Genomic DNA, 43390 nt, shown 5'->3' on the forward strand with positions numbered 1-43390 from the left:
CAAACAAGCAGCAAAAGATTTAGCGAAAGCTAACCGAATGCGGAGCGGTAGTTCAGTCGGTTAGAATACCGGCCTGTCACGCCGGGGGTCGCGGGTTCGAGTCCCGTCCGCTCCGCCACTACTTAAAAAGCCCAGTCTAACGACTGGGCTTTTTTTCGTTTCCGATACCGCACTCCTTTTCCCTCTCATCAACACCGCTATCATCCGATCATCGCCCCTGAGAGAGGTTGCCGCTATAATGGCCGCCCTCAAGCAAGGTGGTGGTATGAAAGCAGAGTATCTACAGCGATTCGGGGGCATTGCCCGTCTTTATGGCCAGCGTGCCCTTGGCTCTTTCAGCCAGGCGAAAGTCTGCGTGGTCGGGATCGGTGGCGTCGGCTCCTGGGCGGCCGAGGCGCTGGCTCGGGCCGGCATCAACCAGATCACCCTGATCGACATGGATGATATCTGCATCACCAACACCAATCGCCAGATCCATGCCATGCAGGGCACCGTCGGCCGTCTCAAGACGGAGGTGATGGCCGAGCGTATCCGTGCCATCAACCCGGATTGCGAGGTGATCGAGGTGGATGACTTCGTCACCGCCGACAACCTGGGCGAGCATATCAAGCGGGAGTTTGACTATGTGGTGGATGCCATCGACTCGGTCAAGGCCAAGGTGGCGCTGATTGCCTTCTGCAAGCGCAACAAGATCCCGGTGATCGTGGCGGGCGGTGCCGGCGGGCAGATGGACCCGACCCAGATCACCGTGGCCGACCTGGCCAAGACCATTCAGGATCCGCTGGCCGCCAAGGTGCGCTCCGACCTGCGCCGACTGCACAACTTCAGCAAGAATCCGGCGCGCAAATTCGGGGTGGAGTGTGTCTTCTCAACCGAGCAGCTGAGTTATCCGGATGGCAATGGCGGCACCTGCCAGGCCAAGGCGGCCAGCGACGGCAATATGAAGATGGATTGCGCCTCCGGCTTCGGTGCCGTGACGCCGGTGACGGCCACCTTTGGCTTGGTCGCGGCTTCCCGGGTATTGAAGAAGATTGCAGAGCGGGGAGCCCGTGCCGAGAAAGAGGCCGGGAATGAAGACACAGGGTCGATTGGCGCAGCCTGATCGACCACTGGACAAGGCTGGTTAGACGGCCAGCCCCCGGATTGCCAACACGATAGCTCTGAGCCCGTTGCCCCGCGACGGGCTCAAGTGTTTCTCCAGCCCCAGTTCGGTGAAATAGTCCTCCATGTCGAAGGAATGGATCGTCGCTGCGGGTTGGTGGTTGAGTGCGGCCAGCACGATGACAATCAGACCGCGCACGATGCGGGCATCGGAATCGCAAGCAAAGTGCCAGTTACCATCCTCACCTTTCTCCCCTTTCAACCAAGCCTGGCTCTCACACCCCTTGAGGCGAAATGCCTCCTGCTGCCATTCGCCGGGCAGTGCAGGCAGCAGTTTGCCGAGCTGGATGATGAGTCGGTACTGGTTCTCCCAGCCGTTTGCTGCCGCAAACTGCTGACGGATGCTATTTGCGTCGGGCTCAACGCCTATCCGGGTGTAGGTTGCGAGGCTGTTCATTGGATTGTCTGCCTTAGAAGAAGTCACGGAGTTTGTGCAGGGCGGCCAGCAGGGCGTCGACATCGTCCCGATTGTTGTAGCAGGCCAGCGAGGCGCGCATCGTGCCGCCGATACCGAGCGATTCCATCAGCGGCATGGCGCAGTGATGGCCGACCCGCAGGGCTATGCCCTGCATGTCGAGCAGGGTGGCGGCGTCCTGTGGGTGGATATCCTCCAGCAGGAAGGAGATGGCGCCGGCGCGCTGACCGGGTTCGCCGACCAGACGCAGCCCTGGCACCTGTTGCAGTCCGGCAACCAGATAGTCGGTCAGCGCCGCTTCATGGCTGGCCAATGAATCCTTGTCCTGCTCCATCATAAAGCCGATGGCTGCGGCCAGGCCGATGGCGCCGGCAATATGGGGGGTGCCTGCCTCGAATTTGAAGGGCAGGGTGTTGAAGGTGGTGCCGCTGAAGCTGACCCTGTCTATCATCTCGCCGCCGGCCTGCCAGGGGGGCATCCGCTCCAATAGCTCAGTGCGGCCCCACAGCACGCCGATCCCGGTCGGGCCATAGAGCTTGTGGCCGGAGAAGGCGTAGAAGTCGCAGCCGATAGCCTGCACATCCACCTCGAGATGGGCCACCGCCTGGGCGCCGTCGATGAGGCTCAGGGCCCCGACCGCCTTGGCCGCTGCCACCATCTCTTTGACTGGATTGACGGTGCCAAGGGCATTGGAGACGTGAGCCACGCTCACCAGTCGGGTACGTGGTCCCAGCATGGCCAGATAGGCAGCCATGTCGAGATCGCCCCGCTCATCGAGAGGGACGACCCGGATCACGGCGCCGGTGCGTTGGGCGATCAGCTGCCAGGGGACGATATTGGCGTGATGCTCCAGGGTGCTGAGCACGATTTCATCCCCCGCCCTCAGCTCGCTCATACCCCAGCTCTGGGCCACCAGATTGATCGCCTCCGTGGTGCCACGGGTCCATATCACTTCGTGGCTGCGAGGGGCATTGATAAAGCGGGCAACCGTCTTGCGGGCATCTTCGAAGGCGCGTGTGGCCCGGCCGCTCAGGGCATGGGCGGCGCGGTGCACGTTGGCATTGTCGGCCCGATAGTAGTGATTGATCGCATCCAGCACGGCTTGCGGTTTCTGGGTGGTGGCGGCGTTGTCCAGATAGACCAGAGGGTGGCCGTTCACCTCCTGCGCCAAGGCTGGAAACTGGCTGCGCAGCCGAGCGTGCTGTTGCTGGTTCATGCTCCCCTCATATCATCTGGAAAAGTCGGCCATGATCCGGAAAATGGCGGCCAAACACAAGGCGCAGTGGCGGGATATTGCCTGCGGTTTCGGCTGCCTGCGGGATCTCTGTTACAATGCCGCCCCTCATCATAAGCCAAGAGATCCGGCCCATGAAGCTCAACCCCAATCAGAACGAAGCGGTCAAGTTTGTCTCCGGCCCTTGCCTGGTGCTGGCGGGTGCCGGATCGGGCAAGACCCGCGTCATCACCAACAAGATTGCCTATCTGGTACAGCAGTGCGGCTACAGCGCGCGCAACATCGCCGCCGTCACTTTCACCAACAAGGCCGCGCGGGAGATGAAGGAGCGGGTCGGCCAGACCCTGGGTCGCAAGGAGGCGCGGGGGCTGATGGTCTCCACTTTCCACACTCTGGGGCTCGAGATCATCCGCCGAGAGCACAAGAGCCTGAACCTCAAGGCCAACTTCTCCCTGTTCGACGATACCGACCAGCTGGCGCTGCTCAAAGAGCTGACCGAGGCGGAGCTCGACAACGACAAGGACAAGCTCTCGGCCCTTATCAGCCAGATCTCCAACTGGAAGAACGACCTCATCCTGCCGGCTCGCGCCATGCGCATCGCCCGAGGCCCGGAAGAAGTGTTGCTGGCCCAGCTCTATGAGCGCTATCACCGCCAGATGGTGGCCTACAACGCGCTGGATTTTGACGATCTCATCGTGATGCCGACCCTGTTGCTCAAGAGCAACGAGGAGGTACGCACCCGCTGGCAGAACAAGATCCGTTATCTGCTGGTCGACGAATATCAGGACACCAACACCAGCCAGTACGAGCTGGTGAAGCAGATTGTCGGCGAGCGGGCCCGTTTTACCGTGGTGGGAGACGATGACCAGTCCATCTACTCCTGGCGTGGTGCCAAGCCGCAGAACCTGGTGCTGCTGAACGAGGATTTTCCCAGCCTCAAGCTCATCAAGCTGGAGCAAAACTACCGCTCCAAGCGGCGCATCCTCAAGTGTGCCAACATCCTGATCGCCAACAACCCCCACGTCTACGACAAGGCGCTCTTTTCCGAGCTGGACGAGGGGGTGAAGCTCAAGGTGCTGTTTGCCAAGAATGAGGAGCACGAGGCGGAGCGTATCGCCGCCGAGCTGATGGGCCACAAGTTCATGAACCGCACCCGGTTCAAAGACTACGCGATCCTCTATCGGGGCAACCATCAGTCGCGCATCTTCGAGAAGGCGCTGATGACCAACCGCATTCCCTACCGTATCTCGGGTGGCACCTCGTTTTTCTCCCGCACCGAGATCAAGGACATCATGGCCTATCTCAAGCTGCTGGTGAACCCGGATGAGGACACCGCCTTCCTGCGGGTGGTCAACTTGCCGCGCCGCGAGATCGGTCCCACCACGCTGGAGAAGCTGGGCCAATACGCCAACCAGCGCGGCAAAAGTCTGTTTGCAGCCAGCTTCGAGCTGGGGCTGGAGCAGCACCTCTCCGGGCGCGGTCTATCCGCCCTGCAGGCCTTCACCAACTGGCTGGTGCGGCTCGGCGATCAGGCGCTGCGCGGCAATCCGGTGGAGGCGGTGCGGGACATGATCAAGGAGATCCACTACGAGGAGTGGCTCTACGAGACCTCTCCCAGCCCGAAGGCGGCAGAGATGCGGATGCAGAACGTCTCCACCCTTTACCGCTGGATCAGCGAGATGCTGGAGGGGGACGAGCTGGAGGAGTCGATGACGCTGGCTCAGGTGGTGACTCGCCTCACCCTGCGGGACATGATGGAGCGCAACGAAGGGGAGGATGAGGCGGATCAGGTGCAGCTGATGACATTGCACGCCTCCAAGGGACTGGAGTTTCCCTATGTCTACATGGTGGGTATGGAGGAGGGGCTGCTGCCCCACCAGACCAGCATCGACGAGGACAACGTGGAGGAGGAGCGGCGCCTCGCCTACGTGGGGATCACCCGGGCCCAGACCGAGCTGACCTTTACTCTCTGCAAGGAGCGCCGCCAGTTTGGCGAGTCGGTGCGGCCGGAGCCGAGCCGCTTCCTGCTGGAGCTGCCCCAGGATGACCTGGAGTGGGAAAACCAGAAGAAGGTGACGGCCGAGGAGCGCCAGCAGAAGGGGCAGGTTGGTGTCGCCAACCTGCGGGCCCTGTTCAAGAAGGATTGAGGTCGGAAGGTTTGGTCTCTCGGGAAGCCTGACCCAGTAGAGGAGGAATATCGGCTCCCGGCAGCGGGGGCGAGATGTGGCGCCCCTGCCCGAGGGCGCAGCCAAGCTCGATGAGCTTTTGCAACTGCTGCTGATTTTCGATCCCCTCGACCACCAGGGTGAAGTCGAGGTCCTGGCAGATGTCCCGCATGGCGCGGATCAGCGCCAGATCCTTGGGTGAGTTCAACATGCGATGGGTGAAGCTGTCGTCCACCTTGATGTAATCCACCGGGAAGTGAAACAGGGCGTTGAGGGAAGAGAAGCCGGTGCCGAAGTCATCCAGGCTGACCTGGATCCCTTTCGCCCTCAGTTCATGCAGGGCAGTGAGGGAGTCGGCACTCTGCCGGGAGAGCTCGCGTTCGTTGAACTCAAAGATGAAACATGCGGGGATGACACCCTCCTCCTCCATGATGGTGAGCAGTTGCATGATCTGCTCGTGGCTGGCCAGGTGCTTGCCGGAGAGGTTGATGGCTATCCTGAAACGACCGACCCCGGAGGCGGGTTGCCAAAGCTTCAGTTGCTGGCAGGTGCGCTTGAGGATCTGGCGGTCCAGATCCTGAATGAGGCCGCACTGTTCCGCCAGAGGAATGAAGTCGAAGGCATCCTTGAGCTCCCCTTCCTCCGTTATCCAGCGCGCCATCACCTCCAGTCCGACGAGGCGGCTGTCACACAGCCTGATCACCGGCTGGAAGTAAGGCACAATCCGCCCTTCCCGCAAGGCTCTGAAGAGCCGCTCTTCCGGTGACCCCGCCTGTTCGGTACAGGCCTCCGAATACATGACGATGCGGCTGCGGCCGTTGCGCTTGGCCTGGTACATGGCGAGGTCTGCCTGGTGCAGCAGTTCACTGACATCGGCCGTCTGCTCCGTCACGCTGGCGACCCCCAGACTGACGGTGATGGTCAGTTCGTTGCCCTGGAGCCGGAACGGATGGCCGATACGGCCAATCAGGCGATTGAGCACGGGGCTGATGTCCTCTTCCCGCTGGCTGTTGTCCAGATAGATGACGAATTCGTCCCCTCCGAGCCTCGCCACCATGTCATTTTGCCGGATGCAGCCTTGCAGCCTGCTGCCCAGCTCCTGCAGCAACTGATCGCCAGCACTGTGGCCCAGGGCGTCATTGACCTGCTTGAAGTGATCCACATCGACGAAGATCAGGGTGAAGCCGGCTGTCTGGTAACGGCGGTAGCGGGTCATGGCATGATGCAGGTGATTCATCAGCAGCGCCCGGTTTGGCAACTGGGTCAGCGGGTCGTGCAAGGCATTGAACTGGAGCCGCCGCTCCAGCTCCTGATGATGCTTGAGCCGTTTCTGCAACCTCAAGTTGGTTTGGCGCAGCTGTTGGAGTCGCTGGTTGATGGACTCCTCCGAGTTGAGCTCATCGAGTTGCTGTCGCACCCTTTTGAGCTCCAGCAACAGGGTCAGCTGATGGCGCAGGAAATCGAGGAACAGCCTGTCATCGGTTTCCAGAGGCCGGGTCATGTTGAGGATGAGGTGGGCAAAGTATTGCTGCTGCTGGCGCAGGGGCAGGCTGTACCAGTAAAGCCCCTCTTCATGGCGCTCTACGCTGTTGGTGCTGTGGCACATGGCCCGAATGATGTCATCGTCGTATGTCAGGTGTGGTGGATAGAGTCGCTCCAGTCGCTGGTTTTCCAGCCGGATCAGCAACATGTCGCTGACCGAGAGCATCTGGCGCAACACAGCTTCCAACTGGGCAAACAGGGCATGCTGAGGCAGGTTGTGAGCCAGGCGCATCACTCGGCCGATCTTCTCGATTTTCTCCTGCCACTGGGGATCCCGCTGCATGAGAGGGGAAGCCTGCCCCGCCAGCTGGGTACCGGTCTGGGTTTCGTGCAGGCGTTTGGCCAGGCACTCCAGCAGCAGCCTCAGGGTGGGTGCCTGATCCGGGGTGCTGCGTGCCAGCAACCACTGCACGTCGATATGCTCCACAGGCTGCACGCACCAGCCCTGACCTTCATCGAGCCGGGTGAGCTGTTCGGTGAGGCGAGGTTCTTCCCGTCCCAATTGTTGCTTGAACACGTCGGGAAGCTGATAGGTGTAGCGCCAGTTCAGCCCCCCGTCGGCCAGCCCCAGCATGGCGAAATGTTGCAGAGGGCAGAGTGTGTCCAGCAGACCGACCAGTCGGGCGTAATCCTCGGGGGAGGCAATGCCGGGGGCGGGAAAATCCATGATGGAGGAGACGACCGCCAGCAAGGAGTGCGAGTCTGGCGGTGTGGTGGGCTGAACTGACATGCAACACTCCCGAAAAAACTTACCTTCAAGCGTAGTCGGAAGTGATGGGATTGAAAGGGCTGCAAGAGGAGCCCTTTCAATTACTTAGAGCTTGTCGATCATGTAGTGAATGGCGTTCTCGATCTCTTCGTCACTGCAGGTGGCGCAGGTCCCCCGCGGTGGCATCATGCCAGCCTTGCCGGTGAAGCCTTCGATGGCGTGTTTGCGCAAGGTGTCGAATCCCTGGGCGATGCGTGGCTCCCAGGCGGCCTTGTCACCTCGCTTGGGGGCGCCAGCGGCACCGGTATCATGGCAGGCGAAGCAGGCACCCTTGAACACGGTCTCGCCGTCACGTGGGCCGGAGGAGGCTGCCGCAGGCGCGGCCGCCGCGGTCGCAATGCCTTCCAGATCCTTGGCGGTATAAACCTGGCCAACCGGGGCAATACGCTCGGCGATGGCCTCTGTCGACATGTCATCGGCGGCAAGGACGGCGCCGGACAGAGTGGCGGCCGCCATCCCGGCAGCCAGCAAATAGCTCAGTTTTTTCAACACGCTCATGTACTCCCAGCAGGCTCTTATTATCCCCAGAAAACGACGGGATTATAACCGAATAGTTACAGCCATTTAAACGCTTGTGTGTGAAGTGTTAAGCAATCTGCAAACAAAGTGGCAGAGCGGGAAGGGGTGATGCCAAATAAAAAAACCCGGCATACGCCGGGTGTAGTGAGGCTGAACAAAATAGGGCGCGCTGATTGCCCAGGCGCCCCTCGCGTGTCCTCAATCCCAGTTCAGGATCACCTTGCCGGACTTGCCCGAGCCCATGGCTTCGAAGCCCTGCTGGAAGTCATCGATATGGAAATGGTGGGTGATGATGGGGCTGAGATCCAGGCCAGACTGGATGAGGCTTGCCATCTTGTACCAGGTTTCGAACATTTCGCGGCCGTAGATCCCCTTGATGAAGAGTCCCTTGAAGATCACCTTGCCCCAGTCGATGGCCATGGTGGAGGGAGGAATGCCGAGCATGGCGATTTTGCCGCCGTGGTTCATCTTGTCGATCATGTCCTGGAAGGCGCTGGGCACCCCGGACATCTCCAGCCCCACATCGAACCCTTCGGTCATGCCGAGATCTTCCATGACATCGGAGAGCTTCTCCTTGGCCACGTTGACGGCACGGGTGGCGCCCATCTTGCGGGCCAGTTCCAGCCGGTATTCGTTGACGTCGGTGATCACCACGTGACGGGCGCCAACGTGACGGCAGACGGCAGCGGCCATGATGCCGATGGGGCCTGCGCCGGTGATGAGCACGTCTTCACCCACCAGGTCGAAGGAGAGGGCGGTGTGCACGGCATTGCCGAACGGATCGAAGATGGCGGCCAGCTCATCGGGGATGTTGTCCGGCAGCTTGAAGGCGTTGAAGGCCGGGATCACCAGGTATTCGGCGAAGGAACCCGGGCGGTTCACACCCACACCAATGGTGTTGCGGCACAGGTGGGTGCGACCGGCACGGCAGTTGCGGCAGTGGCCGCAGGTGATATGGCCTTCGCCGGAGACGCGATCGCCGATGGCGAAGCCGCGCACTTCCTGGCCGACGGCGACCACCTCTCCCACATACTCATGCCCCACCACCATGGGGACGGGAATGGTCTTCTGGGCCCACTCGTCCCAGTTGTAGATGTGCATGTCGGTGCCGCAGATGGCGGTCTTGCGGATCTTGATGAGCAGATCGTTGTGGCCGAGCTCGGGAGCCGGGACATCGGTCATCCAGATGCCGACTTCGGATTTGAGTTTGGAGAGTGCTTTCATGACAGATTCCTCACGGCGCCATGCCGGGTACAGAGGGTAATAAAATGGGGCCCAACCTTGGCCCCCGTTTTAATCAGCCAGCCATGTGATCAAATCACACCGAGCTCGCGACCGATGCGAATGAAGGCATCGATCGCCTTGTCCAGTTGCTCCCGGGTATGGGCGGCGGACATCTGGGTCCGGATGCGCGCCTGACCCTTGGGTACCACGGGGAAGGAGAAGCCCACCACGTAGATACCGGCGTCCAGCATGCGGCTCGCCATCTCGGCGGCCAGTTTGGCATCCCCCAGCATGACCGGAATGATGGCGTGATCGGCACCGGCCAGGATAAAGCCGGCGGCGCTCATGCGCTCGCGGAAGTAGGCACTGTTCTCCTTGAGGCGGGCACGCAGGTCGTGACCCTCGGCCAGCATGTCGATCACCTTGATGGTGGCCGAGACGATGGAGGGTGCCAGGGAGTTGGAGAAGAGGTAGGGACGGGAGCGCTGACGCAACCAGTCGATCACCTCTTTCTTGCCGGAGGTGTAGCCACCGGACGCGCCACCCAGCGCCTTGCCCAGGGTACCGGTAATGATGTCGACCCGTTCCATCACCTCGCAGTATTCGTGGGTACCGCGGCCGTTCTCACCGATGAAGCCGACGGCGTGGGAGTCATCCACCATCACCAGCGCATCGTACTTGTCGGCCAGATCGCAGATGGATTTGAGGTCGGCGATGACGCCATCCATGGAGAAGACGCCGTCGGTGGCGATCAGCTTGAAGCGGGTGCCGTCGGCATCGGCCTGCTTGAGCTGGGCTTCCAGTTCGGCCATGTCGTTGTTGGCGTAGCGATAGCGCCTGGCCTTGCACAACCGCACCCCATCGATGATGGAGGCATGGTTGAGGGCGTCGGAGATGATGGCGTCTTCGGCACCGAACAGGGTCTCGAACAGACCGCCGTTGGCGTCGAAGCAGGAGGAGTAGAGGATGCTGTCTTCGGTGCCGAGGAAGGCGGACAGCTTCTGCTCCAGCTCCTTGTGCTGGTCCTGGGTACCGCAGATGAAGCGCACCGAGGCCATGCCGAAGCCGTGGCTGTCGAGCCCCTGATGGGCGGCGGCAATCAGGTCGGGATGGTTGGCCAACCCCAGGTAGTTGTTGGCACAGAAGTTCAGTACCTGCTCGCCACCCACCGCAATCTGGGCCTGCTGGGCCGAGGTGATGATGCGCTCCTGCTTGTATAGCCCTTCCGCCTTGACCTGTTCGAGCTGTTCGGTCAGGTGACGATAGAATCCGTTAGACATCCTCGGTCCTCATTGCTGTATCGACTGTGTTATCAGGATCCCGGGCCGTGCAACCCGCACGGTTCGGCGTCGTCACGGTCGCGACGAAACGCCGACAGACCCTAGAATGGGCGACATTTTACTGTAATCCCTGCGTATAAATTCAAATTTTTATGCTGATAATCAACAATTGTGAAACAGATCTCACCCGGCTGGTTGGGCCAGTTGGTGATAATGTTGCTCCAGTTGATGTATCTGGGGGGCCACCTGTGGCTGCACGTAGGGGCGCAGCAAAAACAGCACCCGCAAGACCCCCTGGTAGAGCAGGGGTTTGGTGATGCGGGTGGCCGGGGCCTGGGCGATCTGGAACGGGATCCAGCAGGTGACGACCATCTTGATGGTCTGACCGAGATCCGGCAGGTCTTCATCGCTGACGGCGATGATGCCGCCTTCACGCAGGCTTCTGAGCAGCGTCTCAACGGTGGCACGGAGCTGCTCCTGTGCCTTGAGGTATTTCTGCTGCAGCAGCTCGTCGCGACTCAGGATGTCCGGCAGGTTCGCGTAGAAGAAGCGGAACTGCCACATCAAATAGAAGATGGCATCCAGGTAGCCCATCAGATCCTCCAGCCGGATCTCGCTGCTGCGGATCGGAGTGAAGCTGTCGCTCAGGTGGCGGGCGTACTGATCGAAGATGGAGTGGATGATGTCTTCTTTGTTTCTGAAGTGGTAGTAAAGGTTGCCCGGGCTGATGCCAAGGTGTGCGGCAATGTGGTTGGTGGTAATGTTGCGCTCGCCCTGATCGTTGAACAGCTCGGTGGCGCTGTGGATGATCCTGTCTCTGGTCTTCATCGCTGGTCCCTCTGCCGGGCCCGAAGGGGAAAAGTCATCGAGGTCGAATCCCCTTGCGGCCCGTGATAAACTTTTCGGCAATTTCAAATTGGCCCACTATACACAGCTTTAACAGGCAGTCACACGGGGCCACAACGTACGCGAGGCAAACTCCATGATCGTAGTAACTGGCGGTGCTGGCTTTATCGGCAGCAATCTGGTCAAGCAGCTGAACGCTCAAGGACGGACCGATATCGTGGTCATCGATGACCTGACCGACGGCACCAAGTTCGTCAACCTGGTCGACCTCACCATCGCCGACTACATGGACAAGGACGAGTTCCAGGCGCGGATCGTCTCCGGTGACGAATTCGAGGAGTGGGATGACGGCATCGAGGTGATCTTCCACGAAGGCGCCTGCTCCGCGACCACCGAGTGGAACGGCAAGTTCATCATGGAGGTCAACTACGAGTACTCCAAGGATCTGTTCCACTACTGCATCGAACGGGAAATCCCCTTCATCTACGCCTCTTCCGCCGCGACCTATGGCGGGCGCAACGACAACTTCATCGAAGACCCGAGGTTCGAGCAGCCCCTCAACGTCTACGGCTACTCCAAGCAGCTGTTCGATCAGTACGTGCGTCGCTGGATGCCGGAGATCAACTCCCAGGTGGTGGGTCTCAAGTACTTCAACGTCTATGGTCCCCGCGAGCAGCACAAGGGCTCCATGGCGTCCGTGGCCTTCCACCTCAATACCCAGGTGAAGCAGGGTGACAATCCCAAGCTGTTCGAGGGCTGTGACGGCTTCCCGGATGGCGGCCAGATGCGCGACTTCATCTACGTGGACGACGTCTGCAAGGTGAACCTCTGGTTCTGGCAGAATCCGCAGCACTCCGGCATCTTCAACTGCGGCACCGGCCGGGCTGAGCCGTTCCAGAACGTGGCGGAAGCCGTGATCAGGCATCACCAGAAAGGCGCCATCGAATACATTCCCTTCCCGGATCACCTCAAGGGTCGCTACCAGAGCTTCACCCAGGCGGATCTCACCAAGTTGCGCGGCGTCGGCTATGACGGCGAGTTCAAGACTGTGGCCGAAGGCGTGGCCGATTACATGGCCTGGTTGAACCGATGAACGCTCCGGCAAATGTGGTTGCGCCGGGTAGTGTATTGCAGATCTGCCTTTCTCAGGGTTGGGGGGGGTTGGAGATGTACCCTATCCGGGTCGGCAAGGGGCTGGTAGAGCGAGGTTGGCGTGTGTTCGGGTTGGCACTGGCAGGTAGTCGAGTTGCCTCAGATATGAAGGCCGCTGGTTTTGAGGTGTTTGAGGCGGCATCACGCAATCAGGCCATCTTGCGCCTGCCTGCGCTGCTGCGCTGGATGAAGCAAAGCGGCATCCAGATCGTGCACTGCCACAAGTCCAGCGATCTGCTGTTGGCCGCATTACTTGGCACTATTTCCTCGTTTCGCCTCATTTTCACCGAGCATATGGGCTCAAAACGACCTAAGAAGGATCCGTTGCATCGCTGGATCTACGGCAAGGTCGATAGGGTGCTCTCCATCAGCGACGAGACACTGAGGCGCAATCGCGCCGCCTTGCCGCTCCCCGCAGAGCGTATTCAGCGGCTGTGGCTGGGCACCGAGTTGACCTCTTGCGAGGAAGAGCCAGCCCTTATTCGCGGTGAGCTGGGTATTCCCACTGGCCCGCTGATCGGGATGGTCGGCCGTTTCAGTCCCGGCAAGGGGCAGCGTGAGCTGCTTGAGGCCTTTGCCCTGCTGCGTACCGAATTCCCCGACCTTCAACTGCTGCTGGTGGGGGGGACGCTTGCCACCGAGGGGGCTGATGAGCCCTTCGTCACTGAGCTGGAGTGCGACATTACCCAGCGGCAACTCGGTGGTGTCGTGCATTTTTCCGGCTTCCGGCGAGATACCGCCCGTATGTTGCAGGCGATGGATGTGGTGGTCATTCCTTCTCATAACGAGGCATTTGGCCTCACCGTGATCGAGGCGATGGCCGCCGGTAAACCGATCGTCGGGGCCACTACCGGTGCCGTGCCAGAGGTGCTTGGTGGTGTGGGTTTATTGGCCGAGCCATTGCAACCGCAAGTTATCGCTGCGCAGATCAAGGTACTGCTGCGAGATCCTGAATTAAGTGATCGCCTGGGGAAATTGGCTCGCGAGCGGGCCGAGCAAGAATTTGATATGTCTCAGCATCTGAAAGCCTTGTGTATGCACTATCGGCAAAGATGACTTTTCTAGGAATACACTTTCATGATATTGGCGAGCCCTATTATTTTGCCGTTGCGTATAAATATTCTTCACAACCTGGTTCAGGTGTCTGCATTTTTATTTGGCGCATTAGCATTAACCATTCCCAGTGGGTATTCCTACGGGCCTGCTATATTACTACTAGCAAGTATCACAGTTTGTTGGCGGCCATTTTATTGGGTGAATATGCCAAGGGAAGTAAAAATATTGGCATTGATTTTTTTCGCTTACGTTTTTGTGCAAGGCCTCTCTATATGGCTGGATGATGGCAAGTTACGTGAATTCGATCGTCCCAGTCGTGTCCTAATGGCGGCAATTACCTTACCTTTGCTCTCTCGGTATCCTGTTCGTCTCGTTAGCCTGATTTTTGGGGTTGCAGTGGGGGCTTGTATTGCTGGCTCCATCGCGATTTACGATAAGTTCTATCTAGGAATGGAAAGAGCATTTGGCGATATCATGCCTATTCAGGCTGGCAACATCAGCATGGCACCTGGCTCCCGGTCGCCATGTTCGAGAAGCACCTCAAGCTGATGAAGTGGCTGGGCTACGAGACGCTGACATTTGCCGACCTGGCGGAGAACGGGTTCATCCACCGGCTGCAATACGGCAAGAAGTACCTGATGATCACCGTGGACGACGGCTATCGGGACAACCTCACCCGCATGCTGCCGCTGCTGGAAAAGTATGGCTACAAGGCGGTGGTCTATGTGGTGACCGGTGAGGATCACAATCGCTGGGATGTGGAGCACCCGACCCACCCCGATACCCCGGTGACCCTGATGACCCCGGAGGAGATCAAGGCGCTGGTGGCCTCCGGTCATGTGGAGATCGGGGGCCATACCCTGACTCACCCCCGCCTGAGTACGCTCCCCCCAGAGGAGCAGGCCCACCAGATCCAGGCCAACAAGGCCTGGCTGGAGCAGTTGCTCGGCCATCCCCTGATCTCGTTTGCCTATCCTTACGGGGATCTGAACGACAGTGCAAAAGCCCAGGCCGTTGCCGCCGGTTATCGCTATGCTGTGGCCACCAACAGCGGCCCCAGAGCCATGCACCGGGATCCGTTCCAGATCCGCCGGATCGCCATCTTCCCCCGCACCGACATGTTCGGCCTGTGGCGCAAGATCCGTGGCAACTATGTATTCAGGAAATAAGTATTGATGTCTATTAAGCCTCACGAACTGCTCGATAGAGCAACGACCACTGTTTATGCACTAACCATAATGTTTGCCTTCTGTGGGTTGTTTCTGGTCCCTCCTGGCCAGAGCATCCTCTCCAACTTGCTGGTGGTGACCGGGATCTTCGGTCTGTTGAACTACTTTGTCGGCAAGCAGCGGGATGTTGGTCTCAGGGATCGCCGGATTCTCTGGGGCCTGCTGGTGTACGCCGTCATGATCTTCGTGAACCGGTTGATCCATGGCGATCAGTACGGGGTGATGCGGGGGCTGTTTTATGTCGCTGTCTTCGCGCTGATGATGCCGCGCAAACCCGTGCTGCTGATGCTGGGGTACCTGGCCATCGTGCTGGGTGGCGTCGGGCTCGGGATCCTCAGCTTCTGGCAGTACCATCACGGTATCGTCAGGGTGGAGGGGTTCACCAATGCCATTCTCTTCTCGCAGGCGGCACTTGCCCTGGCGATTCTCAACTGGTTTGTCTTTCAGCAGGGGCAACTGGCCGCCTGGCTGAGAGGGGGGGCTCTGGTTGGCCTGCTCGCTGCCCTGTTTGCACTGTATCTCTCCCAGAGTCGGGGGGTCTGGCTCGCCTTCGGGATCATTCTCGCCTACGTCATCTGCTACAAGGCCTACTTCAAACCGTGGAAATACATTGCCGTCGCCGTGCTCTGCATGGCCACGACAGGCGCCATCTATCAGACCAACCAGCTGGTACAGGTGCGGGTTGCCGAAGCCGTGTCGGATCTTAAATCGGCAGAAAACGGCTCTTTTGATTCCTCCTGGGGCCTGCGGGTGATTGCCTGGCAGAGCGCCTGGCTGGGCTTTCTGGATTCGCCGGTTGTCGGGGTGGGTACCGATGGTTTTGATGCGCTGAAGCAGACGCAGGTCAACAACCATCAGATTTCCGAGCTGATCTTTCATCCGGCGCTGGCTCATTCCCATAACCAGTACATGCAGAACCTGGTGATCCGGGGCGGCATCGGCTTTGTCGCGCTGCTGGTTTTTCTGGGTTGGCCTCTCTACCTTGCCGCGACCAACATCAGCAAGATTTCCGCCGGAGTGCTGGTGCCGCTGGCGTTTTCAGTTAATTCATTGAGTGATGTGCCGTTTGAGCATCAAGGGGTGCTCTATCTGTACACGCTCAGCCTGGTTTTCATCTGGTTTGCCCATGAGTTGAAAAAGGATACCCGTACGTCATGATTCCAGTTTTTGTCATCAGTTTGGCTCGCAGCGTTGAGCGACGGGCGATGGTTGTCCAGCAGATGGCGCATTTGGGCATAGATTTCGAATTTGTAGACGCAACCGACGGGAAGGCGTTGAGCAGTGCCGAACTGGCCAAGGTGGATTTTGAACTGGCCAAGGAGGTGTGCGGCCATGCGCTGAGTTTTGGCGAGATAGGTTGTGCCATGAGCCATATCCGGCTTTATGAGCGCATCGTCGCCGAGGGCATTGAGCGCTGCGTGGTGCTGGAGGATGACATCTACCTGCACATGCACAGCAAGGCCATCATCGAGGCCATAGTGCACTCCTGCAAATCGGAAATCGTCTTCCTGCACCATGGTAAAGCCAAACGCTGGCCGTTCCTGTCATCCCTGCCGGGTGGTTATCGACTCGCCAGATACCTGACCCCCAGCCGCACCTCCAAACGAGGTGTGCTCTCTACCGCAGGGTATGTGCTGAGCCTGACCGGGGCCAAGAAGCTGTTGCAGTGCGCCTATCCGCTGCGGATGCCTTCCGACTATCTGACCGGCCGGTTGCAGCTCAATGGCCTGACCGCATCCGGGGTGGAACCCAGCTGTCTGGATGTGGATCTGTTCACCACCACCATAGATGACAGGGCCTACGGCCACTATCTGAAATAGGGCGGAGCGTGCCGACGGCGGGTCGGCACCCTGCGGGCCTTGCCAAAGCAGCGGCCACACATGCTGGATAACCCATGAACCTCAAAAAGTTGCTTACTCATTCCATTGCCAGATGGCTGATTGGCAGAGAGCCTGACGCCGCCCCATGCCCTGCCGGAGCGCAGGTGGAGAGAGTGCTGGTGGTCGGTTATGACGCCATCGGCGACTTCATTCTTACCCTGCCCGCCATCGCTCGGCTCAGGGAGATCTACCCCGCCGCGCGGCTCGAGCTGGTGTGCAGCCGGCGCAACCAGCTGCTGGCGGCATCGGTCGCCGGGATCGACGAATGTCACGTGATCACCCTCAACGACACCCTGTTGCCGGCGAGCATGTGGTGCAAGCTGCGTGAACTCAGGCAGCGGCGATATGACCTGGTGATCAATCTGTTTGACGAGCCTGACGATATCGCCATGGCCAAGTTGCTGTTGCTGGCCAACGGGCGCTTGCAGTCGTTGCCCCTGCGCTTCAAGAGCGAAGGGCAGCAGAAGTTGCTGCCGCTGTTCAACAAGAAGGCCACCATAGTGTCGTCACGTCCCAACCGGGATCACTTCGTCTATCGCATGCTCAGCGTGACCGGCGAGCAGACCGGGATGCCGGTCACCATACCGTCGCCCTGCAATGAGCAGCTGGATACCCGTGCGTATGGCCGTTATCTGCTGGTCAACCTGACGGGTAGCCAGGTCGGCAACTCGATGACGGAGGCGCAGATCGACGGGATTCTGGCGCAGTTGCCTGCCTATGAGGGGATCTCCTACCTGGTCTTCTCCAGGCAGCCAGTGGCCTGTTCGCGGCAAGACATGAGAGCGCTGTTTCCCGACACCATTCTCGATGCCGCCAAGATCATCAAGGATGCGCGAGGGGTCATCTCCACCGATACCTCCATCATCCATATCTCCTCTTCCTTCGGGGTGCCCACCCTGGTGTTGATGAACAACGAGCGCTGGCGCGATGCCTTCATCCCGCTGGCGGGCCGCAACATAGTGCTGAGGTCGACCACGGATCAGCTGGCGGCCCTGTCGCCGGCCGAGATCAGCCGTCAGGTCGATGCCCTGATGGCGCTCTAGCCGCGTCAGGCTGGTATTATCCTTCTCCCAATTCAACGGCTCTTCTGGTGGATTCATGTCATTAATCAACGATCTGCAACTCCAGCGTGACATTCTTCGCCGCAAGCTGGGGCAGCTGCTGTTCGATCGCAAGCGGCCGGCTCCGCTGCACGAGCGCAAGGGGAAGATAGTGTTGCTGCGCTGGGATGCCAAACTGGGCGATGCCATCGTCTCGTCCTGGGTGGCCCGTGAGATCAAGCGCGCCAGCCCGGAGCGGGAGGTGTGGATCGTCACGACTGCGGCCATGGCGCCCCTGTTTCGCGATCATTTCGGCATGGACAAGGTGATAGAGGTGCCCAAGCGGCCGGGCTATGGCCAGCTCAAGCGGCTGGCCCATTCGCTGGGGGAGGTGGAGTGCCTGGTGCATTTTGGCAAAATGCTGAAAATGAAGGATATCTTCTTCATCAGTCAGGTGAGGGCGGATTGGGTCGCCGGCATGGACGATGCCCTGCAGGCGGTCAACCTCAAGCTGGGCAAGGCCTCCAGCGGCATGCACTTCTCCGACAAGTTCGCCCTGCTGCTGCAGCGGCTCGGCGTGAGCAATCCGGATCAGCAGTACATAGTCCCGACCATGAGCCCGTCCGATGCGCTGGCCAGCTGGTGGCCGGCCGCGCCGGTCCTCTGTTTCAACCCTTATGGCAGTGGCAGCTCCCGCCGCCTGCGGCCCGAACTTATCAGCCAGATGATTGAGCAGATGCTGGCGGCCGGTTCTTGCGCCATCTGCCTGCTCTATCCGCCGGGCATGGAAGAGGAGGTGGCCGGGATCCGGGCCGGCCTGAGTCAACCGGAGCGCCTGCTGCTGTCACCGGATGCACCCTCGCTGGCCGGGCTGTTTGCCCAGCTGCGCCAGTGTCAGGGGCTGATCTCGGTGGACACGGCGACGGTGCACATCGCCGCCGGGCTGCACAAGCCCATTCTTGGCCTCTACAACCCGGACATAGGTGGCGGCAACGAGAACTTCCTCGAGTGGCACCCCAACTCCCCGTCGGCCACAGTGCTGTTCTCGACCAATACCAGGGAGCAGGATATCAACTCCCTCGATCTGGCCGAATTCGAGCGTACTTTCAGGGCGTGGCTGCTTGCCAATCAGGCAGCGCTGTCAGCCGTGCAATCACCAGCTCGGGAGTGATGGCGCGCAGCAGGGCTTCGTCGATGAAGTCCTTCTCCGCGTTCTGCGGCAGCTGGAAGCCGGGCCCCTTGGCATCGAACACATCGATGGCCTGATAACGGGGGTGGTTGACCGGGTTGGCGATGATCTTGTCGCCACCGGGGGCCACTATGGTCAGCAGGGGCAGGTCGATGGCCTGCGCCATGTGGCGCGGTCCGGTGTCATTGCCGACGAAAAGCTGGCAATGGGCGAAGAGCCCCACCAGCTCCCGTACCGAGCGGGTCTGAACATGGTCAAACACGCTGGCCTGCAGCGCTTCTGGCAGCAGCGGCTTCAGCCCCCGGTTGTACTCCTCTTCCCCCGGTCCGCAATAGACCAGTATCTGGGCATTGTGCTCCTCGATGAGCCACTGGGCGACTTTGGCGAAGCAGTCGATGGGCCAGCGCTTGTAGTGACCGAGGGAGTTCACTCCCATGGCGATGAGTGGCCGGGTCGGGTCGACGCCAGCGGCCAGCAGGGTCTCGCGCCCCCGTTGTCTCTCCCCGTCGCTGAGCCAGAGATAGTAGTTGCGATCCTCCCTGGCGAGGCCGAGGGGCTTGAGCAGTGAAAATCGGTCGTCCACCAGGGTGCTGTTGCCCTGATGCTCGGTGTCATGGCGAAAGCGCACGATGCGGTTGTGGCCCAGGCGCCATGGGAAAGAGTCGAAGCCGATCCGCAGGCGGGCGCCGGAGAAGAGGCAGGTGAGCAGGCCTATCATCTGGCCCTGGCTGTTGATCACCACATCGTAGCGCTCGCGGCGAATGCCCAGCAGCAAATCCTTCATGTAGCGCCACTCGTTGCGGCGCGCCTTCTCGATGACGATCAACCGATCGATGTTGGGGTTTCCCTCTGCCATGCCCGCGCAGTAATCCATGACCAGATAGTGAACTTCCCCGGCAGGGTCGTGCTGCTTGAGGTTGTTGCACAGTGAGGTGGAGATCAGCACATCTCCTATCTGTTTGGTTTGTACTACCAGGTATTTCATGGAAAGGGCCTCGAGCGAAGGTCGGGTTGAACGTCAGCGCATCAGCATATCGTACTCCCCTGTCAGATGCTGCCGCTATGGGGTGAAAATCCGATCCAACGCACTGTGTTTGCACATATTTTCGACGTTGTTCGGGCTGGTGGGGCCAGGCTGGCAGTGCGGGAAGATGAGCGGGGGCATGGCACCGCTGGCCATGCCCCCGATGGGGAAGAGTGATCAGCGTACGATGAGGCCGAGCAGGATCCCCACCACACCGAAGTCGGCATCGCTGAAGGTGGTGTTGGCAAAGCCGAGATCCCCCAGTACCGGCAGCAGGAACACCGGCAGGAAGGTGATCAGCAGGCCGTTGGCGAAGGCACCGAGTAGAGCGCCGCGACGGCCGCCGGTGGCATTGCCGAACACCCCGGCCGCTGCACCGACGAAGAAGTGCGGCACGACGCCTGGAATGATGACGGTGAGCCCCAGCAGGTAGAGCAGCACCATGCCCACCAGACCGGCGGCGAAGCTCGACAGGAAGCCGATCAGCACCGCATTGGGGGCATAGGGGAAGACGATGGGGCAGTCGAGCGCCGGCTTGGCGTTGGGCACCAGCTTGTCGGAGATCCCCTTGAAGGCCGGCACGATTTCGGCGATGACCATCCGCACCCCCTGCAGGATGACGTAGACACCGGCGGCGAAGGTGATGGACTGCATCAGGGAGAACATGAACCAGTGCTTGCCCTTGGCGACGCTGGCGACGAACTCGGGGCCGGCGAAGGCGGAGGTGATGAGGAAGATGATGCCCATGGTGAAGGAGATGGCCACCGGGGTATCGCGCAGGAACAGCAGGCTCTTGGGCACCTGCACCTCTTCGCTGCTGTGGGCCTTGTTGCCGAATTTGGCGCCGATCCAGCCGGCCAGCACGTAGGAGCAGGTGGAGAAGTGGCCGAGTGCCACGTCATCGGAGCCGGTGATCTGCTTCATGTAGGGGTGGGCGAGGGCCGGGAACAGCACCATGGTGACGCCGACCACCAGGCTGCCCACCGCGATGAGCGGGATGCCGCTCATACCGCCGGCGGAGAGGATGGCTGCCACCATCATCGACATGAACAGGGTGTGGTGACCGGTCAGGAAGATGAATTTCCACGGGGTGAGCCGGGCGATCAGGATGTTCACCAGCATGGCGAAGAACATGATCATCGCCATCTCCTTGCCGAATGACTGCTGGGCGATGGAGACGATCGCCTCGTTGTTGGGGACGACCCCCTTGATGCCGAAGGCGTGCTGGAAGATGGTGGCGAAGTCGCCAAGGGAGTTCACCACCAGGGTGGCGCCAGCCCCCAGGATGACGAAGCCCATGATGGTCTTGACCGTGCCCTTGATGCACTCGGTCACCGGTTTCTTCTGGGCGATCAGGCCGATGAGGGCGATGAGGCCAACCAGCACGGCCGGCTCCGACAGCACGTCAAACATCAGAAAATTGAAAAATTCCATGGTCAGCTCCAAGCAGATGGAAGCGGCGGCTCACCAGCCGCCCAGACAGTCACAAAGGGGTTAGAGTGCGCCCAGCTCGTGCAGGGCGATGGCGAGTTTTTCTTTCATGGCGGCCTTGTCGACCATGTTGTCCAGCGATACCAGCCGACCGTTGACACCCATGCTGACCAGCTGTTCGGCGATGTCGCGGGTGGCGACAAAGATCTCGGCGCTCTCGCTGCCGGCAGAGGCGAGATCCCGGTGATCCACCTCGGCCGTCACGGCCAGCTCCTTGAGAATGCTCTTGATGCTCATCTCCATCATCAGGCTGGTGCCCAGGCCGTGTCCGCATACAACCAGAATTTTCATGCTCTCTTCCTCTGTCGGGCGCAGGGCGCCGCTCAATAACGCGCCAGGATGCGCAGGATGTCGTCTTTGCTGGTGGCCGCCATGATGGCCGCCACGTCTTCTTCATTCATGAACAGCTCGGCAAGCTGAGCGATGGTCTCCACGTGGGAGTTGCTGTCGCTGGCGGCCAGGGTGACCAGCAGCCGCACCGGGTCGTTGCCCTCGGAGCCGAAGTTGACCCCCTCCTTCAGCACGGTCAGCGCCAGTCCCAACCGGTTGACGCCGTCTTCCGGGCGGGCGTGGGGCATGGCCAGGCCCGGTCCCAGCACGTAGTAGGGGCCGAGCTCCTCGTGGGAGCGATAGAGCGCCGCCACATAGGAAGGCTCTATGGTGCCGTTGGCCAGCAGGGGGGCGGTGGCCAGCTCGATGGCGTGGCGCCAGTCGCGGGCGCCCGCTTCGATGGAAATGACCTCCTCGGTCAGCAATTGGGTCAGCATGGCAGTGTCCGGGCTGGATAGGATGGCGCCAATCTAGCGATCTTGCCCCTTGATAACTGTGAGCTTGATCCCGAAAGTTAGCGCTACCAGATAGCGCTAACATTGATCTGTGATAGCGCTATCATTTCTCTCACAGGAGGGATTCATCCTGCCCCTTATCGGCCTCAAAGAAGGTAAAATCCGGTTTGAGCAAATAGTCAGTGCCCCGCTTTTGCCTTAAAGTGAATGCCCGCATGCCGAGGAAGGGAAAGGATGTCAGAAGCGAAAAAACGCCGCAGCACGGGTCGGGTGACCCTCAACGACGTGGCCCAGTTGGCTGGCGTGGGAGCCATGACGGTGTCGCGCGCCCTGCGCACCCCCGAGCTGGTGTCCGACAAGATGCGCGAGCGCATCGAGGCGGCGGTGGATGAACTCGGCTATATCCCCAATCGGGCGGCGGGGGCGCTGGCGTCCGCCACTTCCCAGACCATAGTGGTCATCGTCCCCAGCCTGGCGGAACGCGCTTGCGGTGACATGATTGCCGGGCTGCAGCAGACCCTGCTCGCCGAGGGCTATCAGATCATGCTGGGGGATGCCCAGCACCTGAAGCAGCAGGAGGCCAGCCTGCTCAGCAATTTCCTGCAGCACAATCCGGCGGCCGTGGTGTTGTTTGGGGGGGATCCCGGGGAGGTCATCCGGCAGCGCCTGCAGGCGGCTCGCTTGCCGGTGGTGGAGGTGGGAGCCATGGCGCGCCATCCCATCGACATGAACGTCGGGGTCTCCAACTTCGATGCCGGTTATCAGCTGACCCGCCACCTCATCGAGCGCGGTCATCGCAACATCGGCTTTCTCTGTGCCCGCCAGGAGCAGTGGATGCTGCAGCAGCGTATGCAGGGCTGGCAGAAGGCGCTGCTGGACAACTACCTCTCTCCGGACGCCATCATCAATACCTCTGAGCTGCCGAGTTTTAGCACGGGGGCGGCCATGCTGGGGGAGTTTCTGCTGCGCTGGCCCGAACTGGATGCGCTGATCTGCGTCAACGACGAGCTGGCGGCCGGGGTGCTGTTCGAATGCCAGCGCCGCCATCTGAGCGTGCCGGGCAAGCTCGCCATCGCCGGTTTCGACGATCTGGATGTGGCGCGCGCCTGTCATCCTGCGCTGACTTCGGTCAGGATCCCCTATCACCAGATGGGCAGGGAGGCGGCGGAGCTGATCCTGCGCCAGCTGGCGGGCGAGGAGGTGGCCGGCATGAGCCTCGCCCTGGATTTTCAATTGCAAAAGCGCCAGAGCACCTGAGGAGCGATGCCACGACAGGGCGAGGCAAGCATGTTCAAGGCGTTGTGACCGAAGACCCGGTTGGTGCACCGTCGTCCTGCGCGGGAACTGCCAGCCGACGTGTTCGCCCGGTCTGTCACCGGGTTGGAGCAGAGCGTGGATGCCACCGGAGCCATGACTCCAGGTGGCTGGCTGCACCTTGGTCAAGCTCTGAGCGGAACCACTGGCGAGCCCCATTATTCTGGATAGACTTTGTAGGCCGGTGCACTATCCAAGGAGAATGAGCATGGGTACGCAGACGCCTGATTTCGATCTCGATGATGACTGGGAGCCGGAATCCTGGGAAGACGAGCTGGAGGAGCTGGATGACGAGAGTTGGCAGGACTATGACCCTCTCGACGATCAGTGACTCCCTGTAACGCCTGAGGGCGGGCCTGGTGCCCGCCCGATTTTTTGTGTGGCGAGGGGGCAGCCCTTGGTGAGAACGGGGCGGGCTGGTTAGAATGAACTGCTCAAATGACGCTGTACGAGGCAGGCAGCGGCTCAACAACGATTCCAACGACGCCAAGGATGAATATGCGCTCACTCGTCATCATGTTTTGTGCCACCCTGCTCGGGGGCTGTGTTTCCAACTCCGACGACCCTTGCGAGAAGGTGTGGAGCGACGTGGGAGAGGCGGACGGCAAGCTCGGTTTTGCTGGCGATCGGGTTGCTTTTCACCAGACCCAGTGCGGGGAAAAAGTGGACCTTGCCCTTTGGGAGCTGGGTCGCCAGAAGGGGCTGGCCTGGTATTGCCGACCCGAGCATCTCTATCTGGCAGGACGGTCGGGAGAGGAGTATCGCGGCGTCTGTCCCAACGACGTGCAGGCCCGTCGCCTGTTTGAACAGGGTCGCCATGGCTGGACTGATCAATAAATCAGCCTTCCTCTCTCTTCTGAAATCTTGCGTGAACCTCTTCGTGAGAAGAGGGAGCTACCCTTCTTTATGCTTCAGCCGCAGCGGCTGGCACAGGTAATCCTTGTCATTGGCGCTGCGGGCACACTTGCCACACACGAATTTGGGTTTGCGCACAATCTTGCGCAGCGTCTTGAGATCGGCGGGGATCTCGTGACGGCGCCACTCACACAGCGTCTTGTGACCCATGACGTCCTCGACAGTGAATGCAACGGGTGAGAGGGGCAGGACCCCTCCCGGTGTGGTTACTGGTACAGGTATTTGGTGAAGATGAGCTCGCGGACCGCCTTCTTGCCCGTCTCCTTGACCAGCAGTTCGTTGACCTTGGCCTCACACTCCTTGCGCAGCTCTTCCCGGTTCACCAGGGACTTGATCTGTGCGCCCGTCTTGCTGCCAATCAGCCGGATGATGGCGTCGCGGATCAGGGGGTCGTGCTGCTCCAGCAACTTGAGGCCGGCAGCGTCCGTGGCCATCAGCTCTACCGTCACCCGTACATAGCCGAGGGTTTTGCCGTCGCCAAGGTAGTTGGTGATGATGTCCGGATCCAGAGCGTGATAGGCGAATCCCGGCTGGACGGCGGAGGAGGCGGGATCGGTGGCCTCTTCCTCATTGGCGAAGGCCTGTGTATTCAAGAGGGTACACCCCAGGGACAGCAGCAGAATTCTGAAGATCTTCATCTGGATGGCTCGGCAGCGACGGATGCCCCATTTTTGATGCTGCCATCGGGGCCGTCAAGCACGGATGTTCTTACAATTCGCCATTGATTTACGGATAATAAACCGGTTTTTAACCTGACAACGGAAATCTCCGGATGGTGAAGCTGTGAAGTCCGAGTTGACTGTTCCCCTCGTCCAGCTCGTCCCGTGGCGGGCGCCTGCAGAGTGCGAACCGCCCGAGGCGCTGCGTCCCTGGTTGCTGGAGGCCGATTCCATGACCCGGCGCCTGCGTCGTTACAATCATCATCTCTCGGTGCAACTGCTCGGCAATCGCGCCGTGTCGCTGACGGTGGACGAGCAGGCGCTGGTGGCGGTGTCGGCCCCCGCGGGCATGTGCCGTGAGGTGATCCTGCACGGTGATGGCGGGCCTGCCATCCTGGGTTGGACCCTGTTTGCCGAAGCGGCCTTGCAAGGGGGCGGTTTGCAGGATCTGGGAGAGCAGCCGCTGGGAGAGCGCATTTTCGGTGACGCACCGGCGCGGCGGGATCACCTGCAACTGGCCTGTTTCGAGATAGCGAGCAATCCCTGGTGTTCGGCCGCCACTGTCTGGGGGCGTCGTTCCCGCCTGTTTCTGGGGCAATGGCCACTGCTGGTCCATGAACTTTTCCTGCCCTCGCTATCGTCTCATTCGTTGCCATCGGATAAGGAGCTGGAGTGAAGCTGTTAACCAAGGAGCGGGGACTGGCCTATGCGCAGTTGGCCCGCATCGACAAGCCCATCGGTACCCTGCTGCTGCTGTGGCCGACCCTGTGGGCGCTCTGTCTGGCGGCTGGTGGCCTGCCTGACCCCTGGATCCTGACCGTGTTCGTGGTGGGCGTCTTCCTGATGCGCTCTGCCGGCTGTGTCATCAATGACTATGCGGATCGCAACTTCGACGGTCATGTGAAACGCACCGCCAGGCGACCGCTGCCCATGGGGCGGGTCGCCGAGCGGGAAGTGCTGGTGCTGTTCGCCGTGCTGGCGCTTCTCTCGTTCGCCCTGGTGCTGACGTTGAACCCGCTCACCATCAGCCTGTCCTTTGCCGGCCTGCTGCTGGCAGTCTGCTACCCCTTCATGAAGCGCTTCATCCCCATCCCTCAACTGGTGCTCGGCATGGCCTTCTCCTGGTCCATTCCCATGGCCTACGCGGCTCAGGCCAATGCCCTGCCGCCGGAAGCCTGGCTGTTGTTTCTTGCCAATTTGCTGTGGACCATCGCCTATGACACCGAGTACGCCATGGTGGACCGGGACGATGACCTCAAGCTGGGGCTGAAATCGAGCGCCATCCTGTTTGGCCGCCACGACAAGCGGATCATCGGCGCGCTGCAACTGGCGACCCTGCTGATCCTGCTGGTGATCGGGCAGCTGATGGGGTTGGGGTCAGGTTATTACTGGGGACTGCTGGGGGCGGCGGCGCTGTTCGTCTACCAGCAGCGACTGATCCGGGAGCGGCAGCGGGAAGCCTGCTTCCAGGCCTTCCTCAACAACAACTACGTGGGGGCGCTGGTGCTGCTCGGGGTGATAGTTCACTACCTCTAACCCGCCCCCTTCCTTGATGAAAAAAGGCCGCATGATGCGGCCTTTTTATTGGGTGTCGACGCCTCAGAGCCGGTTGCCCGCCTGGATGGTGCGGCGGATCTTGTTGCTGAGCAGCGGCACTATGTTGTCGGCCAATGCCTGGAAGCGGCCGAGATCCGGTTTGCAGCCCGGATCCAGATAGCCTTCGCTGCGCAGGGTGTGGATCAGGGTGCTGAACAGCTTCTGGTCGAAGAACTCGGGGGCGTTGATGCCGTGCAGGGTGCCGAGGCGCTCCGCCATCATCAGGCTGTCCGCTTCCAGCTGCTCCGCCTCGATGTGGGGCTGGGCCAGCATGCGGGTCAGCACGATGGCGTAGCGTTGCAGGGTTTCCTGAATGCTTTCGGCCAAGAGCAGCAGGCGCATCTGGTTGCCGGGGTTGACCCAGTAGCCGCCGTCGCGTGCCTCGACCAGTTGCTGGCGCAACAGCTCGGCCAGCAGGGCATCGATCAGCTCCGGCAGCTCGTCCTCTTCGTAGCGCAGGAACAGCTCGGTCTTGAGCAGCGGGTAGATGTCGATGCAACGGGCAACGATCTCGCTGCGGGAGATCCCCTCGCAGCGCTCGATCAGGGCCGCCACCAGGGAGGGCATGGCGAACAGATGGAGGATGTTGTTGCGGTAGTAGGTCAGCAAGATCGCCTGATAGCGGTCCAGGCTGACGATCTGGCCCAGCTTGTCCTCGCTCACCTCGAACTTGTTGAGCTCCATCGCCTGATCCAGCAGGGTCTTGGCATCCTCGTCCGGGATGGTGCTGTGCGGGCTGTAGGGCACCTGCTTGAGCAGATCCAGATAGGTGTTGAGCTGGGCCTGCAGTTCGTCGCGGGTCAGGGCATGGCGCTCGGCGGCCAGCAGCGCCAGCGCGCTCAGGGTCAGGCCGTTGACGGCGGCAGCCCCGTTGATGCGGGTCATCAGCAGCTCGGCCAGCTGGTTGACCGTAGGCGCCATCCACTCGGGACGCTCCTCCTCACCGATGTGCTCCTTCCAGCTGGGCACGTGCTTGTTGAGGTAATTGTTGAGGGTCAGCGGCTCACCGAAGTTGACGAAGCCGCGGCCGTAGTTGCGCAGCTTGCGCAGGATGCCGAGCACCTGCAGGAAGCTCTCCTTCTCCTTGCGGCTGCCCTTGAGCTCGTTGTGGTAGGTGTTCACCTCCATCACGTGCTCGTAGCCGAGGTAGACGGGGACCAGGGTGACCGGCCTGTCCAGTCCGCGCATCATGGCCTGCAGGGTCATGGCCAGCATGCCGGTCTTGGGGGGCAGCAGGCGACCGGTACGCGAACGCCCGCCCTCGGTGAAGAACTCCACCGAGTAGCCCTTGGCAAACAGCAGGTTGAGGTACTCCCGGAATACCGTGCTGTAGAGCGGATTGCCCTTGAAGGTGCGGCGGATGAAGAAGGCGCCGCCGTGGCGGAAGATGGGGCCCGCCGGCCAGAAGTTGAGGTTGATGCCCGCCGCGATGTGGGGTGGCACCATGCCCTGGTGGTAGATGACGTAGGAGAGCAGCAGGTAATCCATGTGGCTGCGATGGCATGGGACGTAGACGATCTCATGCCCTTCCTGGGCCAGCTGACGCACCTGCTCTGCTCCGTTGACCGAGAGGCCGCGATAGAGCTTGTTCCACAGCCAGCCGAGGAAGCTTTCGCCGAGGCGGATCAACCGATAGGAAAAATTGGAGGCGATCTCGTCCATGTAGCCGTGGGCACGCTTTTGCGCCTTCTCCAGGCTGATTCCTTCCCGTCTGGCCTCCTCCTCGATGGCCTGCTGGATCACGCTCGAATCCAGCAGTTGCTTGAACAGCAGGTTGCGGTTCGGCAGCTTGGGCCCGGTGGCGGCCAGCTGCTGGCGGCTGAAGTGGGTGCGGGCCACCCGCGCCAGCTTGTGGGCGATGGCCTCGTCGGTGCCGTGCTTGTCCGCCATGTAGCGCAGGGAGAGGGGCGGGGAGAAGCGCACCAGGTTCTCGCGCCCTTTCAGGATCACGATCAGCGCCTTCTTCAGGCGGTTTGGCGCCAGGCTGCTGATGATGTTCCAGCCGGAGGCCTCCTCGCCTTCCCGGCCCGGGGCGCGGCCCCAGAACAGGGTGACGGGTACTACCTGGATGTCCAGCGCCGGATCCTGCTTGTGCAGGTCCAGCAGCTGGTGGAACTCCTGCAGGAAGGGGAGCGGCTTGTTGCGTGTGCCAAACAGGGGAGGCGGACGATCCAGACAGACGTAGCGTGGCAGCAGTTGACCGTTCAGCTCCAGCGGCGTGAAGGGGCCGGGCAGGCCGAGATCCTCGCAGCACTGTTGCAGGGTCATCAGGTCGGTGATCGAGCTGGTCTTCAGGGCATAGACGATGGGTCTGGCCGGATCCAGCTTGAGCTCGGTGATGGGGTTTTCCGGCAGGCTCTTGTGATTGACCAAGCCGCTGACCGGCCATTGCAGGATGGCTCTGGAAATCTTCTGTCCAAGGGACATGTGCGTCTGCTCTCCAAAAAAATGCGGCGTGAGCATAGCAAATCACCGACTGCTTGTCGCCGAGAGGTACGATGAGTCGGTACTTCAGAGCGGGGGGAGGGACAAATGTGCGTCGGGTCGCGACAAATGCCAGTTGCGCCTTGCCTTGGCCTCAGCACTGTATATACTGCCAGTGTGCTGTATAAAAAGACAGGTGCCCATGCTATGAAACCCCTTACCCCTCGCCAGGCTGAAGTACTCGAGCTCATCAAGGCGAACATGAACGAGACCGGCATGCCGCCGACTCGCGCCGAGATTGCCCAGAAGCTTGGCTTCAAGTCGGCCAACGCGGCCGAAGAACATCTGAAGGCCCTGGCCAAAAAAGGGGTCATCGAGATCATGCCGGGTACGTCCCGCGGCATTCGTCTGCTGCTCGAAGAAGAGGACGTGCAGCCTGAAGAAAACGGCCTGCCACTGATTGGCAAGGTGGCGGCCGGGGAACCCATCCTGGCTCAGGAACACATCGAGAGCCACTACCAGGTGGATCCCGCCCTGTTCCACCCGCGGGCAGACTTCCTGCTGCGGGTGCAGGGCATGAGCATGAAGAACATCGGCATCATGGACGGGGATCTGCTGGCGGTACACAAGACCCAGGAGGTACGCAACGGCCAGGTCGTGGTGGCACGTCTGGACGAGGACGTCACCGTCAAGCGCTTCCAGCGCAAGGGCAGCCAGGTGTGGCTGCTGCCGGAAAACGAAGAGCTCTCCCCCATCGAGGTGGATCTCGCCAGTCAGCACCTTACCATAGAGGGCCTGGCGGTCGGCGTAATCCGCAACGCCGACTGGATGTAAGCATCCGATGCGATGAAGAGGCCTCCTGAGGGAGGCCTCTTCATTTTCATCTGCTGATGGCATCTCCCTCCCCACCTTTTCGCTTCTCCTTCCTGTGCACACTGTCTCGCCGCACGACATGCATTTCGGATATATCCTTTGATAAGGCCCTGTCATGGTCGGTGATCAGGGAAGGGGGAGTCGCACCGGGCAGTACGCCATGGCAGGGATGCATGATCGCCGGGTCGGTGTGCAGAAGGGAGAGTCGTCTCAGACTGGGGACTCGTACAGTCAGTACGCTGCCGTGGTTGGTTCGTCGTTGAGGACAAAGAGACCCGTCAGCGTGACCTGTTGAGCAAGGAGGACAGGTATGGCTTCAAGCTCGCCGTGGGATCCGGTGCCGGCCGCAGCGCCCGCATCTTCCATCACCCGATTCATCAAGGGCAGCCGGATGACATGGTTCTATGCGCTCTGGGTCTATCACAAGGGAGATGGTTGGACCATCTGGCTTGGGTGCCCCAAAGACAAGATTGTCCGCCTGGTTCGTCTGTTTCGCCGTCATCACGACATCGGATTGCCGGATGAGCCCTGGACTGCCCCCGTCATCCCGCTGCGCGTCCCCCTGAGACGCGCCCAGCCGCAGCACAGGCTGCGGCCCTGATCCCTCTTCCTGTACAGACAAGAACCCCGCCAGAGCGGGGCTCTTGTTTTGGCGCCGATGCGGCTGATCCATGGCACAGACGCTTTCCCGCCGGGATGCAAGACTAGCCAGCGGCGGGGGCGGGCGGGTTACAATGACCCCTACCGGTTTTGCCCATAGGGCTTCTAACATAAGCAAGGCTTTGTTTTATATGGTTAAACCACGCTTTTACCTGCTGCTGTTGCTGTTCATCGGCGCCATTGCGGCGGCTTATTACTGGAGTCAGCCCGCGGTGCCGGAACAGGCCGATTACTACCCGGCGGGGCGAGACATCAACCCGTTTACCCTCACGGATGCGGATGCACAGCCCTTTACCCCTGCCAACCTGACGGGACACTGGAGCTTTCTGTTCATCGGCTACACCTACTGCCCGGATGTCTGTCCGACCACGCTGGCGGATCTGCGCAGCGTCTATCCGGCGTTGAAGAAGATAGCCCCCACTAGCCAGGTGGTATTCATCTCGGCGGATCCCCAGCGGGATGACAGCGCCCGCCTGAAGAGCTATACCGCCTTCTTCGAGCCCGAGTTCAAGGCGGCGACCGCACCTCACAGTGCCCTCTTTCCTCTGGTCCGCAATTTGGGGCTGGTCTATTCCATCGTGGAAGGGGATCGCAAGGACTACCTGATCGACCACTCCGCCTCCATCGTGCTGATCAACCCCGAGGGGAAGCTGGTGGCCACCTTCCGACCCAAAGTGGCACCGGGTGAGGTGCCCCACGTGGACATGCAGGCCATGGTGGCCGACTTCGCGCGCATCGTGCGGCTGGCTGGCGAGTGATCCCGGCGCGCACCATGCTGATTCCCGCCTGGCTGAAGGATCCTCGCCGCCACAGAGCCGTCTTCGTCCTGGCCCTGCCCATGGTGTTCTCCAACGTCACCACGCCCTTGCTGGGGTTGGTGGACACCTGGGTGATCGGTCATCTTGGCCAGGCCTGGTTTCTGGGGGGCGTGTCGGTCGGTGCGACCTTCATCAATCTGCTGTTCTGGCTGCTTGGCTTCCTGCGCATGTCCACCACAGGGCTGACTGCCCAGGCTCAGGGTGCAGCCCATGCCGAAGGGCAGCTCGACACCCTGGCGCGGGCCCTGGGCTTGGCGATCGGACTGGGCATGATGCTGTTGCTCCTGTTGTTGCCGTTCCTGCCTGCCATCATCGCCCTCGGCGGCGGCTCTTCCGAGGTACAGACCTATGCCGGTCAATATGTGTCGGTGCGGGTCTGGAGCGCCCCGGTGGCCTTGTGCAATCTGGTCATCATGGGGTGGTTGCTGGGCATGCAGGATGCACGCAGTCCCATGCTGCTGCTGATCCTGGGCAATCTCGTCAACATGGTGCTGGATGCCTGGTTCGTGCTGGGATTGGGCTGGCAGGTGAAAGGGGTGGCCGCAGCTTCCCTGCTGGCGGATTACAGCACGCTCGGGGTGGGGTTCTGGCTGGTGAGCCGGCATCTGCGCCGACTTGATCCCGGGGTGTGGCACAACGCCTGGCAGCGCTGGCGCCAGTGGCCGGCCCTGCTGCGGCTGCTCGCCCTGAACCGGGATATTTTCATCCGCTCCCTCTGCCTGCAACTCTGCTTCGTGTTCATGACTCTGCAGGGGGCCAGGCTGGGGGATGTGGCGGTGGCCGCCAATGCGGTGCTGCTCAATTTCCTGATGCTGATTTCCTACGGGCTGGATGGATTTGCCTATGCGGTGGAAGCCATGGTAGGGCGTGCCATCGGGCGGCGTGATCGGCCGCTGCTGCGGGAGGCCATCGTCCTCAATCTGGGCTGGGCGCTGCTGATCGCCCTGGCATTCACCCTCTCGTTTGCCCTGGGGGGACACTGGCTCATCCGCCACATTACCGACATACCGGCGGTGATCGCCGAGGCGCAACGTCAGCTCCCCTGGCTGGTGGCCATGCCGCTGCTGGCGGTCTGGTGCTTCCTGCTGGACGGGGTCTTTATCGGCGCCACCCGGGCCCGGGAGATGCGCAACAGCATGCTGGTGGCGGTGTTTGCCGGCTTCTTTCCCATCTGGTGGTTCTGCCAGGGATGGGGTGTGGCGGCCCTGTGGGCCGCCATGAGTGCCTTGATGGCCGGTCGTGGCCTGACGCTGGGCTGGCTCTGCTGGCGACTGGAGCGTGATGGACGGCTGCTGGCGGGGCAGGGGACGGCGTAGTCGGTCTGAATCCTGGCCGTCTTGCCAATATCGTCAGCGGTCAGAGCGAGCCTGAATAGTCGAACTGCCGCCAGCTCTCGTAGACGAACACCGCGACGGCGTTGGCCAGATTCATGCTGCGGCTCTGGGGCAGCATGGGAATGCGCAGCCGCTGCTCGAATGGCAGGCTCTCGATGATCTCCATGGGCAGGCCTCGGCTCTCGGGCCCGAACAGCAGGGCGTCACCGGGGGCAAACCGGGCCGCCGAGTGGGCGGTGCGTCCCTTGGTGGTGCAGGCAAAGACCCGTTGGGGGGCGACGGCCGCCAGAAACGCCTCATAGTCAGGCCAGCGCTTGACGTCGGCAAACTCGTGATAGTCGAGCCCGGCCCGCTTGACCCGCTTGTCATCCCACTCGAACCCCAGGGGCTCTATCAGGTGCAACCGGTAGCCGGTATTGGCGCAGAGGCGAATGATGTTGCCGGTGTTGGGGGGGATTTCCGGTTGGTAGAGCACGATATCGAGCATGGAAGGATCCTGGGCTGGTGCGAAACGGGCGCCAGCATACCCAGCACCCGTGCCGATGAAAAGGGGGAGGTCAGGGCATGGGCAGACGGATGGTGATGACCAGTCCGGTCGGCTGATTGCTGCTGGCCCGGATGGTCCCCCCATGACGCTGGATCGCCTCGGCGGCGATGGCAAGGCCGAGACCAGTGCCCCCGGTCTTGGCGTTGCGGGCATCGTCCACCCGAAAGAAGGGCAGGAACAACCGGGGCTGCTGCTCCACCGGCACGCCCGGGCCGTCATCCCGTATGGTCATCACCCATTCCCGTCCCTCCCGGTACCAGTCCACCTTGATGAACTCGCGGGCATACTTGAGGGCGTTGCGCAGGGGATTTTCCAGGGCGCGTGCCAGCAGCTCCGGCCACATGGTGAGGGATTCGGCGGGCAGGGAAGGGAGCCTGAGCTGTTTGCCGTTCTGGTTTGCCTCGAACATGGCATCGTCCAGGATGGGCTCCAGCAGCTCCGCCAGGGGCAGCGTCACCGGCGCTTCCACATGTTGCTGCACCCGCGACAGATCCAGCAGATCCCCTATCAGCTTGTCGAGCCGGGCTATCTCCCCTTCGATGCGCGCCAGCTCGGCGCTGTCCCCCTGCTTGCGGCGGATCAGCGCCTGTGCGAGCTGGATGCGGGTCAGGGGGCTGCGCAGCTCGTGGGAGATGTCGGAGAGCAGCTGCTTCTGCTTCTGGATCATGTCCTTGAGGGTATCGACCATGCGACTGACATGTTCGGCCAGCTGGCCTATCTCGTCGCGCCGCCCCAGGTTGGGGATCTGTATTTCCAGGTTGCCCTGGGCGAGTTGGGAGACCGACTGCTGCAACTGCAGTATGGGGCGGGTCAGGCGCCAGGCGAGCAACAGACAGAGCGGGGTGCTGACCAGCATGGCGATGCCCAGGATCTGGATGGGGTGATCCAGGATCTGGATGAAGAGGAACAGGTAGGAGTTTTCGACGTTCAGACCGAAATAGACGTGATAGGTCTGGCCGTGATGGACCATCTGGAAGGGGCCGGCGATGGCGCGCTGGTGTTCGCTGCCCAGCATGGGCTTGGCCGGGTTGTCCGAGTCGAGCATGAAACGGATCACGAACTTGCTCAGCCGGGTGCTGGACTGCATCTGCCCCTTGGCATCGCGTAGATAGATGTTGTCCACCGGCAAGAGGCCCGCGGCATCGATGGCCTTGGCCAGATCGAAATCCTGCTCGGGATCCGCGCCCCGTTGCAGCGCCGCCAGGTTGTTGTTGAGACGGGTGATCTCGTGGGCCGGCAGCGGGATGATGTTGCGGGGGTCCAGGGTGGGGAGGATCACCACCGCGGCCACGACCAGTAGCAGGATGAACCAGAACCAGAGGAAGATCTGGGTGGAAAGGCCGTTGAAGGTGCGGGCCGATTTCATGCCTGCTCCAGCCACAGGTAGCCTCGTCCCCGCACCGTCTTGAAGCGGGGCTGGCCGTCAGCCCGCTCCGGCAGCTTCTTGCGCAGGTTGCTCAGGTGCATGTCGATGGCCCGATCGAAGGGTTCGAGCTTCTTGCCCAGCACCTGCTCGGAGAGCAGGCCTTTGCTGACGATCTGGCCCGGATTGCGCAGCAGGCACTCCAGCAGGCCGAACTCGGTGGCGGTGAGCTCCAGCAACTGATCGTCGCAGCGAGCCTGTTGCAGGCCGGGCTGCAGCACCAGATCCATGAATCTCAGCTCGTCCGGGGCTCCGCGCTGGGGAGCCTGGCTCTGGGTCCGACGCAGGATGGCACGCACCCGGGCCAGCAGCTCCCTGTCGTCGAACGGCTTGGCGAGATAGTCGTCGGCACCGGCCTCCAGCCCGTTGACCCGATCCTGGCTGTCGCCACGGGCGGTCAGCATCAACACCGGGGTGTCGTGGGTCTTGCGCAGCCGGGTCAGCATGGCGAAACCGTTGAGTCTGGGCATCATGACGTCCAGCAGCACCAGGTCGAAAGCCTGTTCTGCCAGTCGCTGCAATCCCTCTTCCCCATCCTCGGCGACGGTGACCTCAAACCCCTCCAGGGTCAGGATTTCGGTGAGCAGCTGGGTCAGTTCGAGATCGTCGTCGACCAGGAGTATTTTGTTCATCTGGGAGTCACTCTGTTGATTTTGCACGCCAAACTGACGTCCGGGTCAGGGTATAATAAGTTTTTACGCGTCGGAGGAAAGCCGGTTTTGAGCCACCAACACTATTCCCGCTGGGTTACCCTGGCCAGCATGGCCGCTGTGACCACCGCCACCCTGCTCATCCTGGGCAAACTGATCGCTTGGCTGATGACGGATTCATCCAGCCTGCTGGCATCCCTGACCGATTCCTTCATGGACATCAGCGCCTCTCTCATCAATCTGCTGGCCATCCGTTATGCACTGGCCCCTGCCGACGAAGAGCATCGCTTCGGCCACGGCAAGGCGGAGTCCCTGGCGGGTCTGGTGCAGTCGGCCTTCATCTCGGGGTCCGCCCTGCTGCTGGTGATGCACGGCATCTCGTCGATGCTGAATCAGGTGCCCGTGGTGCGCCTGGAGGCGGGGATCTGGGTCAGCGTCGGCTCCATCGTGCTGACCCTGCTGCTGGTGAGCTTCCAGGGCTTTGTCATCCGCAAGACCAACAGTGTGGCCATCAAGGCCGACATGCTGCACTACCGTTCCGACCTGCTGCTCAATGGCGGCGTGCTGGTGGCACTGGTGCTGGCGGGGCAGGGGTGGTACTGGGCCGACGGCCTGTTTGCCATTCTGATCGGTCTGTTCCTGGTGTGGGGGGCTGTCCATATCGGCTACGAATCGGTGCAGGCCCTGCTCGATCGTCAGTTGCCAGAGGAGGAACAAGCGAGAATAATGGCCCTCTGCTGCGCCGTAGAGGGGGTGCATGGCGTACATGACCTGCGTACCCGCCAATCCGGGCCGACCCGTTTCGTGCAGTTGCATCTGGAACTCGATGATCAACTGCCTCTGGTCAGGGCCCATCAGATAGCCGACGAGGCTGAACTGGCCGTCCGCCAGGCCTTCGAGCGGATGGATGTGATCATTCACATGGACCCCATCTCGGTGCTGACAAAAGAACGACAAAGCACTCACCCTGAACAACAGTAGGCTGCAACATGGATGATCTGGTTGCCAGAACCTGGCAAAAAATTCAGCAGGAAGCGCAGAGCATGGCGGCCCAGGAGCCCATGCTGGCCAGCTTCTTTCATTCCACCATTCTCAATCACCGGGATTTGCGCTCGGCGCTGAGCTTCCAGCTCGCCAACAAGCTCGACAGCACCACCATGCCTGCCATCGCCTTGCGGGAAGTGATCGAGCTGGCCCTGCGCAGCGAACCCGAGCTGCTGGCCGCAGTGGCCGCCGACATCTGCGCGGTGCAGGATCGCGACCCGGCGGTCGACCTCTTCTCCACCCCGCTGCTCTACCTCAAGGGATTCCATGCTCTTCAGGGGTATCGGGTGGCCAACTGGCTGTGGCGTCAGGGACGCCGTGCCCTGGCGCTCTATCTGCAAAACCAGATCTCCGTGGTGTTCGGCGTGGATGTACACCCGGCCGCCCGCATCGGCAAGGGCATCATGTTTGACCATGCCACTGGTATCGTGGTCGGGGAAACCGCCGTCATCGAGAACGACGTCTCCATCCTTCAGAGTGTGACTCTGGGGGGGACCGGCAAGGAGAGTGGCGATCGTCACCCCAAAATCCGGGAAGGGGTGATGATAGGGGCGGGGGCCAAGGTCCTCGGCAACATCGAGGTGGGCGTCGGCGCCAAGATCGGTGCTGGCAGCGTGGTGATCAACCCGGTGCCGTCTCACACCACGGTCGCTGGCGTGCCCGCCAGGATTGTGGGCCGCCCCGAGTGCGACAAACCTTCCCTGGACATGGATCAGTGCCTCTGATCCCCTGACCGAGGCCGTTGTATGGTCAAGCGCTGGTCAGGCTTTCTGATCCTGGGGATGTGGCTGCTCAACCTGCTGCACCTTTATCTGGACTTCTCCCCCTGGCCCGCCGCCATCGCGGCTTGGGCCGCCTCCCTGCTCACCTGGCCCTGGCTGGTGGGGGCCGCACGGCGCCAGGCGCTGGCCCTCTACGGCGCGGCGCTCCTGCTGCTGCTCTTTTCCTGGTGGCGAGGGGCCAGCCTCAGCCCAGGTGACTGGCTCTTGCCGAACATCAACATGCTGACCATGTTTGCCGCAGTGAGCACCCTCAATCTGGCTACCTCCGGTCTCTTGACCGGCACCGCCTCCTGGTCCGGTCGCAAGGGGCTGTGGAGCACCATGGCCAGCCTCAATCTACTGGGGGCCGTCATCAATCTTTCGGTGCTCTTCATCATCGGCGATCGGCTGGAGCGCAACGGGACGCTGGAGCGGCGTCAGGTCATGGTGCTGAGCCGGATCTTCTGTGCGGCTGCATTTTGGTCCCCCTTCTTCGTCGCCATGGCAGTGGCCCTCACCTATGCACCGGGTCTGCAACTGGGCAGCATACTGCCTTTTGGCATACTGGCGGCCTTGCTGGCCATGGGGCTGACGGCCTGGCAGGTAGAGCGACTCGGTGTGGAAACCTTTGAAGGCTATCCGCTGCGGCTCCAGACCCTGGGGCTACCGGTCACTCTGGCACTGCTGGTGCTGGTGATCCACCGTTTCTGGCCCGGACTCAGCATTCTGGCGGTGATCGCCCTGGTGGCGCCCTTGCTGGCCTTGCTGTTCATGCCGCAAGCGGGGCGAGGGGCTGCTCTCAAGCGCCAGGTGGTGGAGCGCTTCCCGGCCATCGGTGGCCAGCTTGTGCTGTTTCTGGGGGCCGGCCTGCTGGCGGCTGGCATCAACAGCGCGCTGTCAGTACTGGACTTTGGCAGTGGCCACGGCCTGCCGCTGTTCAACCACTTCGGCTGGCTGGAAGCCTGCCTGACCCTGCTGCTGATCTTCCTGGTGGCCATAGTGGGCGTGCATCCTCTCATCAGCATCTCGGGGGTGGCGCCGCTGCTCTGGCCGCTGGCACCGGATCCCAGCCTGCTTGGCATGTGCTTCCTCATGGGGTGGGGGCTGGCGACCGGGACGAGCCCGCTCTCCGGCTCCAATCTGGCACTGGCGTCCCGCTACAACCTGAGCGCCGGGCTGCTGCTGCGCTGGAACCTGCTCTACGGCCTGTTGATGTACGCCGTGGCCTGTCTGATGATGGGGGGCTTCATCGCCTTGCATGGCTGATGGCGGCATCGGCAGGAGGGCGGGTTGTGCCACGGCGAATGCTCGGGATCGAGGTTCCTGCTGCCTGCGAGAAAAACCGACGCATATTTAAGCAATACCGGGCCGCAGGGCGCATTTTGCAACGTACTGGCTTGTTTGTGCCGAGCGCATCAGGGTATGCTGGCTCCACGCGCTTGAATCGCCCTCTGTGGGGCATCGCAATTGAACATACAGGTATGCATATGTCACTAGAAGTCCTTGAGCAACTCGAATCCAAAGTACAATCCGCCGTCGACAACATCTCCCTGCTGAAGATGGAGCTGGACGAGCTGAAAGAGCAGAACAGCAAGCTGCAAGACGAGAACCACCAACTGCGCAACGAGCACGTTGCCTGGCAAGAGCGTCTGCGTGCCCTGCTGGGCAAGATGGACCAGATGGGCGATGCCATCTGATCCCGTCTAGATTGACCGGAATGAAAGCGGGCCGCTCCTTGAGCGGCCCGCTTGTTTTGGTCTGCCGGGCAATCAGAGTGCCAGCAGCTGTTTGACGGTCTTCTCGATGCCGTCCGCCGCCTCCACAATATTGTTGGCCAGCATGTAGGCAGGGGTGGAGATGACCTTGCGCTCCTGATCCACCACGAATTCGCTCACCGGGCAGTCGAGATGACTGCCACCCATGGCTTCGATGGCGTTGGCGGCGCCCTCGTCGTTGCCAATGGTGGCCAGGGTGCCTGCCCCATAGATGAGCGGGATCATGGCCGGTGCGATGCAGATGTAGGCGGCCGGTTTGCCGGCTCTGGCAAAGCTCTGGCAAGCCTTCAGCACATCCGGCTGGATGCGGCACTCTGCTCCCTTGATGGCGAAGTCGCACAGATTCTTGGCTGCGCCAAAACCGCCGGGTACCAGCAGGGCGTCATAATCGGCCGCATCCAGCTCAGCCACATCCCTGATCTGGCCGCGGCAGATGCGGGCCGCCTCGACCAGCACGTTGCGGCTCTCTCCCTCGCTGACCTCGCCGGTCAGGTGATTGATGACATGAAGCTGAGGGACATTGGGGGCGAAGCATTGAACGGATGCCCCCTGACGGGCCAGCGCCAGCAGGCTGATGACGGCCTCGTGGATTTCGGCGCCGTCAAACACGCCACAACCACTCAAGATCACGGCCACTTTTTTCATGACAGACTCCTCGTTGTTGAAAATGTGAGCCAGGGTAGATTGTTGTACTTTTGTATGGTTATCGTTCGACCTCCGCTGGTCAAGTCATCTCCCTGTGCTAGGATTGTTTCGTTTTGGATCCTGCCTCAGCACCCCTCTTGAATTTTTTTCCACATTGATCGAGATCATGATGCGTGCGTCATGTTGAGTTTTTATGATCTCAACGTAATGTTTTAAAAGATATTTTTTGTTTTAATCCACAGCTTTGTCACGGCCGTGATGCAATGGCGCCATTTTTGAGCACAGAGTTATCCACAGCAATGTACCCCACCGGTGCGCCGGGGTGATGGTGGGTGTCCCCTTGGTGTGGTGCGGGCCCTGTGGCATCCTAGCGGCTGTTTATTCTTGGCAGGACGATTTTCATGGCCTCTAGCAATCCTCTTATTCTGGTCGACGGCTCTTCATATCTTTACCGCGCCTTCTTTGCCTCGCAGCAGGCCGATCTGCGCACCTCGACCGGCTTGCCTAGCGGCGCCGTCCGTGTCATGGCCAACATGATGCGCAGCCTTCGCAAGCAGTACCCCGACTGCCACGTGGCCGTGGTGTTCGACGCCAAGGGCAAGACCTTCCGTGACGACATCTATCCCGAATACAAGGCAACACGCGCCAGCATGCCGGACGATCTGCGCAGCCAGGTCGCTCCTATCCACCAGATGATCAAGGCAATGGGTTTCCCCTTCCTGATGGTCGAAGGGGTGGAGGCCGACGACGTGATCGGCACCCTGGCCCGTCAGGCGACCGAGAAACAGCTGCCTGTGCTCATCAGCACCGGCGACAAGGACATGGCGCAGCTGGTCTCCGACCATGTCACCCTGATCGACACCATGAAGGATGTGAAGACCGATCGGGAAGGGGTGATCGAGAAGTTCGGCGTACCGCCCGAGCTCATCATCGATTACCTGGCGCTGATGGGGGACAAGGTGGACAACATTCCGGGCATGACAGGTGTCGGCGAGAAGACCGCACTGGCTCTGTTGCAGGGGATAGGCAGCATCGACGAGATCGCCGCCAACCTCGACAAGGTGGCGGCGCTCGGCTTCCGTGGCTCCAAGGCGTTCGCCGACAAGTTCCGCGAGCAGGAAGAGCAGGTGCGCCTTTCCTATGTGCTGGCCACCATCAAGACCGACGTGGCGCTGGAACAGAGCCTGGAAGAGTTGCAGCTTGGCCCCATCGACAAAGAGGCTCTGCTGGCGGTCTATCGCGAGTATGAGCTGCGCAACCTGATCAAAGAGCTGGAGTCCGGTGGCGCTGAGGAGAGCGAAGCCGAAAGTGATGAGGAAGGCGCCGCCCCGGCAGCCGCCATCGAAACCGACTATCGCTGCATCCTGGATGAGGCCGAATTCGACGAGTGGCTGGCACGGTTGCAGGCGGCGCCGCTGTTTGCCTTCGACACCGAGACCACCAGTCTCGACTATATGGAAGCGCGCGTCGTTGGCGTCTCCTTTGCCATCGAGCCGGGCAAGGCGGCCTACGTGCCCTTCGGCCATGATTATCTGGGAGCGCCTGTCCAGCTGAGCGAAGCGCTGGTGCTGGGCAAGCTCAAGCCGCTGCTGGAAGATCCGGCCCGTCTCAAGGTGGGGCAGAACCTCAAGTACGATCGCAACGTGCTGCTCAACCACGGTATCGAGCTGCAGGGTATCGCCTACGACACCATGCTCGAGTCCTATGTGCTCAACTCTACCGCCAGCCGCCACGATATGGATTCCCTGGCCCGCAGGTATCTGAACGTCGAGACCATCTCGTTCGAGGACATTGCTGGCAAGGGGGTCAAGCAGCTCACCTTCAACCAGATCGAACTGGAGCAGGCGGCTCCTTACGCGGCGGAAGATGCCGACATCACCCTGCGTCTGCATCAGGCACTGTGGGGCAAGCTCTCTGCCGAGCCGGGCCTTGCCAAGGTGTTCAGCGAGATCGAACTGCCGCTGCTGCCGGTGCTGGCGCGGATGGAGCGACTCGGTACCACCATCGAGCCCAAGCTGCTGCATCAGCAGAGCCAGGAGATCGAAGTGCGTCTGGCAGAGCTGGAGAAGCAGGCCCACGAGCTGGCCGGGCAGGAGTTCAATCTCTCCTCGCCCAAGCAGCTGGGTGAAATCCTCTTCACCAAGCTGGGGCTGCCGATCATCAAAAAGACCCCCAAGGGAGCGCCATCCACAGCGGAAGAGGTGCTGGCCGAGCTGGCGGAGACCTATGAGCTGCCGCGTCTGCTGATGGAGCACCGTGGGCTGGCCAAGCTCAAGTCCACCTACACCGACAAGCTGCCGCTGATGATCAAGCCGCAGACCGGGCGGGTGCACACCTCCTATCACCAGGCGGTGGCGGCGACCGGTCGACTCTCGTCAACCGACCCCAACCTGCAGAACATCCCGGTGCGCAACGAACAGGGGCGCCGCATTCGGCAGGCCTTCATTCCGTGCGCCGGTTACAAGCTGGTGGCGGCGGATTACTCCCAGATCGAGCTGCGCATCATGGCCCACCTCTCCGGTGACAAGGGGCTGCTGACCGCCTTTGCCGAGGGCAAGGACATCCACAAGGCGACCGCCGCCGAGGTGTTCGGCGTCGCGCTCGATGCGGTGACCAGCGACATGCGTCGCAGCGCCAAGGCGATCAACTTCGGTCTCATCTACGGCATGAGCGCCTTCGGTCTGGCCAAGCAGCTGGGTATCGGTCGCGCCGAAGCGCAGAAGTACATGGATCTCTACTTCGAACGCTACCCGGGGGTGCTGGAGTACATGGAGCGCACTCGCCAGCAGGCGGAGGCCCAGGGTTATGTCGAAACCCTGTTTGGTCGCCGCCTCTATCTGCCGGACATCAAGTCCCGTAACGCCGGCCTGCGTAAAGCTGCCGAACGGGCCGCCATCAACGCACCTATGCAGGGTACGGCCGCCGACATCATCAAGCGCGCCATGATCAACGTGGATGACTGGATCCGTGGGATTGAAGACGAGTCGATCCGCATGCTGATGCAGGTACACGATGAACTGGTGTTCGAGATCCGCGAAGAGAAGCTGGAAGAGTACATCGGCCTCATCAAGGAGAAGATGTCGGGTGCGGCCGAACTGTATGTGCCGCTGGTGGTGGAAGCGGGCACCGGTGACAACTGGGATCAGGCCCACTGATCCTGCCTGATGGTCACATAGCTATATAAGAAGAGAAGCCCGGCATGATGCCGGGCTTCCTGTTTGTGGCTGCAGGGTCAGGCCTCTTGCAGGTATTCATCCTTGAGCAGCACATAGTTGTCGGCCGAGGTCTTCAGGAAGGCGATCTCGGCCGGCTTGAGAGGGCGGGCCTGCTTGACGGGATTGCCCATATAAAGAAAGCCGGCCTCGAGCCGCTTGCCTGGTGGCACCAGGCTGCCCGCCCCGATCATCACATCGTCTTCAACGATCACCCCATCCAGCAGGATGGCCCCCATGCCGACCAGCACCCGGTCGCCTATGGTGCAACCGTGCAGCATGGCTTTATGACCGACCGTGACATCCTCACCTATCAGCAGCGGATAGCCGCCGGGGTTGCTGGCACTCTTGCGGGTCAGGTGCAGCACTGTGCCGTCCTGAATGTTGCTGCGGGCACCGATGCGGATATGGTTGACGTCCCCTCTGGCGGCCACCATGGGCCAGATGCTGGCATCGTCACCCAGCTGGATATCCCCCACCAGGGTGGCACAGGGATCTACATATACCCGTTTGCCCAGTTGCGGGCATTTTCCCTTGTAAGGTCTCAGTCGCAAGTCCATCTTGGCCTCCTTGTTTTCGGCCATTCTAGCAAGATGACACCGGTTTCTGTGGATAAGTTTGTATAAAAGCTGTGCCTGGATATGAATAACTAAAAAAGTGCCGATTTTTGCAATTTTATTGCAGGGGAGGGGTTGCCAGAACGAATTCGCTCCCTATAATGCGCCTCCATCGACAGGGC

Annotated in this window: 42 protein-coding genes, 1 tRNA gene and 1 pseudogene; 25 read left to right on the forward strand and 19 right to left on the reverse strand. The window is 61.1% G+C overall.

Annotated elements, in window-relative coordinates:
- The first annotated feature begins 41 nt into the window (after positions 1-41).
- Both ACNPAA_RS14940 and tcdA read left to right on the forward strand, forming a co-directional pair.
- Positions 42-118, forward strand: a tRNA-Asp gene (locus ACNPAA_RS14940).
- Between the two features lie 147 nt (positions 119-265).
- Entirely contained in the window at positions 266-1102 is an 837-nt protein-coding gene (gene tcdA, locus ACNPAA_RS14945; RefSeq protein ID WP_049636414.1) for a tRNA cyclic N6-threonylcarbamoyladenosine(37) synthase TcdA, read from the forward strand.
- 21 nt (positions 1103-1123) lie between these two features.
- Here tcdA and ACNPAA_RS14950 read toward each other — a convergent pair whose 3' ends face one another.
- Positions 1124-1558, reverse strand: coding sequence for a SufE family protein (locus ACNPAA_RS14950; protein WP_161470358.1), 435 nt, complete (start codon positions 1556-1558; stop codon positions 1124-1126).
- A 13-nt stretch (positions 1559-1571) separates the two neighbouring features.
- Positions 1572-2792 carry an aminotransferase class V-fold PLP-dependent enzyme gene (locus ACNPAA_RS14955; RefSeq protein WP_161470359.1) on the reverse strand — a complete coding sequence of 407 codons (1221 nt, stop codon included), beginning with the start codon at positions 2790-2792 and terminating at the stop codon, positions 1572-1574.
- Positions 2793-2944: 152 nt separating this feature from the next.
- On the opposite strand from ACNPAA_RS14955, the gene rep reads away from it, so the two are divergent.
- A complete protein-coding gene (gene rep / locus ACNPAA_RS14960; protein WP_201872958.1) occupies positions 2945-4957 on the forward strand; it encodes a DNA helicase Rep in 2013 nt (670 codons plus the stop codon).
- Here rep and ACNPAA_RS14965 read toward each other — a convergent pair.
- The 5 genes from ACNPAA_RS14965 to ACNPAA_RS14985 form a co-directional block, all read right to left on the reverse strand.
- Entirely contained in the window at positions 4944-7247 is a 2304-nt protein-coding gene (locus ACNPAA_RS14965; RefSeq protein ID WP_052814996.1) for a putative bifunctional diguanylate cyclase/phosphodiesterase, read from the reverse strand. The two genes, rep and ACNPAA_RS14965, sit on opposite strands and share 14 nt — an antisense overlap.
- 84 nt (positions 7248-7331) lie before the next feature.
- Positions 7332-7784 carry a c-type cytochrome gene (locus ACNPAA_RS14970; protein ID WP_039041132.1) on the reverse strand — a complete coding sequence of 151 codons (453 nt, stop codon included), beginning with the start codon at positions 7782-7784 and terminating at the stop codon, positions 7332-7334.
- Positions 7785-8003: 219 nt separating this feature from the next.
- Positions 8004-9029, reverse strand: a complete 1026-nt coding sequence (gene tdh, locus ACNPAA_RS14975; protein ID WP_010672427.1) for an L-threonine 3-dehydrogenase — start codon at positions 9027-9029, stop codon at positions 8004-8006.
- Between the two features lie 89 nt (positions 9030-9118).
- Positions 9119-10309 carry a glycine C-acetyltransferase gene (locus tag ACNPAA_RS14980; protein WP_408745594.1) on the reverse strand — a complete coding sequence of 397 codons (1191 nt, stop codon included), beginning with the start codon at positions 10307-10309 and terminating at the stop codon, positions 9119-9121.
- A gap of 183 nt (positions 10310-10492) precedes the next feature.
- Complete coding sequence (locus ACNPAA_RS14985; protein WP_010672429.1) at positions 10493-11137, reverse strand: TetR/AcrR family transcriptional regulator; 645 nt, start codon at positions 11135-11137, stop codon at positions 10493-10495.
- Between the two features lie 154 nt (positions 11138-11291).
- On the opposite strand from ACNPAA_RS14985, the gene rfaD reads away from it, so the two are divergent.
- The 8 genes and pseudogenes from rfaD (at position 11292) to ACNPAA_RS15025 (ending at position 18683) form a co-directional block, all read left to right on the forward strand.
- Positions 11292-12248, forward strand: coding sequence for an ADP-glyceromanno-heptose 6-epimerase (gene rfaD, locus ACNPAA_RS14990; protein ID WP_010672430.1), 957 nt, complete (start codon positions 11292-11294; stop codon positions 12246-12248).
- Positions 12245-13363 carry a glycosyltransferase family 4 protein gene (locus ACNPAA_RS14995; RefSeq protein WP_161470364.1) on the forward strand — a complete coding sequence of 373 codons (1119 nt, stop codon included), beginning with the start codon at positions 12245-12247 and terminating at the stop codon, positions 13361-13363. Before rfaD ends, ACNPAA_RS14995 begins: the two co-directional genes overlap by 4 nt.
- Positions 13364-13384: 21 nt before the next feature.
- Positions 13385-13912: a hypothetical protein gene (locus ACNPAA_RS15000; RefSeq protein WP_234887991.1), complete on the forward strand. Its 528-nt coding sequence runs from the start codon at positions 13385-13387 to the stop codon at positions 13910-13912.
- Positions 13864-14532, forward strand: a pseudogene (locus tag ACNPAA_RS15005) (polysaccharide deacetylase family protein); the annotation flags it as partial. The gene ACNPAA_RS15000 and the pseudogene ACNPAA_RS15005, both read left to right, overlap by 49 nt.
- A gap of 6 nt (positions 14533-14538) precedes the next feature.
- Positions 14539-15750, forward strand: a complete 1212-nt coding sequence (locus tag ACNPAA_RS15010; protein ID WP_262512732.1) for an O-antigen ligase family protein — start codon at positions 14539-14541, stop codon at positions 15748-15750.
- Positions 15747-16412 carry a glycosyltransferase family 25 protein gene (locus ACNPAA_RS15015; protein ID WP_005306929.1) on the forward strand — a complete coding sequence of 222 codons (666 nt, stop codon included), beginning with the start codon at positions 15747-15749 and terminating at the stop codon, positions 16410-16412. Before ACNPAA_RS15010 ends, ACNPAA_RS15015 begins: the two co-directional genes overlap by 4 nt.
- Positions 16413-16486: 74 nt before the next feature.
- Positions 16487-17515, forward strand: a complete 1029-nt coding sequence (locus tag ACNPAA_RS15020; RefSeq protein WP_263458353.1) for a glycosyltransferase family 9 protein — start codon at positions 16487-16489, stop codon at positions 17513-17515.
- A gap of 55 nt (positions 17516-17570) precedes the next feature.
- Positions 17571-18683 carry a glycosyltransferase family 9 protein gene (locus ACNPAA_RS15025; RefSeq protein WP_019840907.1) on the forward strand — a complete coding sequence of 371 codons (1113 nt, stop codon included), beginning with the start codon at positions 17571-17573 and terminating at the stop codon, positions 18681-18683.
- On the opposite strand, the gene ACNPAA_RS15030 is transcribed toward ACNPAA_RS15025, so the two are convergent.
- The 4 genes from ACNPAA_RS15030 to ACNPAA_RS15045 form a co-directional block, all read right to left on the reverse strand.
- Positions 18619-19686, reverse strand: a complete 1068-nt coding sequence (locus tag ACNPAA_RS15030; protein ID WP_408763651.1) for a glycosyltransferase family 9 protein — start codon at positions 19684-19686, stop codon at positions 18619-18621. The genes ACNPAA_RS15025 and ACNPAA_RS15030 overlap by 65 nt on opposite strands.
- 216 nt (positions 19687-19902) lie before the next feature.
- Positions 19903-21159: a PTS ascorbate transporter subunit IIC gene (locus tag ACNPAA_RS15035; protein WP_011704190.1), complete on the reverse strand. Its 1257-nt coding sequence runs from the start codon at positions 21157-21159 to the stop codon at positions 19903-19905.
- A gap of 60 nt (positions 21160-21219) precedes the next feature.
- Positions 21220-21507, reverse strand: coding sequence for a PTS sugar transporter subunit IIB (locus tag ACNPAA_RS15040; protein ID WP_161470367.1), 288 nt, complete (start codon positions 21505-21507; stop codon positions 21220-21222).
- Positions 21508-21539: 32 nt separating this feature from the next.
- Positions 21540-21983 (reverse strand): PTS sugar transporter subunit IIA, encoded by a 444-nt coding sequence (locus tag ACNPAA_RS15045; protein WP_005307534.1) that lies wholly within the window; start codon positions 21981-21983, stop codon positions 21540-21542.
- A 252-nt stretch (positions 21984-22235) separates the two neighbouring features.
- Between ACNPAA_RS15045 and ACNPAA_RS15050 the strand changes: the two genes are divergently transcribed.
- The 3 genes from ACNPAA_RS15050 (at position 22236) to ACNPAA_RS15060 (ending at position 24152) form a co-directional block, all read left to right on the forward strand.
- On the forward strand, positions 22236-23258 hold the full coding sequence (locus ACNPAA_RS15050) for a LacI family DNA-binding transcriptional regulator (RefSeq protein ID WP_041212112.1): 1023 nt from the start codon (positions 22236-22238) through the stop codon (positions 23256-23258).
- Positions 23259-23523: 265 nt separating this feature from the next.
- Complete coding sequence (locus ACNPAA_RS15055; protein WP_010672437.1) at positions 23524-23646, forward strand: hypothetical protein; 123 nt, start codon at positions 23524-23526, stop codon at positions 23644-23646.
- 161 nt (positions 23647-23807) lie between these two features.
- Complete coding sequence (locus ACNPAA_RS15060; RefSeq protein WP_417891844.1) at positions 23808-24152, forward strand: DUF2799 domain-containing protein; 345 nt, start codon at positions 23808-23810, stop codon at positions 24150-24152.
- A gap of 57 nt (positions 24153-24209) precedes the next feature.
- On the opposite strand, the gene ACNPAA_RS15065 is transcribed toward ACNPAA_RS15060, so the two are convergent.
- A complete protein-coding gene (locus tag ACNPAA_RS15065; RefSeq protein ID WP_010672439.1) occupies positions 24210-24380 on the reverse strand; it encodes a hypothetical protein in 171 nt (56 codons plus the stop codon).
- Positions 24381-24436: 56 nt separating this feature from the next.
- Positions 24437-24868, reverse strand: coding sequence for a flagellar basal body-associated FliL family protein (locus tag ACNPAA_RS15070; protein WP_052815556.1), 432 nt, complete (start codon positions 24866-24868; stop codon positions 24437-24439).
- Positions 24869-25013: 145 nt separating this feature from the next.
- Between ACNPAA_RS15070 and ACNPAA_RS15075 the strand changes: the two genes are divergently transcribed.
- Positions 25014-25565 (forward strand): chorismate--pyruvate lyase family protein, encoded by a 552-nt coding sequence (locus tag ACNPAA_RS15075; RefSeq protein ID WP_052815555.1) that lies wholly within the window; start codon positions 25014-25016, stop codon positions 25563-25565.
- Positions 25562-26425, forward strand: a complete 864-nt coding sequence (gene ubiA / locus ACNPAA_RS15080; protein WP_417891845.1) for a 4-hydroxybenzoate octaprenyltransferase — start codon at positions 25562-25564, stop codon at positions 26423-26425. Before ACNPAA_RS15075 ends, ubiA begins: the two co-directional genes overlap by 4 nt.
- Before the next feature lie 63 nt (positions 26426-26488).
- On the opposite strand, the gene plsB is transcribed toward ubiA, so the two are convergent.
- Positions 26489-28912: a glycerol-3-phosphate 1-O-acyltransferase PlsB gene (gene plsB / locus ACNPAA_RS15085; RefSeq protein ID WP_417891846.1), complete on the reverse strand. Its 2424-nt coding sequence runs from the start codon at positions 28910-28912 to the stop codon at positions 26489-26491.
- A gap of 204 nt (positions 28913-29116) precedes the next feature.
- Here plsB and lexA point away from each other — a divergent pair, with 204 nt between their 5' ends.
- The 4 genes from lexA (at position 29117) to ACNPAA_RS15105 (ending at position 32576) form a co-directional block, all read left to right on the forward strand.
- Positions 29117-29743 (forward strand): transcriptional repressor LexA, encoded by a 627-nt coding sequence (gene lexA, locus ACNPAA_RS15090; RefSeq protein WP_010672444.1) that lies wholly within the window; start codon positions 29117-29119, stop codon positions 29741-29743.
- A gap of 349 nt (positions 29744-30092) precedes the next feature.
- Positions 30093-30383, forward strand: a complete 291-nt coding sequence (locus tag ACNPAA_RS15095; RefSeq protein WP_010672445.1) for a hypothetical protein — start codon at positions 30093-30095, stop codon at positions 30381-30383.
- A 190-nt stretch (positions 30384-30573) separates the two neighbouring features.
- Positions 30574-31200: an SCO family protein gene (locus tag ACNPAA_RS15100; RefSeq protein WP_045522510.1), complete on the forward strand. Its 627-nt coding sequence runs from the start codon at positions 30574-30576 to the stop codon at positions 31198-31200.
- A 14-nt stretch (positions 31201-31214) separates the two neighbouring features.
- Positions 31215-32576 (forward strand): MATE family efflux transporter, encoded by a 1362-nt coding sequence (locus ACNPAA_RS15105; RefSeq protein ID WP_417891847.1) that lies wholly within the window; start codon positions 31215-31217, stop codon positions 32574-32576.
- Positions 32577-32616: 40 nt separating this feature from the next.
- Here ACNPAA_RS15105 and trmL read toward each other — a convergent pair whose 3' ends face one another.
- From trmL to ACNPAA_RS15120, 3 genes are all read right to left on the reverse strand, one after another.
- Positions 32617-33081 carry a tRNA (uridine(34)/cytosine(34)/5-carboxymethylaminomethyluridine(34)-2'-O)-methyltransferase TrmL gene (trmL, locus tag ACNPAA_RS15110; protein ID WP_039041146.1) on the reverse strand — a complete coding sequence of 155 codons (465 nt, stop codon included), beginning with the start codon at positions 33079-33081 and terminating at the stop codon, positions 32617-32619.
- A 70-nt stretch (positions 33082-33151) separates the two neighbouring features.
- On the reverse strand, positions 33152-34507 hold the full coding sequence (locus ACNPAA_RS15115; RefSeq protein ID WP_039041147.1) for an ATP-binding protein: 1356 nt from the start codon (positions 34505-34507) through the stop codon (positions 33152-33154).
- Entirely contained in the window at positions 34504-35196 is a 693-nt protein-coding gene (locus ACNPAA_RS15120) for a response regulator (RefSeq protein WP_069651467.1), read from the reverse strand. Before ACNPAA_RS15120 ends, ACNPAA_RS15115 begins: the two co-directional genes overlap by 4 nt.
- 87 nt (positions 35197-35283) lie before the next feature.
- Between ACNPAA_RS15120 and ACNPAA_RS15125 the strand changes: the two genes are divergently transcribed.
- From ACNPAA_RS15125 to ACNPAA_RS15140, 4 genes are all read left to right on the forward strand, one after another.
- On the forward strand, positions 35284-36195 hold the full coding sequence (locus ACNPAA_RS15125; RefSeq protein ID WP_043155671.1) for a cation diffusion facilitator family transporter: 912 nt from the start codon (positions 35284-35286) through the stop codon (positions 36193-36195).
- A gap of 8 nt (positions 36196-36203) precedes the next feature.
- Positions 36204-36983, forward strand: a complete 780-nt coding sequence (gene cysE, locus ACNPAA_RS15130) for a serine O-acetyltransferase (RefSeq protein WP_201872728.1) — start codon at positions 36204-36206, stop codon at positions 36981-36983.
- Between the two features lie 21 nt (positions 36984-37004).
- On the forward strand, positions 37005-38285 hold the full coding sequence (locus tag ACNPAA_RS15135; protein ID WP_010672453.1) for a hypothetical protein: 1281 nt from the start codon (positions 37005-37007) through the stop codon (positions 38283-38285).
- A gap of 221 nt (positions 38286-38506) precedes the next feature.
- A complete protein-coding gene (locus ACNPAA_RS15140; RefSeq protein WP_010672454.1) occupies positions 38507-38716 on the forward strand; it encodes a cell division protein ZapB in 210 nt (69 codons plus the stop codon).
- A gap of 72 nt (positions 38717-38788) precedes the next feature.
- Here the strand turns inward: ACNPAA_RS15140 and elbB are convergent, their stop codons facing one another.
- The gene (gene elbB / locus ACNPAA_RS15145; RefSeq protein WP_109112577.1) at positions 38789-39439 is read right to left on the reverse strand and encodes an isoprenoid biosynthesis glyoxalase ElbB; all 651 of its coding nucleotides are present in this window, start codon (positions 39437-39439) and stop codon (positions 38789-38791) included.
- Positions 39440-39840: 401 nt separating this feature from the next.
- Here elbB and polA point away from each other — a divergent pair, with 401 nt between their 5' ends.
- Positions 39841-42594: a DNA polymerase I gene (gene polA, locus ACNPAA_RS15150; RefSeq protein ID WP_134997338.1), complete on the forward strand. Its 2754-nt coding sequence runs from the start codon at positions 39841-39843 to the stop codon at positions 42592-42594.
- A 77-nt stretch (positions 42595-42671) separates the two neighbouring features.
- Here polA and ACNPAA_RS15155 read toward each other — a convergent pair whose 3' ends face one another.
- The gene (locus ACNPAA_RS15155) at positions 42672-43211 is read right to left on the reverse strand and encodes a gamma carbonic anhydrase family protein (RefSeq protein WP_052815561.1); all 540 of its coding nucleotides are present in this window, start codon (positions 43209-43211) and stop codon (positions 42672-42674) included.
- Between the last annotated feature and the right edge of the window lie 179 nt (positions 43212-43390).

Source organism: Aeromonas sp. PS2Canimalfood6 (assembly GCF_048276795.1).
GTDB lineage: Bacteria > Pseudomonadota > Gammaproteobacteria > Enterobacterales > Aeromonadaceae > Aeromonas > Aeromonas caviae.

Coding starts and splice junctions, on each gene's coding strand:
- ACNPAA_RS15015 (WP_005306929.1), top strand. CDS start 15,747: ATGATTCCAGTTTTTGTCATCAGTTTGGCTCGCAGCGTTGAGCGACGG.
- rfaD (WP_010672430.1), top strand. CDS start 11,292: ATGATCGTAGTAACTGGCGGTGCTGGCTTTATCGGCAGCAATCTGGTC.
- ACNPAA_RS15140 (WP_010672454.1), top strand. CDS start 38,507: ATGTCACTAGAAGTCCTTGAGCAACTCGAATCCAAAGTACAATCCGCC.
- tdh (WP_010672427.1), bottom strand. CDS start 9,029: ATGAAAGCACTCTCCAAACTCAAATCCGAAGTCGGCATCTGGATGACC.
- ACNPAA_RS15000 (WP_234887991.1), top strand. CDS start 13,385: ATGATATTGGCGAGCCCTATTATTTTGCCGTTGCGTATAAATATTCTT.
- ACNPAA_RS14955 (WP_161470359.1), bottom strand. CDS start 2,792: ATGAACCAGCAACAGCACGCTCGGCTGCGCAGCCAGTTTCCAGCCTTG.
- ACNPAA_RS15025 (WP_019840907.1), top strand. CDS start 17,571: ATGTCATTAATCAACGATCTGCAACTCCAGCGTGACATTCTTCGCCGC.
- ACNPAA_RS15020 (WP_263458353.1), top strand. CDS start 16,487: ATGAACCTCAAAAAGTTGCTTACTCATTCCATTGCCAGATGGCTGATT.
- ACNPAA_RS15095 (WP_010672445.1), top strand. CDS start 30,093: ATGGCTTCAAGCTCGCCGTGGGATCCGGTGCCGGCCGCAGCGCCCGCA.
- ACNPAA_RS15035 (WP_011704190.1), bottom strand. CDS start 21,159: ATGGAATTTTTCAATTTTCTGATGTTTGACGTGCTGTCGGAGCCGGCC.
- ACNPAA_RS15040 (WP_161470367.1), bottom strand. CDS start 21,507: ATGAAAATTCTGGTTGTATGCGGACACGGCCTGGGCACCAGCCTGATG.
- ACNPAA_RS14980 (WP_408745594.1), bottom strand. CDS start 10,309: ATGTCTAACGGATTCTATCGTCACCTGACCGAACAGCTCGAACAGGTC.
- ACNPAA_RS15115 (WP_039041147.1), bottom strand. CDS start 34,507: ATGAAATCGGCCCGCACCTTCAACGGCCTTTCCACCCAGATCTTCCTC.
- ACNPAA_RS14970 (WP_039041132.1), bottom strand. CDS start 7,784: ATGAGCGTGTTGAAAAAACTGAGCTATTTGCTGGCTGCCGGGATGGCG.
- ACNPAA_RS15055 (WP_010672437.1), top strand. CDS start 23,524: ATGGGTACGCAGACGCCTGATTTCGATCTCGATGATGACTGGGAGCCG.
- lexA (WP_010672444.1), top strand. CDS start 29,117: ATGAAACCCCTTACCCCTCGCCAGGCTGAAGTACTCGAGCTCATCAAG.
- trmL (WP_039041146.1), bottom strand. CDS start 33,081: ATGCTCGATATCGTGCTCTACCAACCGGAAATCCCCCCCAACACCGGC.
- ACNPAA_RS15045 (WP_005307534.1), bottom strand. CDS start 21,983: ATGCTGACCCAATTGCTGACCGAGGAGGTCATTTCCATCGAAGCGGGC.
- ACNPAA_RS15135 (WP_010672453.1), top strand. CDS start 37,005: ATGGTCAAGCGCTGGTCAGGCTTTCTGATCCTGGGGATGTGGCTGCTC.
- polA (WP_134997338.1), top strand. CDS start 39,841: ATGGCCTCTAGCAATCCTCTTATTCTGGTCGACGGCTCTTCATATCTT.
- plsB (WP_417891846.1), bottom strand. CDS start 28,912: ATGTCCCTTGGACAGAAGATTTCCAGAGCCATCCTGCAATGGCCGGTC.
- ACNPAA_RS14985 (WP_010672429.1), bottom strand. CDS start 11,137: ATGAAGACCAGAGACAGGATCATCCACAGCGCCACCGAGCTGTTCAAC.
- ACNPAA_RS15155 (WP_052815561.1), bottom strand. CDS start 43,211: ATGGACTTGCGACTGAGACCTTACAAGGGAAAATGCCCGCAACTGGGC.
- ACNPAA_RS15105 (WP_417891847.1), top strand. CDS start 31,215: ATGCTGATTCCCGCCTGGCTGAAGGATCCTCGCCGCCACAGAGCCGTC.
- elbB (WP_109112577.1), bottom strand. CDS start 39,439: ATGAAAAAAGTGGCCGTGATCTTGAGTGGTTGTGGCGTGTTTGACGGC.
- ACNPAA_RS14950 (WP_161470358.1), bottom strand. CDS start 1,558: ATGAACAGCCTCGCAACCTACACCCGGATAGGCGTTGAGCCCGACGCA.
- ACNPAA_RS15050 (WP_041212112.1), top strand. CDS start 22,236: ATGTCAGAAGCGAAAAAACGCCGCAGCACGGGTCGGGTGACCCTCAAC.
- ACNPAA_RS15010 (WP_262512732.1), top strand. CDS start 14,539: ATGTCTATTAAGCCTCACGAACTGCTCGATAGAGCAACGACCACTGTT.
- ACNPAA_RS15120 (WP_069651467.1), bottom strand. CDS start 35,196: ATGAACAAAATACTCCTGGTCGACGACGATCTCGAACTGACCCAGCTG.
- ACNPAA_RS15100 (WP_045522510.1), top strand. CDS start 30,574: ATGGTTAAACCACGCTTTTACCTGCTGCTGTTGCTGTTCATCGGCGCC.
- ACNPAA_RS15030 (WP_408763651.1), bottom strand. CDS start 19,686: ATGAAATACCTGGTAGTACAAACCAAACAGATAGGAGATGTGCTGATC.
- tcdA (WP_049636414.1), top strand. CDS start 266: ATGAAAGCAGAGTATCTACAGCGATTCGGGGGCATTGCCCGTCTTTAT.
- ACNPAA_RS15065 (WP_010672439.1), bottom strand. CDS start 24,380: ATGGGTCACAAGACGCTGTGTGAGTGGCGCCGTCACGAGATCCCCGCC.
- ACNPAA_RS15060 (WP_417891844.1), top strand. CDS start 23,808: ATGAATATGCGCTCACTCGTCATCATGTTTTGTGCCACCCTGCTCGGG.
- ACNPAA_RS14965 (WP_052814996.1), bottom strand. CDS start 7,247: ATGTCAGTTCAGCCCACCACACCGCCAGACTCGCACTCCTTGCTGGCG.
- ACNPAA_RS15070 (WP_052815556.1), bottom strand. CDS start 24,868: ATGAAGATCTTCAGAATTCTGCTGCTGTCCCTGGGGTGTACCCTCTTG.
- ACNPAA_RS14995 (WP_161470364.1), top strand. CDS start 12,245: ATGAACGCTCCGGCAAATGTGGTTGCGCCGGGTAGTGTATTGCAGATC.
- rep (WP_201872958.1), top strand. CDS start 2,945: ATGAAGCTCAACCCCAATCAGAACGAAGCGGTCAAGTTTGTCTCCGGC.
- cysE (WP_201872728.1), top strand. CDS start 36,204: ATGGATGATCTGGTTGCCAGAACCTGGCAAAAAATTCAGCAGGAAGCG.